This is a genomic window from Streptomyces rhizosphaerihabitans (assembly GCF_025399795.1).
Classification (GTDB): Bacteria; Actinomycetota; Actinomycetes; order Streptomycetales; family Streptomycetaceae; genus Streptomyces; species Streptomyces rhizosphaerihabitans.
The window spans coordinates 1-57,671 of sequence record NZ_JAODTZ010000033.1 but is presented as its reverse complement, the minus strand read 5'-3'; the positions used below and the strand labels follow the sequence as shown (position 1 = coordinate 57,671).

The window sequence follows — 57,671 nt, the reverse complement described above, 5'->3', positions numbered from 1 at the left end:
CACCACCCCCGGCGCCGCCGGATTCGCGGTGGGCTCGCTGCGCCGCGGCGAGGGCGGCCTCACCCGGCTGTACCAGTCGGCGGCCGAGGCCTTCGTGGCCGGCGCCGACGTGTCGTGGCAGGCGGCCTTCCCGGGCCAGGACGGCGGCCGGTGGGTCGAGCTGCCCACGTACGCCTTCCAGCGCAAGCGCTACTGGCTGGACACCCCCGACGAGACCACCACCGCGAGCACCTCGGACCACCCGCTGCTCGACGCCGTGATCGATCTGCCCGACGACGGGGAGCACGGCGGCGTGGTGGCCGGCGGGCGCCTGTCGCTGGAGCGCCACCCGTGGCTCGCCGAACAGGTGGTCCACGGCGCCGTCCTGGCCCCGGCCACGGTGTTGGCGGAACTGGCGCTGTGGGCGGCCCACAAGGCGGGCTGCGACGGAGTCGACGAACTCACCCTGGAAACACCGCTCGTGCTGTCCCGGACGGCCGACCGCGAGATCCGCGTCGTGGTCGACCCCAAGCAGGTGATCAGCGTGCACTCACGGGGCGAGGGCGAAGCCGAGTGGACACGCAACGCCGTCGGCGTCGCCGGATCCGGCACCACGGGAACCCGCGGACGGACAGACCTCACCGCGTGGCCTCCCGCGGGCGCGGCCGCCGTGCCCTTCGAGGACGAATACACCAGGCTGGCCGCCCTCGGCTTCAGCCACGGGCCCCTGCTGCGCGGCCTGAAGCAGGTGTGGCGCCAGGGCGACACCCTGTTCGCCGAGGTGGAACTGCCCGCACCCGACGGCGCGGACCAGGGCCGCTTCCGGATCCACCCCGCGCTGCTGCACGCCGCGCTCCTCCCGGCCGGCCTGGGCCGGTTCGCCGACAACGCCCGGCCCGAGGGCTGGCTGCCGTTCCGCTGCACAGGACTGCGCATCGGCTCCGCCCGGCCGACCGCGCTGCGCGTCGCTCTCGCCCCCGCGGGCGAGAACGCGCTGTCCATGACTCTCGCGGACCAGAACGGAGCACCCGTCGGCTCCGTCGCCTCGCTGAGCCTGCGGCCCGCGGACGTCGAGAAGCTGACCGAGCTCAGCTTCGACCACAAGGACGCGCTGTTCCGGATCGACTGGGTCCCCCTCCCCGTCCCCAGCGGCCACGCCACCGGCCGGTACGCGGTACTGGGCACACCCGACACGCACGCCGCATCCCCGGGACCGGGCGAGGCGCTCTTCGCCGGCCTTGAGGAACTCGCCGCCTCCGGCGGGGAGATACCCCCCGTCGTCATCGCCGCCGTCGACCGCGCGGACGGCGGCGACACACCCGCCGCCCTCGAGCGCAACCTCCACCGGGTGCTGCGGTGGACGAAGGACTGGCTCGCCGACGACCGGTTCTCCGCCTCGCGCCTGGTCGTCGTGACGCGGCAGGCGATCCGCGACGAACACGTTCCCCGCACCGACCCCGCGGCAGCCGCGGTCTGGGGATTCGTGCGCACCGCGCAGACCGAGAACCCGGGCCGCTTCACCCTCGTGGACACCGACGACCAGCCCGCCTCGCGGGCCCTTCTCCCGGCGGCGGCCGCAACCGCAGAGGCCCAGCTCAAGATCCGGGCCGGCACCGTCAGCACCCCCCGACTGGCCCACGCCCACGGCGCGTGGGCCGGCCGCGGGCCCCTCGGCGAGGCACCGGACGGTCCCGCCCTCGGGACCGGGACCGTGCTGATCACCGGCGGCACCAGCGGCCTGGGCGCGCTGCTCGCCCGCCACCTCGTTCAGCGGCACGGCGTGCGCCGACTGGTACTGACCAGCAGGCGGGGGCCGGCGGCCCCGGCCGCGGCGGCACTGCGCGAGGAATTGACCGGGGCGGGGGCGCAGGCCGAGATCGTGGCCTGCGACATCACCAGCCGGGACGCCGTCGCCGCACTCATCGCCGCGGTGCCCTCCGAGCACCCGCTGACCGCGGTGATCCACTGCGCGGCCGTGCTGGACGACGGCGTCGTCGAGGCGCTGACCGAGGACCGCGTGGACGCGGTGCTCGCGCCGAAGGCACACGGTGCCTGGCACCTGCACGAACTGACCGCGCAGCTGGACCTGTCCGCGTTCGTGCTGTTCTCCTCGATCGCCGGTGTGCTCGGAACGGCCGGGCAGGCCAACTACGCGGCGGCCAACGCCTTCCTCGACGCACTCGCCGAAGCCCGCCACACCCAGGGACTGCCCGCCACCTCACTGTGCTGGGGCTTTTGGGCCGAGCGCAGCGAGATGAGCGCCGACATCGGCGACGCGGACGTCGTACGCCTGCAACGCCAGGGCGTGCTGCCGATGTCGTCCCAGGAGGGCCTCGCGCTCTTCGACGCGGCGATCTTCGCGGACGAACCGGTGCTGGTGCCCGTGCGCCTGAACCTCCCGGCACCGGGCGCCCCCGCCGCCGGACACACGCTCTCGCCGCTCCTGCGCGGCCTGACCCCGGCACCCGGCGGCCCGGCGGGCCCGGAGCCCGCCGGCATCGACCTCGCCCAGCAGGTGAGGTCGCTGGCGCCGGCCGACGCCGAGGCGGTGCTCCTGGACGCCGTACGGGCGCAGACCGCGACCGTCCTCGGCCACGCCGACCCCGCCCGGATCGCGCCCGCCGCGGCGTTCAAGGAACTGGGCATCGACTCGCTCACCGCGCTGGAACTGCGGAACAAGCTGGCGGCGGTGACCGGCCTGAAACTGCCCGCCACGCTCGTCTTCGACCACCCGAACCCGAGCGCCCTCGCCCAGTTCCTCAGCGCCGGTATCAACCCCGGCCCCGGTCCCGGCCCCGAATCGCCCACCGATCGCCTGGCCAAGGAGATCGAGCAACTGGGCGCCCGGCTCGAGGACGCGTTCCTCGAACTCGCGGAGAACGACAAGGCCACCATTTCCACTCTGCTCGGCGAGCTGCAGGGCCGAGTCCGTTCGCTGGTGAGCGCCGGATCACCGGTCGCCATCGTCGACCAGATCAGTTCGGCCTCGGCGGGAGACCTTCTCGCGCTGCTGGACAAAGAGCTCGGCTAGGGGAGAGCGATGACGCACGACAACAACGCCGATGTCCTCGACTACCTCAAGCGGACATCGATCGAGCTGATCGAGACACGCAAGCGCCTCAAGGAGCTGACGGACGCCGCCGCCGAGCCCATCGCGGTGGTGGGCGTCGCCTGCCGCTTCCCCGGCGGCGCCGCCTCCCCGGAGGCGCTGTGGGACCTGGTGCGGGCGGGCGCGGACGCCGTGTCGGACTTCCCCGACGACCGCAACTGGGACCTGGAGGGCCTGTACGACCCGGATCCGGACCGGCCGGGCACCTGCTCCACACGCTCGGGCGGATTCCTGCACGACGCGGGCGACTTCGACGCCGAATTCTTCGGGATCAACCCGCGCGAGGCGCTGGCCGCCGACCCGCAGCAGCGGCTGCTCCTGGAGACCGCGTGGGAGTCCCTGGAGCGGGCCGGTATCGACCCGCAGACCCTGCGCGGCAGCAGCACCGGCGTCTTCGCCGGTCTCGCGTACTTCGGCTACGGCAACCACTTCTTCACCCCCGAGCCCATCTCGGGCTACGCGCAGACCGGTTCCCTGCTGAGCGTGGCGTCCGGCCGGGTGTCGTACACGCTGGGGCTTGAGGGCCCGGCGGTGTCGACCGACACCGCGTGCTCCTCGTCGCTGGTGGCGGTGCACCAGGCGGTGCAGTCGCTGCGGCAGGGCGAGTGCGGCCTCGCGCTGGCCGGCGGCGTCACCGTCGTGGCGATGCCGCAGGTGTTCCGGGAGATGTCGCGCCAGCGCGGCCTGGCCGAGGACGGCCGGTGCAAGGCGTTCGCCGACGCCGCCGACGGCACCGGCTTCGCCGAGGGCGTCGGCATGCTGGTCCTGCAGCGGCTCTCGGACGCCCGGCGGGCCGGGCACCGGATCTGGGCGGTGATCCGCGGCTCGGCGATCAACCAGGACGGGGCCTCCAACGGACTGACCGCGCCGAACGGGCCCGCGCAGCAGCGGGTCATCCGGGCGGCGCTGGCGAACGCCCGGGTCCAGGCGAGCGACGTGGACGTGGTGGAGGCGCACGGCACCGGCACGACACTGGGCGACCCCATCGAGGCGCAGGCGCTGCTGGCCACCTACGGCCAGGACCGGGACCCGCACAGCCCGCTGTGGCTGGGGTCGCTGAAGTCGAACATCGGCCACACACAGGCCGCCGCCGGCGTCGGCGGCATCATCAAAATGATCATGGCGATGCGGCACGGAGTGCTGCCCAAAACACTGCACGTGGACCGCCCCTCGACCCACGTCGACTGGTCGGCCGGAGCGGTGGAACTGCTCACCGAGGCCCGGCCGTGGCCGAGCACACCGGGACGGCCCCGGCGGGCCGGCGTGTCCAGCTTCGGGGCCAGCGGCACCAACGCGCACCTGATCCTCGAGCAGGCCCCCGAGACCGTGGAGCAGGCACCCGAGGAAGGGACCGCGCCCGGGCAGGACACGGCACCCGCGCAGGGGACCGCGCCCGGCGCCGACGGTCAAGTGCCGGGCGGTGCGGGCGGGTTGGTGCCATGGGTCGTCTCGGCACGGTCGGAGCAGGCGCTGCGGGCCCAGGCGCGCAGGCTGCGCGACTTCGCCGCCGCCGGCACCGACCTGGACATCGCCGACGCCGGCTGGTCGCTGGTGTCGAGCCGGGCCCGGTTCGAACACCGCGCGGTGGTGCTGGGCCGCGACCGGGACGAGCTGCTGAGCGGACTTGCGGCGCTGAGCGAGGGCACCGAGTCCGCCGCGGTGGTGCGCGCCGTCGCCGGGGAACTCGGCGGATCCGTCTTCATGTTCCCCGGGCAGGGCGCGCCATGGGCCGGTGCGGCACGGCAGCTGTACGACACCTTCCCCGTCTTCGCGCAGAGCCTCGACGAGACCTGCGCACGCTTCGACGCCCACCTTCCCTTCGAGCTCAAGCCCGTCCTCCTCGCCGACGATCCCGCGGACCGCGAACGGACGGACATCGCACAGCCGGCGCTGTTCACCCTGCAGGTCGCCCTGTACCGGCTGCTGGCGAAGTACTGCCCGCGGCCGGACCGCCTGATCGGCCACTCCGTCGGCGAGATCGCCGCCGCCCACGTGTCCGGAGTCCTCGGCCTGGACGCCGCGACCCGGCTCGTGGCCGCACGCGGACGGATCATGCAGACGGTCACCGAACGCGGCGCCATGCTGGCCGTCCGCGCCTCGCAAGCCCAGGTGAGCGCGCTGCTCGGCTCCTACGACCGCGTCGGCGTCGCCGCCGTCAACGGCCCGGAATCGGTGGTGGTCTCGGGACTGCGCGAGCAGGTCCACGCCCTGCGGGACCGGCTCGTCGCCGACGGCACATCGGCCAAACTGCTCAAGGTCGACCACGCCTTCCACTCCCCGCTCATGGACCCGGTCCTCGACGAGTTCGCGGCGGCGATCCCCGAACTGCCCGCGGGCGAGATGACGGTCCCGATCGTCTCGACCCGGCTGGGCCGCGAGGCGACGCTCCAGGAACTGACGTCCGCCGCGTACTGGGTCGACCACGTCCGCGAACCCGTCCGCTTCTACGACGCCGTGGAGTGCGCCCGTGCGGCCGGTGCCGGCGTCTTCCTCGAAGTGGGCCCGGGAGCGACGCTCGCGGGCATCACCCAGGAGGTCTTCACGGGTGAGGGCGTGCACGATGCGCTGGTCCTGTCGTCGTCACGGCGCGACCGCGGCGGCCCGCAGGCACTGATCACCGCCCTGGCGCAGCTGCACGTGCGGGGCGGGTCCGTGGACTGGGACGCCCTGTTCGGGACGCGCCGGCTCGTGGACCTTCCGACGTACGCGTTCCAGCGGCAGCGGTACTGGATGGACTTCCTGGCCGGGATGGAGTCGGCGGACGTCGCCTCCGCCGGCCTGTCGGCCCCGCAGCACCCGCTGCTCGGCGCCGTGGTGGAGCACCCCGGCACCGGCGAGGCGGTGTTCACCGGCCGGTGGTCCCTGCGCACCCACGACTGGCTGGCCGACCACGCCGTGTTCGGTGCGGTCGTCGTACCGGCCACGGCCTACCTGGACCTGGCGCTGTCGGTGGGCGAGCACGTCGGGTGCGGCGCGGTCGAGGAACTCACCCTGGAAGTCCCCCTGATCCTCCCCGACGCGGGCGACGTGCAGATACGGATCGTCGCCGGCGCGGCGGACGGGACGGGACGCCGCCCGCTGGACGTGTACTCGCGCCCCGGCGACGACAGTGGGGCGGCGGACGGCTGGACCCGCCACGCGATGGGCAACCTCGCACCGACCGCACCGACCGCACCGACCGCACCTGGCGCGCCGCGGACGGCCGCGGGAGCGGGCGATGCGCGACCGCTCGCCGTGTGGCCGCCGGCCGGCGCCCGCCGGATCGGCATCGACGGCCTCTACGACACCTTCGCGGACGCCGGGTTCGACTACGGTCCGGCGTTCCGGGGCCTGCGGGAGGTCTGGCAGCACGGTGACGACCTCTTCGCCCTCGCCACCCTGCCGGAGAGCGCCGAGAGCCCGGCCGGTGACGGATTCGCCCTGCATCCGGCCCTGATGGACACCGTCCTGCACGCGGTGGTGGCCGGCGGTGTCATCGAGGTGACGGGCGAGCGGGGCTGGATGCCCTTCTCGTGGTCGGGCGTGGACCTGGCCGGGCCGTGCGGGACGAGCGTGAGGGTCCGCCTCTCCCCGGCCGGCGAAGGCGCCGTGTCGGTGACGGTCGCCGACGAACACGGCCGCGGGATCGCGCACGTCGAGGCGCTGACGTTCCGCCCGGCCGGCGCCGAGCAGGTGCGCGCGGCACGCGGCGGGCAGCAGCCGCTGTACGAACTGCAGTGGCGCCCGGCCCACCACAGCGGGCGGGAGACCCACCGCGGACGGTGGGGCGTCCTCGGCGCGCACAACGGCCTGGCCTCCCGGCTGCTCGCGGCGGGCGGGGAGAGCGCCGTCTTCTACGCGTCCCTGGACGCCGTCCTTGCGCAGGAGGCACCGGCACCCCGGCACATCGTCCTGTGCCTGGACGACTTCACCCCCGCCGCCCCCGATCCGCTCGCCACCATCGCCGGCGCGGACCGGCACGTCCTGGACTCGCTCCAGCGCTTCCTCGCCGAGGAGGCGCTCGCCGCATCCACCCTGGTGGTCCTCACCCGCCTGGCCCAGGACACCGGCGCGGGCGAGAGCGTCGAAAGCCTCCCCGGCGCGTCCGTGTGGGGCCTGATCCGGTCCGCCCAGACCGAGCACCCCGGCAGGTTCCGCCTGGTGGACACCGATGACCGGGAGACGTCCCTCACCCGCCTCCCGGACGCGTTCGCCCTCGGCGAGGACCAACTGGCGCTGCGCGACGGCGCGTACCTCGTCCCCCGCCTGGCGCCGGCCTCACCCGCGGACCACCGGATCGAGCCCCCGGCGGCGGCCGGCCCGCACCGGCTCGGCATCCCGAGCAAGGGGACGCTGGAGAACCTGACCTGGGTGCCGTGCCCCGAGGTGGAAACGCCCCTGACGAGCGGTCAGGTCCGCATCGCCGTGCAGGCGGCCGGCCTCAACTTCCGCGACGTCACGATCGCACTGGGACTGGTGGACCGCACGGCCATCGACGCCGGGCTCGGCAGCGAGGGCGCCGGAGTCGTGCTGGAGGTGGCGGACGACGTGACCCGTCTTTCGCCCGGTGACCGGGTGACCGGCATCTTCACCGGCGCCTTCGGCCGCACAGCCGTGGCGGATCACCGCATGCTCATGCCCATCCCCGACGGGTGGAGCTACGCCGAGGCGGCGTCCGTGCCGTGCACCTTCCTCACCGCTTACCACGGGCTGTTCCGCGTGGCGAACCTCAAGAAGGGGCAGCGGATCCTCATCCACGCCGCGGCGGGCGGCGTCGGCATGGCCGCCGTCCAACTGGCCCGGCACGCCGGCGCCGAGATCTACGCCACCGCGAGCCCGGCCAAGTGGCCCGTCCTGCGCGGCCTGGGACTGGACGAGACGCACCTGGCGTCCTCCCGCGACCTGGACTTCGCCCAGAAGTTCCTGCACTCCTCGGGCGGCCACGGTGTCGACGTCGTCCTGAACTCCCTCGCGCACACCTTCGTCGACGCCTCGCTGAACCTGCTCCCCGACGGCGGACACTTCGTCGAGATGGGCAAGACGGACATCCGCGACCCCCACCAGGTGGCGGCCGGCCACCCCGGAGTCGACTACCGGGCCTTCGACCTCTACGAGGCGGGCCCGGACGCGATCCACGCGATGTTCCGGACCGTCATGGAACTGTTCGCCGACGGGCGCGTGCAGTTGAACCCGGTCTCCCTGCGCGACATCCGCGACGCGCGCAAGGCGTTCCGCGAGATGAGCCAGGGCCGCCACGTCGGCAAACTGGTCCTCGAGGTCGGCGGCGGCTTCGGCGGCGGCACCGTACTGGTCACCGGCGGCACCGGGGGAGTGGGCTCGCTCGTGGCACGCCACCTCGTCGCCGAACACGGCGTACGCAGCCTGCTGCTGGCGAGCCGCCACGGGGGCGCGGCCGACGGGGTGCCCGAACTCGTCGCGGACCTGCGGGACGCGGGCGCGGAGGTACGGGTCGTGGCCTGCGACGTCGCGGACCGGGCCGCCGTCGCGGACCTCCTCGCGGACCTGCCCGGCCGCCACCCGCTGACCGCGGTCGTCCACGCCGCCGGTGTACTCGCCGACGGCACCGTCGAGTCACTGACCGCGCAGAGCCTGGACCACGTGCTGCGCGCCAAGGCCGGCGGCGCACTCAACCTGCACGAACTGACCCGCGAACACACCCTGTCGGCGTTCATCCAGTTCTCCGCCCTCGCGGGCACCCTCGGCACCGCGGGACAGGCCAACTACGCCGCGGCGAACGCCTTCCTGGACGGCCTGGCCGTGCAGCGCAGGGCAGCCGGCCTGGCCGGCACCTCACTGTGCTGGGGCTGGTGGGAACAGAGCAGCGGCATGACCGGGGACCTGGACCGGGCCGACCTGTCCCGGCTGCGGCGGACGGGCATCGCCGCGATGCCCACCCCCGAGGCACTGGCCCTGTTCGACGCGGCGTGCGCGATGGGCAAACCGGTCCTCGTCCCGGCCCGGGTCGACATCGCCGCCCTGCGCAACAAGAACGGCGACGAGGTGGCGCCGCTCCTGCGCGGCCTCGCCGACGGCGGCCGGCCACGCCGCACCAGGGCGGGCACGGCCAAGGACGGCGGCTCGCCCGACCTGACCGCAAGACTGACCGCCCTGCCGGCCGGCGAGGCACAGACAGCCGCCCTGGACTGGATCCGCGACCAGGTCGCCATCGTGCTCGGACACCCCTCCAGCGCCGTCGTCGACGCCGACCAGGCCTTCACCCAGCTCGGATTCGACTCGCTGACCGCGGTCGAACTGTGCAACCGCCTCGCTGCCTCGACCGGACTGCGCCTGCCGACCACCCTCATCTTCAGCTACCCGACCCCCCGCGAACTGGGCGAGCACCTCGTCGGCCTGCTGCGCCCGGCACCGGACACCGGCCCGGACACAGGCGCGGCCCAGGCCGCCGATGACGCCGGGATCCGGGAAGTGCTGCGCACCGTCTCGATCGACAGCCTGCGCAGCGCGGGCGTCCTGGAGCTGGTCCTGGCGTGCGCCGGCCCGCCCCGGCCGGACGGCCACGCACCGGCCGCGGACACGGGCACGGACACCGGCGCGGACGAACTGTCGGACCTGGACCTGGAAGCACTGGTCGACCTGGCCCTGGACGAGAAGAGGTAGAAGGAATGACCAACTCCGCGGATCGCACGGCGGACGGCGCGGACCGGGTCCAGCGCGCGCTGCGCACCCTGCTGGAGGAGCGCGACCGCCTCCGGCAGGAGAACGACGCCCTGAAAGCCGGCCGCGGCGAGCCGATCGCCGTGGTGGCCATGGCATGCCGCTACCCCGGAGGCGTGTCCTCGCCCGAGGAACTGTGGGACGTGATCCGCGACGGCCGCGACGTCGTGGGCGAGTTCCCGCAGGACCGCGGATGGCGGGACGTGTACGACCCGGATCCCGACACCGTCGGCAGCTCGTACGTGCGCCACGGCGGGTTCCTGACGGACGTGGCCGGCTTCGACGCGGACTTCTTCGGCATCAGCCCGCGGGAGGCGCTGGCCACCGATCCGCAGCAGCGCCTGCTGCTGGAGACGTCGTGGGAGGTCTTCGAGCGGGCCGGCATCGTTCCCGCCGCCGTACGCGGGTCCGACGTCGGCGTCTTCACCGGGGTGAGCTCGTCCGAGTACGGCTCACGCTTCCTGGAGGGCAGCAAGAACGAACTGGAGGGCTACCTGCTGCACGGCAGCACGCTGAGCGTCGCGTCCGGCCGGGTGGCGTACGAGCTGGGGCTGACCGGGCCGGCGGTGTCGGTGGACACCGCGTGCTCGTCGTCACTGGTCGCCCTGCACCTGGCGGCGCAGTCACTGCGGGCGGGCGAGTGCTCGCTCGCGCTGGCGGGCGGGGCGCTGGTGATGTCGACGACCGAACTCTTCGTGGAGTTCTCCCGCCAGGGCGGTCTGGCGGCCGACGGCCGCTGCAAGTCCTTCGCCGACAGCGCCGACGGGACCGGCTGGGCCGAGGGCGTGGGCGTACTGCTCCTCGAACGGCTCTCCGACGCCCATCGCAACGGCCACCCGGTACTGGCCGTCCTGCGCGGTTCCGCGGTCAACCAGGACGGCGCCAGCAACGGGCTGACCGCCCCCAACGGCCGCGCCCAGGAGAAGGTGATCCTCAAGGCACTGGCGAACGCGGGCGTCGCCCCCCGCGAGGTGGACCTGGTCGAGGCTCACGGCACCGGAACCGTGCTGGGGGATCCCATCGAGGCGGGCGCGCTGCTGGCGACCTACGGGAAGGACCGCGCCGAGGGCAGGCCGCTGTGGCTGGGGTCCATGAAGTCGAACATGGGCCACGCCCAGGCCGCCGCCGGGGTCGCCTCCGTCATCAAGGCCGTGATGGCCCTGCGCCACAAGTACCTGCCCAAGACCTTGCACGTGGACGCGCCCTCCCAGCACGTGGACTGGTCCTCGGGCAAGGTCGAACTGCTGGTTCAGGGGCGTGAGTGGACCCGGTCCGGCACTCCCCGGCGGGCCGGGGTGTCCTCGTTCGGCGTCAGCGGCACCAACGTGCACATGATCCTCGAAGAGGCCGCACAGCAAGAGGCCGCACAGGAGGAGCCGGCGGAGCCGCCGGACGGGCACGGCCCGGACGCTGCCGTCGTCGGCGGCCTGGTGCCGTGGGTGATATCGGGCAAGAGCGCGAAGGCCCTGGAGCGGCAGGCGGGCAGACTGCGCGATGCCGTCGCCGCCGACGAGAGCCTGGACGTCGCCGACGTCGGCTGGTCGCTGGTGTCGAGCCGGGCCCGGTTCGAGCACCGCGCGGTGGTGCTGGGCCGCGGCCGGGACGAACTGCTGCACGGACTGGCGTCGTTGAGCGGCGGCCCGGACTGTGCCGGGGTGGTCCGCGGCGCGGCCGGGAACCTCGGCGGTGTCGTCTTCATGTTCCCCGGGCAGGGCTCGCAGTGGGTCGGCATGGGCCGCCAGCTCTACGACGCCTTCCCCGTCTTCGCGCGCAGCCTCGACGCCTGTGCGGCCGCCCTGGCCGAGTGGACCGACTGGTCGCTGCTCGACGTGGTGCGCGGTGCGGAGGGGGCGCCGGCCCTGGACCGGGTGGACGTGGTGCAGCCGGCGCTGTTCTCGGTGATGGTGTCCCTGGCCGCCCTGTGGCGGTCCTGGGGTGTGGAACCGGCCGCGGTGGTGGGCCACAGCCAGGGCGAGATAGCCGCCGCCCACGCATGCGGCGCGCTGTCCCTGCGGGACGCCACCAAGATCGTGGCGCTGCGCAGCAAGGCGCTGATGGACCTGATCGGCCACGGCGGGATGGCATCGGTCGCGGAGTCCGAGGACGTCGTGACCGAGCGGCTGGCTCCGTGGAGCGGGCGGGTGAGCGTCGCCGTGGTCAACGGCCCCCGCTCCGTGGTCGTGTCCGGGGAACCGGACGCCCTCGACGAGTTCGTCGAGAAGATGAAGGCCGAAGGCGCTCAGGCCCGGCGCATAGCGGTCGACTACGCCTCCCATTCCCACCAGGTGGCCCGGGTCCGCGAAAAGGTGACCGGCTCCCTGTCCGACGTGAGCCCGGCATCGTCGCACCTGCCCTTCTACTCCACCCTGTACGGCGAGATCATCGACACCGCCGGGCTGGACGCCGACTACTGGTACAACAACCTGCGCGAGAAGGTCCGCTTCGAATCGTCCGTACGCCGGCTGGCCGAGGACGGATTCCGGGTCTTCATCGAGATGAGCCCGCACCCCGTGCTGACCGTCCCGGTGCAGGAGATGGTCGAGGACGTGGACGACGCGCTGGTCCTGTCGTCCTCGCGGCGCGGCAGGGGCGAGGTGGAGGCCGTGCTCGGCTCGCTGGCCGGGCTGCACGTGCGGGGCGGATCCGTGGACTGGGACGCCCTGTTCGGGACCCGCCGGCGGGTGGACCTTCCGACGTACGCCTTCCAGCGGCAGCGGTACTGGCTGAACTCCTCGCACGCGGCGGCGGTGGCGGCGCAGGTGTCCTCACCGGAGCCCGCCGCCGACGACGACCACTGCGTCCCCCTGGCGGAGAGGATCTCCGTCCTGTCCGACTCCGACGCGAAGGCACTCGTCCTCGACCACGTCCTGGAGAAGGTCGCCGTCGTCCTCGGACATCCCTCCGGCGAATCGGTCGACCCCGACCAGGAGTTCAAGGAGTACGGATTCGACTCGATGCTGTCGGGAGAACTCAGCAAACGCCTGACCGCGTCGACCGGACTCAAACTGAGGGCGAATCTGGTGCTGCGGCACCCGTCGTCACGACGGATCGCCGGCCACATCGTGTCCCTGATGGCCACCGGCGCTCCCCAGTGAAATCCCCGAGCTCCCCGAAATCTGCGAGCTCCCCGAAACCTGTGTGTTCTTCGAACTCTCCGGACTCTGCGATCTGCTCTGCGAAATTCCCGAACTCGCCGCGCTCCGGGCGCTGTTGTGCCCGGCGGGAGTGTCCCGCCGGCGGGACACCGCAAGCCCGGCCGCGGCCTGTCCCGCCGGGAATCAAGTTGTCTTGAACGGCTGACCCACCCCCCGGACCATGGGGAGTGATCTGTGAATTCCTCCGGTATTCCGGGCCTGTTTGTCGAGGGGTTGATCTCTGTGCGTTCGTTCGGTGCGTCGTCTGCGCATAAAGGCATGTGGCGGGCGCAGGAAATGGCTCCCGACACGCCGAACCATGCGCTGACCATGTGGGACGTGGACGGTGAACTGGACGCGGCGGTCATCGAATCCGCGTTCCTGCACGTGCTGGGAGAGGCGGAGATACTGCGCGTCAACTTCGCCGACGACGGCGGCGGACTGCGCTACACCCCCCGCGAACTGGGGGACTGGCGGCCCTTCTTCCTCGACCTGAGCGCCGAGGCCGACCCCGAGCAGGCGGCCCGCGAAGCCCTGGCCGAGATGGTGCGCCGGCCGTTCGACCTGGAACGGGACCTGCTGTTCCGGCTCGGCGTGGTCCAACTCGCGCCCAGCCGCTCCCTCCTGGTGATCGCCTACCACCACCTCATCTCCGACGGGTTCGGCGCGGGCGGCCTGCTCTCCAAGCGCCTCGCCGAGGTGTACACGGCGCTGGCGCGCGGCGAGCGGGTACCGCGGCTGCCGCACCCGTGGGACGCCGAGTCGTTCGCCACCGAGGCGAGTGACTACCTCGCCTCCGAGAAGTTCACCGAGGACACGCGGTTCTGGCGCGACTACCTGAAAGACGCGCCCGCGCCCGCGCAAGTCCCGCGCGTCGCCCTGTCCGACGCGCAGCGCTCCGCACTGTCCGAGCCGATGAGCAGCGCCGACCGCTGGTCGGAGGTGGCCGAGACCATCGGCATGGTGAGCCGGACCCTGACCGTTGCCCGCGCCGAGGCGGACGTGTGGACCGAGACCGCGCAGTCCATGGGCCTGTGGATGTCGCAACTGCTGACCGCTGCCGCCGCGGTGTTCCTGAGGCACCGCTGCGACCGCCCGGAATTCCTCCTCTCCCTGGCCGTCGGCAACCGGGTCGGCGTCGCCGGCCGCACCCCCGGCCTGGCGGTCAACGTGGTCCCGGTACGGGCGCGGATCGACCTCGGCGCGACCTTCACCGAGGTCGCCGAGGCACTCGTCGACGAGACGTACGAGATCATCGGCCACACCGCCTGCCACTACTCGGACATCCAGCGCGCGAGCGGAACCGCCCTGAGCGGCCGCGGCAGTTACGGCGCCGTCGTCAACGTCGTCGAGTTCGTGGAGCAGCTCCGCTTCGGCGACAGCCCGGCCCGCTACTCCGGCGCCACGACCGGGACCTTCGAGGAACTGTCGATCGGCGTCTACACCGACGGCAGCCCCGACAGCGACCTGTTCATCCGGCTCGACGCCCCCGCCCGCCTGTACCACCGCGCGGAACTGCGCTTCATCGGCGAGGAGTTGATCGACCACATCCGTGCCGTGGTGGCCGACGGCTCCCGCCCGGTGGGCGCGCTGGACGTGGTCGGCGGCGCCGGGCGCGAGCAGGTGCTGACGGCACCGGACGCCACGGCCGCGCCGCTTTTGGGACTGACGGTTCCCCAGCTGTTCGCCCGGCAGACGGAGCAGGATCCCGACGCCGTCGCCCTGGTCTTCGGCGACACCGCGCTCTCGTACCGGGAACTGGACGAGCGCTCGGACCGGCTGGCCCGGGCGCTGCGCCGCCGGCACCTGGGACCCGAGACGGTCGTGGCGGTGGCGCTGCCCCGGTCGCTGGACCTCGCCGTCGCCCTGCTGGGCGTGGTCAAGGCGGGTGCGGCCTATCTGCCGATCGACCCGGCGGCGCCGGCCGGGCGCATCGGGCCGCGGATCGCGGCGGCCTCGGCCCGCGCCCTGCTCACCGACGCGGCGACGGCCGAACTCCTCGGCGCGGGCCTGGACATTGAGGCGATCGCGTTCGACGACCTCACCCCCGACACCCCCCACAACGACAGCGGCACCCCCCACAACGACAGCGGCACCCCCCACAACGACAGCGACACCGCGCCCGGATCCCCCCTCCCGCCGCACCGGGACAGCCTGCTGGCCGTGCTGTACGACTGCGCGACGCCCGGCGCGGACACCGGAGTCGGGGTCACGCACCGCAACATGGAACGGTTCGTCCTGGACCACCACTGGCGGGAAGCCGGCCCCACCACCGTGCTGTGGCACACACCGCACACCTCCGACGCACTCGCCCTCGAACTGTGGGCACCCCTGCTCAACGGCGGCCGGGTGGTCGTCGCACCCCCCGGCGAACTCGACGCCGAGGCGCTGCCCGACGTACTGACCGCGGCGCGCGCGACGCACGAGATCTCCACGGTGTGGCTGCCCGCGCACCTGTTCTCGGCGATCGCAGCACAGCGCCCCGACTGCCTCGCCGGACTGCGCGAGGTGTGGACCGGCGGCGACCGCGTGTCCGCGGCCGCGCTGCGCCGGGTCCGCGAGGCCTGCCCCGGCCTGACGATCGTCAACGGCCACGGCCTGAGCGAAGCGACCGTGTTCGCCGCCTGCCACCGCCTGCCCGCGAACGAACCGGTGCGCCACGCGGGCACACTCGGCCGCCCGACGGACCACACCGCCCTGTACGTCCTCGGCCCGGGGCTCGCGCCGGTCCCCGTCGGCGTGAGCGGCGAACTGTACGTCGCCGGGCCCGGCGTGGCGCGCGGATACCCCGGACGCCCCGCAGAGACCGCCGGGCGCTTCGTGCCCTGCCCGTTCGGACCGCCCGGCAGCCTCATGCACCGCACCGGGGACCGGGTGCGCTGGGGCACCGACGGCCGCCTCGAGTACGTGGCCCGGGCCGGCACCCAGGCGGACGTACGCGGGGTACGGGTCGAGCCGGCCGAGGTCGAGGAGGTGCTGTCCGAACACACCGCGCTCGCGCAGTCGGTCGTGGCCGTCCGCCGGGACAGCTCGGGACAACAGCGCCTGGTGGCCTATGTCGTCCCGGCCCGCGACCAGGCCGTCTCGGGCGACGAACTGCGCCGGTTCGCCGCCGGCTGGCTGCCGGAGTCCATGGTCCCGACGGTGTTCACGGTCCTTGAACGCCTGCCGGTGACAGCGGGCGGACGGGTGGACCGGGCCGCGTTGCCGGAGCCCGTGTTCGACGAGGGCAGGTACCGGGCACCGCGCAACGACACCGAACGGGTCCTGGCCGCGGCGTTCGCCGACGTCCTCGAACTGGACCGGGTGGGCATCGACGAGGACTTCTTCGACCTCGGCGGCAACTCGCTGCGGGCGATCCGGCTGGTCGGCCTGATCCGCGCGGAGCTGAAGCAGGAGGTCTCCATCCGCAGGCTGTTCGCGGCCCGCACCGTCATCGGCCTGTCGGACATGTGGAAGGACCTGGGCCGGTCCAGCAGGCCGAGCCTGAGCCGGCGCACGAAGGAGGGCGCGGTCCTCTGAGCACGGTCCCCTTCGAGCACGGTCCGCCGCTCATCCGCTTTCCCGTCAGCGGGGTCTCGGGAGGAGAAAGCACATCGTGGATTCTTTGGCACAAGCCCTGCTGTCCGGGGCCGGCCCGGACGAGATCGGGCGATACGAGCTTCCGTCGCACTACGAGGCCGCACATCTGCTGGCCTCGGACCTCGGCATGTTCGACGGCGTGCAGGACAACGACGTCCGCAAGTCGCTGCACGTCGGGCAGGTCCCCATGCCGGACCTCGCTCCGGACGAGGTGGTCGTCGCCGTCATGGCGAGCTCCATCAACTACAACACGGTGTGGTCGGCGACGTTCGAACCGGTGCCCACCTTCGAGTTCCTCAAGCGCGGTGCCCGCCAGGGCGGCTGGGCCGCCCGGCACGACCTGCCGTACCAGGTGGTGGGATCCGACGCGGCCGGCATCGTCGTACGGGTCGGCGCCGGCGTACGGCACTGGAAGCCGGGCGACCACGTCGTCGCCAGCTGCGTCCAGGTCGACGAGCAGGAACCGGCGACCCACGCCGACGCGATGCTCGGCGCCGGACAGCGGATCTGGGGCTACGAGACGAACTTCGGCGGCCTCGCCCACTACGCGGTGCTGCGCGCGAGCCAGCTGCTGCCCAAACCGGCACACCTGACCTGGGAGGAGTCCGCGGGTGTACTGCTGACCGCGGCGACGTCGTACCGGATGCTGGTCGGGGACAACGGCGCCCGGATCAAACAGGGCGACGTCGTGCTCATCTGGGGAGCCACCGGCGGCCTCGGCGCGTTCGCGGTGCAGATGGTCAAGAACGCGGGCGGTATCGCCGTCGGCGTGATCGGCTCCGAGCACAAGGCCCAGGCACTGCGCCGCCTCGGATGCGATGTGGTGATCAACCGGAGCGAGATCGGCATGGGCGGCGACAGCGCGCCCACCCCGCAACGCACGATCGAACTCGGCAAGCGGCTCGGGCGGGAGATCCGCCGCCACGTCGGCGAGGACCCGCACGTCGTGTTCGACTACGTCGGACGGGCGACCTTCGGGATCTCGGTGTTCGTCGTCCGCAAGGGCGGCACCGTCGTCACCTGCGGATCGAGCACCGGCTACGACCACCACTTCGACAACCGCTACCTCTGGATGAACCTCAAGCGCATCCTGGGCAGCCACGCCGCCAACCTCCACGAACAGGCCGAATGCAACCGCCTCTTCCGGCTCGGGCACCTCTCTCCCGTCCTGTCCGAGGTGTTCGCGCTGAAGGACGTCGGCGAGGCCGCACGGCTGGTCCAGACGAACCGGCACACCGGAAAGGTCGGCGTGCTCTGCCTCGCACCCCGGGAAGGACTCGGCGTCACCGATCCCGCCCTGCGGGAGAAGATCGGGGCCGCGCGGCTCAACCCCCTGCGCGATCTCGGCGCACCCGGCTCCGCGGAGGCGTCCTGACATGGGAATCGGCATACTCTCCACCGGCTCCTACCTGCCCAAGAACGAAGTGGGCAACGAAGAGGTCGCCGAACGCGTCGGCGTCACCGCGGAGTGGATCGAACGCAAGACACAGATCCGCTCACGCCGCTACGCCGCCGAGCACGAGGCCACCTCCGACCTCGCCGTCACCGCCGCCGAACGGGCCCTGGCCCAGGCGGAACTGACCGCCCGGCAGATCGACTACATCATCGTCTCCACCTCCACCGGAGACTTCCCGCAGCCGCCCACCTCGTACCTGGTGCAGCACGGCCTGGGCGCCTACCGCGCGGCCTGCTTCGACATCAACGTCGTGTGCAGCGGCTTCGTCTACGCACTGTCGCTGGCCCACAGCCTGGTCACCGTGCGGCCCGACGCCCGGGTCCTGGTGATCGGCGCCGACGTGTACTCGCGGATCCTGGACTTCACCGACCACAGGACCGCCATCCTGTTCGCCGACGGCGCCGGCGCCGCGATCGTCGGCGCGGTGCCCGAACCGTACGGGATCATCGCGAGCGACCTGTCCAGCCGCGGCGACGCCCACCACCTGATCCGCGTCGAGGCCGGCGGCAGCCGCAGACCGGCCTCCGCCGCCACCGTCGCCGAAGGCGGCCACTACTTCAGGATGGACGGCCGCGGAGTACGGGACTTCGTCGCCGAACACGTCCCCCCGGCGCTCCTCGCACTGGCACACAAGGCCGGCGTCGACATCGGCGCCGTCGACCACTTCGTACCGCACCAGGCCAACGGCGTCATGCTCGGCGAGGTCGTCGAACGCACCGGCCTCACCGCCGCACAGACCCACCGCACCCTGATCCGCTACGGCAACGTCGGCAGCGCCTCGGTGCCGGTCGCCCTCGACGAGGCCCACCGCACGGGAGCGCTGTCACCGGGAGACCTGGTGCTGCTCGCCGGGTTCGGCGGCGGCATGTCGATCGGAGCATCACTTCTGACCTGGGGGAACCACACATGACCACGTCCACGCAGCACACCGGCACAGGCATCGACCGGGTGGGTGTCGTCGGCAGCGGCATCATGGGCACCGGCATCGCCGAACTGTGCGCGAAGGCCGGACTGAACGTGAGGGTCGCGGTGTTCTCCGAGTCCTCGCTCGAAACGGCACCCCAGCGGCTGGCCGCCTCCCTGGACCGGGGCGTGGCCAAAGGCAAACTCACCGCGCCCGAACGCGACGCGGCCCTGGACCGGGTGTCGTTCACCCGCGACCTCGCCGAACTGGCCGACCGCCACCTGGTGATCGAGGCGGTCAAGGAGGACGAGCAGCTCAAACGGGACCTGTTCGCCACCCTCGACAAGATCGTCGAGGACCCGGACGCGATCCTGGCGACCAACACCTCCTCGATCCCGGTCGTACGCCTGGCCGCCGCGACCCGCCGCCCCGGCCAGGTGCTCGGCCTGCACTTCTTCAACCCGGTACCGGTGCTGCCGCTCGTCGAACTCGTCTCCTCCGTCCTCACCGACGAAACGGTCGGCGCACGGGCACTGGTCTTCGTCCGCGACGTCCTGGGCAAGAAACCGATCGCCTCACCGGACCGCGCGGGCTTCCTCGTCAACGCGCTGCTCTTCCCCTACCTGCTGTCCGCCATCCGCATGGTCGAATCAGGCCTGGCGACGGCCGAGATCCTCGACCAGGGCATGACCCAGGGCTGCTCGCACCCGATGGGACCGCTGCGGCTCGCCGACCTCATCGGCCTGGACACCACCGTCTCCATCGCCCAGGCCATGTACGAGGAGTTCAAGGAGCCGCTCCACGCGCCCCCGCCGCTGCTGCTGCGCATGGTCGAGGGCGGCCTGCTGGGCAAGAAGTCCGGCCGCGGCTTCTACACCTATCCCTAGCGCCGTCGCGGCGGCCCGCAACGGCGAGGGGCCCGGCCGCGAACGGCCGGGCCCCTCGCCGTGTGCGGCCGGCTGTTCAGGAAGCGGCGGCCTCGGTGAGCAGCCCCTCGGTGACGGCCGCGGCGACGCGCTCGAGCTGGTCGAAGAGGTAGAAATGGCCGCCGGGGAAGACCTCCACGGCGAAGTCGCCGGTGGTGTGCGCCCGCCACGTCTGAGCGTCCTGGACCGTCATCATCGGGTCGCTGTCCCCGGTCAGGACGGTCACCGCCGCGGCGAGCGGCTCGCCACCGCGCCAGCTGTACGTGCCAAGGGCCCGGTAGTCGGCGCGCAGCGCCGGCAGCACCAGATCCAGGATGTCGGGGTCCTCGAGCATGGCCTGTTCGGTACCGCCCAGCCTGCGCACATCGGCCAGCACATCGTCGTCGTCGTACAGGTGGTACGGGATGCCGCCGGTGTCCGGACCGCCCCGGCCGGAGAGGAACAGCCGCTGCGGGCCCGGCAGTTCGCCCCGCGCGAGCAGCCGGGCCGTCTCGAACGCGACGAGTGCGCCCATGCTGTGGCCGAACAGGGCGTACGGCCGCCCCCGGTCCGCGGCCAGCTCGCGGGCCAGCTCACCGGCCACCGCCTCCACGAGCGCGGTCAGGTCCGTGAACGGCGCTTCGTTGTAACGGTCCTGGCGTCCCGGGTACTGCACGCACACCACGTCGAAGTCCGCGGGCAGCGCGCGCGCCAGGTCCTTGAACGCCGTCGCGGAGCCCCCCGCGTGCGGGAAGCACACGAGCCGCGGCCCGTCGCCCGCGGCCGTGGTGAAGCGTCGGAACCATGTGCTGTTCACTGTGTCGGTGTCCTTTCGTCTGTGGCGCACGACCGGTCCCGGCCGGCCGGCCGTTCGTTCCGGGCGGTGCCTCATCCCTGCGGGGCCGGTCCGCACCAGGTGGTCAGAGCGGTCCGCAGCGCGGAGACGTCCGGCGCGCCGACGGTGTCGGCCGCCCAGCCGACGTGGCCGTCGGGGCGGATGAGGAGCGCGGCGGGAGCGGAGATCTCGCCGATCGCCGGCACCGGCCAGTACTCGTCCTCGCTGCGCGCCTCGATGAGGTCGACGCGGCCGGCCCAGCCCCCGGCGACGGCCGCCACCTCGGCGCTGCCGCACAGGTCGAGCAGCACGGGCCGGGCGGCGTGCAGCAGCTCGTGGACGCGGGTGACGCCGTCGGGCGCCTTGAGGTCGGCGTCGGGAACCCGGCGGCCCTCCAGCGGGTGGTCGCCGTCGGACGGATACCGGATGTCGAGTGCGGTCAGCATGTGGCGCAGCCGCCGGTTCACGTCGTCGAACACCATGAGCGCGCCGAACACCTCGCGCAGCGCGTCCGTCTGGGGGCCGGGGCGGATCAGCGCCGACTGCGCCCGGGTGTTGTGCAGCACGCGCTCCCCGACCGGGTGGCGTTCGGTGTGGTAGGTGTCGAGCAGGCTCCCGGGCGCCTGGCCGCGGACCACGGAGGCGAGTTTCCAGCCGAGGTTGACCGCGTCCTGCACCCCCATGTTCAGGCCCTGTCCGCCGGCCGGGAAGTGGATGTGCGCCGCGTCGCCCGCGAGCAGCACCCGGCCCTGCCGGTACCGGGAGGCCTGCCGTGCGGCGTCGTTGAACCGGGAGATCCACCGGGGGTTGCGCATGCCGAAGTCGGTGCCCGCGACCCTGACCAGCGACTGCCTCAGCTGCTCGAACGTCACGGGCTCGTCGCGGCCGGCGACGCGGTCGAACTCGGATGTGATCACCCGGTGCCAGCCCGGCTCGAAGGCGATCGCCGAGTAGTCGCCGGCCGCGGTGCGCCGTATCCAGACGTAGTCCTCGGGCAGATCGGGGAGTTCGACGTCGCCGATCAGCGCGGTCATCGTCGCCGCGGTGCCGGGGAAGCCGATGCCCGCCAGCTTGCGCACGATGCTGCGTCCGCCGTCGCAGCCCACGAGGTAGCGGGCGCGCAGCGTCGCGGGTGCCGTCTGTTCCGCCTGCGCCATCTGTTCTGTCTGTTCCGTCTGTTCTGCCGTGCGCAGTTCGACCGTCACGCCGGTCCCGTCCTGGCGGATCCCGCTCACCTCGCACGACCGGCGCACCCGCACGCCGAGTTCGGCGGCCCGCTCCTCCAGCAGCCGCTCGATGGCGGACTGCAGGATCATCAGCGGGTAGGGGTGCCGGGACTCGGACTCGTCGAAGTCGAGATAGAGGCCGGAGAAGTGGCCCACCGGCTGCAGTTCGCCCTCCGCCAGGAAGCGGTCCAGGATTCCGCGCTGGTCGAGCACTTCCAGGGTGCGGGAGTGGATCCCGCCGGCCCGCGACTCGCCGGAGCGCTGCGCGAGCCGCTCGGCCACCACCACGTCGACGCCCGCCAGCCGCAGTTCGCAGGCGAGCATCAGGCCCGTGGGCCCGGCGCCCGCGATCACCACATCCGTGTCCATGGCGGTGTGTCCCACGTCGTTCCCCCTCGCTCCGCTGTGTCCGCCGCGCCTGTTGCGTCGCCGCATCAGCTCCACGTTCATGCACGTGCGGGCGCGGTTCAAGACACCTCGGTGCCGGGAGGGGTACACCGCCGCCGGACTTGCCCTGTCCCGCCGGCGGGACAGGACGCGGGACAGGACGCACTGGCCCTGACGCTGCCCGGCGGCCTCTGGCAGCGATCACGAGGAGCGGTCACGGCGAGCGGTCACGGCGAGCGGTGACGGCGAGCGGTATCGCCGTTCGATTCGGGGGCGTCGCAGAGCAGCCGGCCGGGAACCGGTCCGTACCCGGTCCGTACTCGGGGCACCCCGGTGCCGGTGCGCGATCGGCTCCGCCGCCCGGCGTGACGGCCGGGCCCGACGCTCACCGCCGTACCCGAGCCCCGGAGTCGCCCCGGCTCAGCCCAGCGCGTCCATCAGGGCGGTGACGTAGGCATCCAGCCGCTCCTCCACGGCCCGCGTCGTCAGCTCCGCCCTCCCCGCCTCCCGCCACGGCCGCGCCACCCGCTGCGCACCCGCCGCGAACGCCAGCCCGTCCAGCAGCCGCCAGTACAACCGCTCGCTCGCGGCCGGGGCCAGCACCCCGCCGGCCTCCTCGTACGCCTCGGCGAACCGCAGCCCCCACGCCGGGCCGTGCAGCAGCGCGAGATTGGTGGAGCAGTGCGCCACATCGAGGTCGGCCGGGCCCCAGGAGGTCTCCACCCAGTCGACGACCCCGGTGATCCGAAGACCTGCCGGGCTTGCGGGCAGCACGTCGAACAGCACGTTGCCGGGGTGGAAGTCCCGGTGCAGGAACCGCCCCTCATAGGGCGGCGCGGGCCTGCGGATCACGTCGGCCGCCGCGGCCCATGCCGCCGCGTCGGCACCGCTTGGAGGGACGACGGCGTCGGCGGTCGTCCACGCCTCGTACTCCCGGGGCCGCTCGGCGGGTCGTAACGCGTGGATCGCCACGAGCTGACGGGCCAGCAGGGGGACGCGCGCCTCCACTCCCTCGTCACCGAGGAGCGTCCGGCCCGCCAGATGTGTCATCAGGAGCGAGGGATACTCGCACTGCGCGCCGGTCGGATCAACCGCGACCGGTCCGGGAGCCGGCACGCCGGTCCCCGCGAGCAGGGTGAGGACACCGGCCTCGCGGTTCAGCAGGCCCTCGGCGTGCTCCACGAAGAACGGGTCGACGAAGGTCCGCAGCACCAGGTCACGGGTGCCCGCGTCCCGCGTGCCGACGGTCAGCCGCCGCATTTCGGAGGTGATGCCGCCGTGCAGCGTCTCGGCTTCGACGATCCGTTCGCCCGCTTCCAGATGCCGGTTCACCCAAGCCAGGGCCAACGGCCGGACGGCCCCCGCCTCATCGTGGTCGATCACCGCGCCAGCCCACCATCCGGACGGCGGCCCGCGCAAAGGCTTTCGCCGTCTCGGCGGGTGCCGGCTGCCGAGCCGACAGGCTCATTCCGGCAGCGGCCGCACCCGCGATGTCCGGGCGCCGCCCGGTTCAGGAGACCTCGGCGACCGCCCCGCCGATTTGTTCGCGACGATGGAGTCAAGCGTCGGTGGAAAGGGACGTGGGCCTGCGCAGCAGCCACTGCCCGAACGTCCGGCGCGGGGGCCGCACCACCACACGGCCGTGGGCCTTCTGGCCGGCCAGCTCCACGCGCAGAGTGAGCGGTGTATCAGGACTCGTCGGAGTCTGACGGTACGTGAGCCTGCTGTGCACCAGCTGCAGACCATCGGTATCGACCACGATGTCCGGCCTCGTGACCAGCGTCAGGGTCTTGCCTGTCATGCCCACGTCGATCCGCAGGGTGTCGTGCGTGATCACCGCGTCGGTGAAGTCGAGGGTCACCTCGCAGTACGTCACCGCGAGCTCCAGCCTGCGCGGTACCACCCAGCGCCCGGTGCGCTCGATCGCACCGCTGTGGACCCCTTCGATCCGGACCATGTCCTTGACCTGTGCCCCGGGCGCGCCGACGGTGGCCGATACGGGCGGCAGGTCGGCGGTGAGCGTGGCCAGTTCGCTCAGGAGCCGCGCCGACAGGGCGGCTTCCAGGCGCTCGTCCAGCTCCTCCGCGCCCAGCAGGCCGTCCCCCGCCGCGATGCGCAGCACATCCACCACTCGGTCCTGGTCTGCGTGAGAGGCCCGCAGCCCGGGTGGCGAGCCGGGACCGGAGTGCTTCCCGTTGACATCCTCCCCCTCTTAAATGAGGGGGATTCCAACCGAGGTGGGTTGGGGTTCACGGACGCTCGACCGCTGTTTGGGCGGTGTCGTCCCTCCGGCACCGGCTGATTGCCGGGGGCGGGGTATCCCGCCCTGTCCTGCCGCGATGTTGGTTGCTGCGTTGGTGTCCGCGTTGCAGGTGAAGCCGCACAAGGAGCAGACGAACTCGGCTTGGCTCTTGCGCGAGTTCTTGTCGATCCATCCGCAGGCGCTGCATCGCAGACTGGTGTAGGGGGCGGGGACGTCTTCGACCCGGCCGGGGGCCTTATGTTCGGTGCGTTGGCGCAGCAGGCCCCAGCCCTGCGCCAGGATCGCCCGGTTCAGCCCGGCTTTCTGCCTGACCTGCTTGCCGGGCTGCTCGGTGGTTCCGCCGGCCGAGCGGGTCATGTTCTTGATGTTCAGCTTTTCGAACCGGACCAGGCGGTAGGTGCGGGCGAGCATTGTGCTGGTCTTCTCGCACCAGTCCTTGCGCCGGTCGGCCTCACGCGCTTTGAGCTGGGCCACCTTGGCGTACGCGGCGGTCTTCCGCTCGCTTGCCTTGGGGGCGCGTGCGGCACGTCGCTGGTGTTTACGGACCTGCGCGCGTTCCTTCACGGTGAGCTGCGGGCAGTTCAGCTTTTGCCCGTCGGAGAGGGCGGCCGTGATTTTCACGCCCCGGTCGATGCCGATGACCTCGCCGGTGCCGGGCGCGGCGACCGGTGCGGGGACGACCGCGAAGGCGATGTGCCAGCGGCCGTTGCGCAAGGTGACACGGAACGTCTTCGCGGCGGGCAGGGCGGTCCGGGTGAGCCGGAAACGGACCCAGCCGCAGCCGGGCACCTTGACCTGAGCCCACCGGCGGTTGAGCTGGTGCACCACCACGGACCGGCCCATGACCTGCCTGCCGGTCTTCGCGTTGAGCTTCGGCGAGCCGTCCTCGGCCAATTCCGCCACCCGGTCGGTGCCGATGACGCGGAATCCCTCGTGCCGGTACTTCTTACGCCAGGTCGGCTCACCGAACCCGGAGGTGAAGCGGGCGCTCTTGGCCTTAGCGAAATCCTTCAGCGCCTGCTGCTGCACGTCCGCGTTCCCGCTGCCGAGCCACTCGTTGGCGCGCCGGGCCTCGGTGAGCTGCTGGCACTGCACGGCGAAACCGGGCGCCGGCCTGCGCCACCTGCGCCAGTGCGCATGCTGCTCGACCGCCAGGTTCCACACGTACCGGGCGTGCGCGCAGTGCAGCAACATCTGCCGCTCCTGCTGCGACGTCGGGTACATACGGAAACGTGACATTCCGTCACGGTAATGGCTCAATAACGCCATAACAGCGGAATGCTCAAATTCACGCTTCGCATCCCCCAAGGAACTCCACGCCCGGCGCACCGCTCAAGCGGCCGCCGACCGGCGGCCGACGGCCCCTCAACGCCGAGATCCTGCACCGCCCTCGACGCCGTCAGGGCGACGACGAATCGCCCTGACGACGATTCCTCTACCCCTGCCCCGCTCCGCAGGGCTCGCATTCACCCCCGGCCCGAAGGCCGGGGCACCCCGCAAGGAAACCAGGTGGTCGGCGTCGATCCGCGGGGTGCGGCATGCGTCAGGCCGAGGGCGGGCCGCGACAACAACCGCATCCCGGAAGCTGGTTCGCACCGTCCTCCAGGGCTGCCGGGCCGGGCTGCGGGGCCACGGTCACGGGGGCGGGAAAGGCCTCCGGCCCAGTCGGAGAAGAACTCTCCGACTGGGCCGGGTCGTCGAGCGGGACGGGCGGCTCAGGCGGGCGTCTCGGGACGGTCCCGCTCTCGTCCGTCAGGCGGCGTCGAGGGCCTCGGTGATCTTGCGGGTCATCTCGGTCAGGGTGGGGCTCGTCCCGCCCTTGCGGGCCTGGGCGGCGGTCTCGACGGCGACGAGGACGGTGCCGCGGAAGTTGTCGGCCTCTTCCGGCGCCTGCTTCTTGAGCAGCTCCATGGCTTCCGTCAGGGCGGGCAGGACGCGGTCGGCGAGTTCGGCGGTCGACTTGCCGCCCAGGTCCCCGACCGAGGACTTCTCGGAGAGTACGTGCCCGACCAGGCCGGTCGCGGAGTGCAGGGCGATGCTGCCCTGGGTGGCCACCTTGTGGGGCGAGTCGGCGCCGGCGGCGGCGGCCATCAGCGAGACGGCGCCGTAGGCGGCGTTGCGCAGGGTGAGCTTGTCCTGGTCGGTGAGGGTGACGGACATGGCGGGGGCTCCTTTTGCGTGGTACGCCGTACCCGGCGGCGCTCCGTTTCCGTGGCTCCATAGTGGCACACATATGGCACCACTTTTGAGCCATTTATGGCACCGTGCTGCGCCAGTACCGTCTGGAAGGACTCGGCCCCGGAAGCAGCAGGCCAGAAGCTGCTTCCCTCCGATGCCGACCCGGCCCAGTCCTCCCGGCGGTTGCCGATGCGGCGGCTGCCGGCACACACCCGGGTCGCACGGCCCCCGGACCTGCCCCGCGGACAGGCGCCGGACGGCTGCAGCGGCAGCCGGACACACCGGCCGGACCGGCGGCGGGCACGCAGGGGCCCGCCGGTGCCCTCGGGGGATGGTGGGGACGCCGGCGGGCGGCGCGGCGCTCCGCGAGGGCTCATGGCCCTGCGTGATCGGAGTTCACGGCCCCGAACATCCCACCCCGCACTCGACGGACGCTCGAGCGGCGGTGGAGAGCGGCGCGGGGTGCAGGCATCGTCGTCCAGCACTCCAACCGGCTTCGAGCGGCATGGCGAAAACTGGCCGCCGGTTCACCACGACGGACGGTTCACCACGACGGCCGGAAGGAGACCCCATGACCGCCCTGGACGACACACCGGTCGGGCAGCGGCGCGGCACGGTCGCCGAACTCGAGGCCATACGTGACGCCATGCGCCGAGGACCCAGCGACAAGGCCACCGCAGCACAGCACGCCAAGGGCAAACTCACAGCCCGCGAACGGCTCCGACTCCTCTTCGACGACGGCCGGTTCACCGAGGTCGAAGGACTGCGCAGACACCGGGCGAGCGGCTTCGGCCTGGAGGACAAGCGCCCCTACACCGACGGCGTGGTCACCGGCTGGGGCCGGGTGTTCGGACGCACCGTCTTCGCGTACGCCCACGACTTCAGGATCTTCGGAGGCTCCCTCGGCGAGGCGCACGCCGAGAAGATCCACAAGATCATGGACATGGCCGCCACGGCCGGCGCCCCGATCGTGGGCCTGTGCGACGGCGCCGGCGCGCGCATCCAGGAAGGCGTGACCGCACTCGCCGGATACGGCGGGATCTTCCAGCGCAACGTCCGCAACTCCGGGGTCATCCCGCAGATCAGCGTCATGATGGGCCCCTGCGCGGGCGGCGCGGCCTACTCCCCGGCACTGACCGACTTCGTGTTCATGGTGCGCGGCACCTCGCAGATGTTCATCACCGGACCCGACGTGGTGCAGGCCGTCACCGGAGAGCGGATCAGCCACGACGAACTGGGCGGCGCCGACACCCACACCCGTCTCTCCGGAGTCGCCCAGTTCGCCTACGACGACGAGGAGAGCTGCCTCGCCGACGTCCGCTACCTGCTGTCCTTCCTGCCCTCCAACAACCGTGAACTGCCGCCGTCGCAGCCCTGTGCCGACCGGCCCGACCGGCTCACCCCGGCCATGACCGACCTGGTGCCCTCCGACGAGAAACGCGCCTACGACGTGCGCGGGGTCATCGAGGAGTTCGCCGACGCCGGCGACTTCTTCGAGGTCCACGAGGCATGGGCGCCCAACGTGGTGTGCGCCCTGGCCCGCCTGGACGGCCAGGTCGTCGGCATCGTCGCCAACCAGCCCGCCACGCTCGCCGGGGTCCTCGACGCCAAGGGCAGCCAGAAGGCGGCCCGCTTCGTGCAGATGTGCGACTCCTTCAACATCCCGCTCGTGACACTGGTGGACGTGCCGGGATTCCTGCCCGGCGTCGGCCAGGAACACGGCGGCATCATCCGGCACGGCGCGAAACTCCTCTACGCGTACTGCAACGCGACGGTTCCCCGCATCCAGCTGATCCTGCGCAAGGCCTACGGCGGCGCGTACATCGTCATGGACTCGCGCTCCATCGGCTCGGACCTGTCACTGGCCTGGCCCGGCAACGAGATCGCAGTGATGGGCGCCGAGGGCGCCGCCGGCGTCGTCTTCCGCCGCGAGATCGCGGCCGCCGCCGATCCCGAGGCCGCCCGCGAGCAGCACATCAAGGAGTACCGGGACCAGCTCATGCACCCCTACTACGCCGCCGAACGCGGCCTGGTGGACGACGTCATCGACCCCGCCGAGACCCGCGTCAGACTGATCGACGCGCTCGCCGTGCTGCGCACCAAGTACGTGGACCAGCCCTCCCGCAAGCACGGCAACCAGCCCCAGTGACCGCGGGGCAAGCCACACGCCGCCCCTTCGCGGACACGGCCGCCCCACCACCCGCCGCCGCGGCGGCCACCCCGGCCCGCAGGGCCCCGGCCACCCTCACCGCAGCCCTTCCCACCCCCGCCCGCCACCCCAACCCCCGCCCGACCCTCGCGCCCGCAGCCGCACCCGCCCGGCCCTCGCGCCCGGACCCTCCCGCACCCACCAGGGTGTTCCTGCTTCTCGGCCGGTCCTCAGCCGGGAATCGAGCGCGAGGGGTCTAGATGGACGGTGGAGCAGGTCATACCGGTAGACCGAGATCCCTTACAGGAGGCCAGCATGAGCAGCGGCCCGAGCAGACACACCGGCAAGCCCACCGGCGGACTCGACGACGCCTTCCACGTCTTCGACACGACGCTGCGCGACGGCGCGCAGCGCGAGGGCATCAGCCTCACCGTGGCGGACAAGCTGACCATCGCCCGGCACCTGGACGACTTCGGGGTGGGCTTCATCGAGGGCGGCTGGCCCGGCGCCAACCCCCGCGACACCGAGTTCTTCGCCCGCGCCCAGCAGGAGACCGACTTCAAGCACGCCCAGCTGGTCGCCTTCGGCTCGACGCGGCGCGCGGGCGGGCGGGCGGGCGAGGACCTGCAGGTGCAGGCCCTGCTGAGGTCCGGCGCCCCGGTGATCACGCTGGTCGCCAAGGCGCACGACCGGCATGTCGAACTCGCCCTGCGCACCACCCTGGAGGAGAACCTGGAGATGGTCCGCGACACCGTCTCCCACCTGGTCGCCCAGGGCCGCCGCGTCTTCGTCGACTGCGAGCACTTCTTCGACGGCTACCGCGCCAACCCCGACTACGCGACATCCGTGGTGCGGACCGCGCACGAGGCCGGCGCCTCCGTCGTCGTCCTGTGCGACACCAACGGCGGCATGCTGCCCGCCCAGGTCCAGCCGATCGTGCACACCGTCCTTACCGACACCGGCGCCCGGCTCGGCATCCACGCCCAGGACGACACCGGCTGCGCCGTCGCCAACACCCTGGCCGCCGTCGACGCGGGCGCCACCCACGTCCAGTGCACCGCCAACGGCTACGGCGAACGCGTCGGCAACTCCAACCTCTTTCCCGTCGTCGCCGCCCTGGAGCTCAAGTACGGCAAGAAGGTCCTTCCCGAGGGCAAGCTCCGCGAGATGACCCGGATCTCGCACGCCATCGCCCAGGTCGTGAACCTGCCCCCCTCCACCCACCAGCCCTACGTGGGTGTCTCGGCGTTCGCCCACAAGGCGGGCCTGCACGCCTCCGCGATCAAGGTCGACCCCGACCTCTACCAGCACATCGACCCCGAGCAGGTCGGCAACACCATGCGGATGCTCGTCTCCGACATGGCCGGCCGTGCCTCCATCGAGCTCAAGGGCAAGGAACTCGGCATCGACCTGGGCGGCGACCGCGAACTGGTCGGCCGGGTCGTCGAGCGCGTCAAGGAACGCGAACTGCAGGGCTACACCTACGAGGCCGCCGACGCCTCCTTCGAACTCCTGCTGCGCGAGGAGGCCGAGGGCCGGGCCCGCCGCTACTTCCGCGTCGAGTCCTGGCGGGCCATCGTCGAGGACCTCCCCGACGGCACCCACGCCAACGAGGTCACCGTGAAACTGTGGGCCAAGGGCGAGCGCATCGTCGCCACCGCCGAGGGCAACGGCCCCGTCAACGCCTTCGACCGCGCCCTGCGGGTCGCCCTGGAGCAGATCTACCCGCAGCTCGCCAAGCTGCAGCTGGTCGACTACAAGGGCCGCATCCTGGAGAGCAAGCACGGCACGAAGTCCACGACCCGTGTACTGATCTCCACGGCGGACGGCGACGGCGAATGGTCCACCGTCGGCGTCGCCGAGAACGTCATCGGCGCCTCCTGGCAGGCCCTGGAGGACGCCTACACCTACGGCCTGCTGCGCGCGGGCGTCGAACCGGCCGAGTAGTACGCCGACCGCGGGCACGCTCCCGGAACAGAGGCAACGCCCCTCGTGCCGAGGGGCGTTCACCGACCCGACCTCCGGTGCGTCCACCGAGCGCACCGGGTCGTTCGAACTGCGCAGGGCCGAGCCCGGAACATGCCGGCTCCCCTACGCCACTGCCTGCGCGCATGAGCACGCCTGCTTCACGGAGCCGGACTCACGCGGTTGACGGGAGTTTGAGCCCGAGGTGAAAGCGCAGCAGGCGCACCTGGTCCGGGCCGAGTGCGTCCTGGGCGTTGTCCAGGTGTCTGGTGAGCGCGTCGGCGGTAGGGCCCTGTGGCATCGCGTACATGGTGGCGGCTTCGCGGGTGAGCCAGACCGCGATGTCGCTACGGGCGCGGCCTCGCATCGAGGGTGATGGGTCGGTGACGAGTTCGAGGTCGATGAGCAGCCGGGTCCAGGTGTCCCGTTCGTGCAGCAACCGGTAGGCGGCCGTGCGGATGTGATGCGGGTTGCTCGCGGTGAGCAGTTCCCGCAGGCGCGCCAGATCGAGGCGGGACGCCCAGGGGCGCAGCGCGATGGTGACCTGCCGGGTAACCGCGCCGGACGGGTCGCTGAGCATGGCGGAGAGGGTGTCCGGGTCGGCCGCGCCCAGGCGGCGCAGCGCGCGCACGGCCGCTGCCCGGCCGCGGGGCTGCGGGTGATCGAGCCAGGAAGGGATGAGGCCGGCGTCGTCAGCGGTCCCGGTCTCACCGAGGCCGGCGATGGCTCCCGGCTCGGGGAGCGATGTCGTGACGAGGCGCCGGTACTGTTCCGCCGGGTCGGAGCCGGCGTGGCGCAGCGCGGCCTGAGCGACCGCCCGCACGGTCGGGCTGAGGTCGGCGAGCGCGGCGACGGCGGGGGTGATGTCGCCTTCTCGGGCCAGCAGCTGGACCGCCTCCGCGCGGACCACCGCGGTGCCGCTGGACAGCAGGGGACGGACGAGGCCGAAGGTTTTGGCCGCGGCCGCGGTCTTCACCGCGGCTTCGGCGCACCGGACCCGGGTCGGCAGGTCGTCGTCGTGTTCGGCGGCGTGGAGCATCTGCGCCAGGTCGAGCCGGCCGGCGCCGAGCGCGGTCAGGTGTGCGGTGCGGCGGGTGCGCCGGTCGGGGACGGCAAGGGCGGCGCTCAGCAACTCGGCCGGACCTTCCCGGAACACGGTTTCGATGCGGCCGGCCAGCCAGCGGCCTTCACGCCGTTCCCCCAGGGCCAGGGCGAGCGCCGCGACCAGCATCGCGGTGGAGGGCTCGGCGAGGCGGTGTTCGAGCGCCGGCCGGGCACGGTCACGGACCTGCGGCACCCAGTCGCAGGCCCGCAGCGCCAGCGCGGGCACCGCCAGGGTGTCGGCCAGTTCGGCCAGTTGGGCGACGGCGGCCTCACGGACATGGCCGTCGGGATGGAACGCGGCGAGCGTGAGCCCCAGCGGGGAGGACTCGCCGAGCGACAGGCGCCGCACCGCGACCGCCGACCAGCGCGGAGCCCGCCACCACACACGGCGTGCCGCCACATCGAGCATGAGCCACACACGGGGGTGCGCCCGCAGCAGGAGCTGTCCGGTTCCGGCAACCAGTCCGGGGTCACCGTCGCGGTCGGCGGCGAGCAGCAGAGCGGCCAGTTCATCGGCGCTGCGGTGATGCCGGGACTCGACGGCGGCTGTGGCGTCGCGCAGTTGCTGTGCGGTCGGCCGGACGGGCAGGCGGTCGTCGCGCAGGTGTGCCGGGACGCGGCGAACGTCGGCCCGGGCGCGATGCCGCAGCAGCAGTTTCCGTACAAGGCCGCGGGTCACGGCATGCCCCTTCCGGGTCGGCGGGCCGGCCGCTCGCGCTGCCGGGACCTGAGGATCCTCCTCGGCCCACGGGCTGCGCGAATGATTTGCGGGTGGCGGCGACGCCGGGGCTTCCGAGGGGGCCCGGTCTTCGTGGCCCGATGCCGCCGGTCGGCCGTCGCTGCTTCGACGCGCTCGCGGGACGGCCGCGCTCAGACGGCCGGCGGGGGCCCAGGCCACGGCGATGACGTCGCCGTGCGGACAGCCCGCCCTGCGCCAGGTCGCGGGATTCACGCAGCGCCTGGACTCTGCCGAGTGCGGCCCGCCCGCGCCCGCACAGCCGTATAAGCCCGCGCCTCAGCAGGCTTCACGGCAGGCGGAGCCCGCCGGACGCCAGAGCGGGCGGCGGGCGGCGTCAAGGTCGTACCCGTCAGCCGCCGGGTACAGGCGACATCGACGGCCCATCGGCCCACCTCCCTCCCTCACCTGCGCCATGGCCGGACGGAGTCACCAGACCATCCGGTCACCAGGCCATCGATTCAACAACCGTGCCGCAGAACTGAGTTGGCGTACGTCCTTTCTCGCTGTCGGCCGGTATGGCAGGTATCGCGCGGAACCGGTACTGCCCGGCACGCGATCCGCCGAGGCCGCAGCCGCCACCGCGCCTCCAGCGGTCGCAACGGACGCCATCGCACCCGACTGCCACGATTCCAATTCGCCGGGAAGCCGCCGCACTCGAAGGCGGGGCCTGCCATGAACCTCGCACCCAGTTCTGATCCCGCCCCCAGCCGCTGACGGCGGTTGCGCCGGAGTGGGCCGCCGACCTGGGTACTGTGGCGGTCTGTTCGATGAGCTGGCCACCCTGCGCCCGCGGGCTGTTGCTGGACACAGTGACGTGCCCGCGGCGGGGGACAGGCGAGCGGGCGAGGCTGGATGACGTAGGGAGAACGGAGATTTCGGTGAGCAGCGCGTACGCGGAGCCGGTGAGTCCCGCACGGTCGGCCGCCGGCGTGCGGAACGGCGACGAAGTCCGGCCGCACCTGCGTCAGGTGATGCTGTCCGCCGCAGTCTGCCCGCCGTTCGGCGCAGCCGCAGGGCGGGCCGCTGTCCTTGGCGCTCTCACCCTGTACGGCACGTCATGACGTCCGCCCGCGACGGGGCACCCCCGTTCCTCACCCGTGTACAGATCCAGAACTACCGCTCCATCGCCGCCTGCGACGTACGTCTTGGCCCGCTGACGGTCCTGGCCGGCCCCAACGCGGCAGGAAAGTCGAACTTCCTCGACGCGATCCGCTACATCCACGACGCCTTGGGCTCATCGCCGGGCCAGGCCCTGGAGTCACGGGGCGGCCTGCAGGAGGTTCTTCACCGGGGCCGTTCAGGTCAGGCGGACTCCTTCCGTATCCGCCTGGAGATCCGGCTGCGGCCGGAGCGGACGCATTTGCCACACATGCTCAAGGCCGCCTACACAGTGGAAGTGGGTACCCACCCGCAGGGGGGCCACTCGCCCGTGGTGCGGCGCGAAGAGCTGGAGGAGATCGACGGCCACAGTTACGCCGACGGGTCCGGCCCCCGACTGGTGTGGCAGCCCGAGGAGGCCGCGCTCGAGCCGGTGTTGTTGCCTCGGGAGGCGCGGGACGAGCTCGTCCTGCCTCGCACCACGCGGAGCAACCGGGAGACCCGGGCGCTGTACCGGTACCTGCGGCGCATGCGTTTTTACGAACTGCTCACTCCGGTGCTGCGCGCCGTTGACGACACGCCCGGCAGCCGAGGGGTCCAGCCGCTCGGCGAGCGCGGCGAGTCTCTGGCGCGCGTGCTCCATGCCTTGGCCCGTGAGTATCCCTGGGCCAAGGAGACCATCGACGGCTACCTCGCCACCATGATCGACAATGCTGTCGGGCTGGACGGGGTGGAGGTGCCCGAAGCGGATCTGGCCCTGGTCGTCGGCCGCTTCCGCGGCGAAGACGGACAGATCGTGAAGGTCGACCGCCGGTCACTGTCCGAGGGGACGCTGCGCCTCGCCGCGGTCCTCGCTGCGCTCTTCCAGCCCGAGGCCCTCACCGGCGACATCCCCTTCGTCGGGATCGAGGAGCCCGAAATCTCTTTGCACCCCCCGATGCTCGGCGCACTGTACGACGCCCTGGTAGCCGCCGCGGACAACACCCAGGTCGTGGTGACCACGCAAAGCGCCGACCTGTTGGACAACGCGGCCGCCGACCCGGAGCATCTGCTGGTCGTCCGCGACGACGGCACCGGCAGCGTGATCGGCCCGATCGATCAGGCCGGGCGACGGCTCCTGGGCGAGGGCGTGCTGACCCTGCCCGAACTCCTGCGCAGTGGAGAGCTGCGCCCTGTGCTGCCGCAACCAGGGGCGGGGGAGGACCGGTGAGCACTTCCTACCCTGTGATCGCGCCGATCGTGGAAGGACACGGCGAAGAGCGAGCCTTGCACGGGTTGCTCCAGCGGCTCGTCCCGCATCTCCTGCCCGGCGCCTACGCCGACATCCAGCGCCCGCACCGTATCCCCCGGGACCGGATGCTCAAGCGTGACCCGCTCGCAACCGCCCTCACCGTCGTCACCGCACGCACCCCCACCCCCACGGGCGTCGTGGCCCTGCTCGACGCGGACGACGACTGCCCGGTGGAGCTGGCACAGCGACTCCGCGGCCACGCACGGACCAGCCACGCGCATGTGCCGTTTGTGGCGGTCGTCGCCGTCAGGGAGTTCGAGGCGTGGTTCCTGGCTGGCGCAGCCGGCCTCGCGGGACGCGCCGGCCTGCCCGCCGACCTGGCACCCCCGTCTGCCCCCGAGACGATCCGCGGTGCCAAGGAGTGGATTTCCCGGCACATGCCACGCGGCGCGACGTACCAGGAGACCGCTCACCAGCCGTCCTTCGCCACGTGTTTCGACCTCGACGCGGCCCGTTCCGGCGCGCCGTCGTTCGACAAGTTCTGCCGCGACGTCCTCTTCCTGCTGACCGGACAGCCGCACCCGCGGTCGTGACCGCCGGGCGGCCGCCGGCGCGCCCCGAACGCTCCCGCCGGGCTGGGACCGACTACCCGGGGCGGCCTGCGAGGGTGCGTTTCCTGGCAGATCCTCTGTGCCTGGGGCTCGCACAGCGCACGGTGCACAGCGCTCACTGTGTCCCGATGTCAGTGGCGCCACACAGCAGTCGGCCATCCGGCAGCCGATTTCCGCAGGCCGCCGAGGGCGGATCATTTGGGCTGGCGCAGTGTCCGGCGGAGCGTGTCGAAGGCGGTGGGGCGCGGCCGGTCCGACAGGAAGTCACGGATGTGCTGGGCGCAGTCCTCCGCAGAGCTGAGGCTGGTGTCGACGTCCAGGTCATGCAGCCCGTGGGAGTGGACCTGGCTGTACTGCAGGGCGGCCAGTCCGGGCTGTCGGTCGCCGCGTTCGAGTTCGCGGCGCTCCAGCTCGGGCAGCGGGCAGCGGACCCCGACCAGGACGGTGTCTTCGGGGACGAGCAGGTCGAGGAGGTCCAGCAGTCGCCAGCGGCGGCTGAGCGGGTGGTCGACGACGAGGTTGTTGCCGCCTGCGGCCATGCCGGCGACGGCGCGGTGGAATCCCTTGGCCGTGCGGTCGATCTCGGCCTGGAGGTCCTCGTCGGACATCTCGCGCCCGCCGCGCCCGCCGCGCATGGCGTGGAAGGCGTCCACCGGCATGTGGAACCACGTTCCGTCGAGGAGGTCGAGCAGTGCCCGGGCGATGCTGGTCTTGCCGGAGCTGGATGTGCCGTTGAGCAGGATGACCGTGCCCCCGGACGCGGTGCCGGGGATACGCGCGTGAGCCGGGTCCGCGGTTTGCGCAGCCGTCCCGGGTGCCATGTGTGTCGTCCTTTCCGTCCGCAGCGGCGGCCTTGAGCCGGGTGTGCTGCCGTTGGGTGTACTGCTGTCGGGTGTGCTGCCGTCCTGATCGGCGGAGGCACATGAAGCTGGGGAGCGTGCGGCGGTACGTCCCCGTCCTTCGGCATCCCTTCGCCGGGGCGGTCGCCGGGGGACCGGCACCGCCCGTGTCCGGCGGCAGCGGGCGGTGCGGGGGCGCGGGCCCGCCCGCGGTCACCGGCCGGGCGGGGGCTTCGGCGACTCAGACGGCCGGCTGTCCGTGGTCCGGACCCGGCTGGGCGGCGTCGTTCGAGGCCGGTCCGGGTCTGGTGTGGAGGACCTCGCGGGCCTGTTCGGCGGCGCGGGTGATGCTCTCGCTGATGAAGTCGAGGAAGCGGGCGATGTTCTCCAGGCGGGTGGCGGCGGGGGTGTCACGGCCGAGGACGGCGACGCCCTGCCGTGCGGTCTTGACGAGTTCGTCGTTGGCCCGGGCGCTGGCGATCGTGGCCTGGTAGAAGAGTTCGTCGTCGACGACGTAGCGGTCGCGGCGGCCCTCGTCGCGTTCTCGGCGGACAAGGCTCTGGCTCTCCAGGAACGTGATGGCCTTGGAGATGGACGCCGGGCTGACCTGGAGACGCTGGGCGAGCTGGGACGCGGTGAGGCTGCCCGCGTCGGCGGTGAACAGGCAGGTCAGCACCCGGGCCGTCATCTTGGGCAGGCCCGAGGCCATGAGGACGGTGGTGAACGTCTCCTCGTACTCGGCCACGGCCTCGGCGTCGCGTCCGTGCGGCTGGGGGGCCGACTCCGGCCCCCGGGAGGGGGCGGCCTTGCGCCGGTGGGCGCGGCGTTCGGTGGCGCGGTGGGCCAGGTCGGCGCGGTAGGCGGTGGGGCCGCCGTTGCGCATCACCTCACGCGTGATCGTCGAGGTCGGACGGTCGAGGCTTCGGGCGATCTCGGCGTAGGGGAGGCTGTCGGCCAGTCCCAGCGCGATCTGCTGGCGTTCCTGCTGGGTGAGTCTGCCTCCCGGCATCGCGGTCTCCTCGGTGATCCCTCGCGGCGGTCCCTGACCCCCTCACTATAGCGTTCACTCCTCATCCATTGCAATGATCGGAGTGCCGGTTGTTGCGTTACCCCTAAGGCCGTTGCAACAATTTATAGGCTTTCACCTGCATGGATGCTAATTCTGCGCAACGACTACGTTGCCTGGCAATGGAAAGCAACGTAGCGTTTCCAATGTCAGAAACAACGAGCGAGCGCAGGAGAAGACCATGCAGAAGTTCGACACCCCCACCCCGATCTCCGCCGTCCTGGACATCCCCGCCGGACGCATCCAGTTCATCGCCGCGGACCGCACCGACACCACCGTCGAGGTCCTGCCCGCCAACCCCTCCAAGAGCCGCGACACCAGGACCGCCGAGCAGACCACCGTCACCTACGCCGACGGCGTCCTGCGGATCACGGCCCCGGACCCCGGCAACCAGCTCTTCGGCTCCTCCGGATCCCTGGAGGTCACCGTCCAGCTGCCCGCCGGCTCCCGCGTCGAGGCCAGGGCCGCCAGCGCCGAACTCCGCGGCGTCGGACGCCTCGGCGACGTCGCCTTCGACGGCGCGTACCGCCAGATCAAGATCGACGAGGCCGCGAGCGTCCGCCTCACCGCGACCGACGGCGACGTCGAGGTCGGCCGGCTGGGCGGCCCCGCGGAGATCAGCACCGAAAGGGGCGACATCCGCATCACCGAGGCCGTACGCGGCACGGTCGTGCTCCGCACCCGCTCCGGCGACATTTCCATCGCCGCCGCCCCCGGCGTCTCGGCCTCCCTGGACGCCGGCACCGACCATGGCCGCGTCAGCAACGCACTCAAGAACGACGGCACCGCCGACCTCGACATCCGCGCCACCACCTCCCGCGGCGACATCACCGCCCGCAGCCTCTGAAAGCACCAACCAGGACTGCCGACCGGGCCCACCACGACCGAGAACCCGCCGGTCGCCGCCAAGGGCCCGGCCGTCCGCCCTCAGGGGAGCATGCGACCCACCGGCAGGACCTGGAGAAGCCGTCCAGGACACCCAACGCGCGACCAGGAGAAGCCACATGAAGAAGAACAGCACTCCCGCGACCGGCACGACATGGACCGGCATGGTGCCGGTCGACGACACGGCCCTGGCCGTCACCGACACCGGCGGTCCCGGCATCCCCGTCGTCTACCTCAACGGCCAGTTCGCCACCCAGGGGTACTGGCGGCGGGTCATCGCCGAACTCGGTCCGGGATGGCGGCACATCACCTACGACGAACGGGCCCGCGGCAAATCGAAGCGCTCGGCGGACTACTCCTTCGAAGCGGCCGTCCGGGACGTCGATGCCGTCCTCGCGGCCAGGGGAGTGGACCGGGCCCTGGTGGCGGGCTGGTCCTACGGGGCCTTCGTCGCGGCACACTGGGCCGGCCGCAACCCCGAACGCGCCCTGGGCGCGGTCCTGGTCGAGGGCGCGCAGCCGTACGACTGGCTGGACGAGGCCATGGAGAAGCGGATCCGGAAACTGTTCCGGCGGATGGGCTGGTTCCTGCCGCTGCTGCGCCCGACGGGCCTGACCCCGCGGATGAACGCCGAACAGATGGCGAACACCAACATCGAACTCGGCAGGCTCGCCCGCGAGAGCGAGCTGGGCCCCGTGCTGGACGGCATCACCGTCCCGGCGCGGTACGTGGTCGCCTCGGGGGCGTCCCTCGGAAGCAAGGGCGACGAGCAGGAACGGATCCGCGCCGGCCTCGACGCGGTGACCGCCCGCAACCCGAACATCCGCATCAGCGCAAAGGTCGCCAGCAACCACGACGCGATCCTGAAGAAGGACTTCGCGGCCATCGCCGAGGCCGTCCGCGAGGTCGCCGCCCACGACCGCGGTGAGCAGTGAGCGGTGAGAGGCGAGCGCTGAAGGCACGACCGGCGCCCCGGCCCGCCGGCGCACCCGATGCGCCGGCGGGCCGGGCGGTGCCGTGTAGCGTTCACCCTCCATTCATTGCAATGAACGGAGGGCGGGCTGTTGCGTTAGACTTAAGACCATTGCAACGATTTCTCCCACCCCTGCCTGCGGTTACGGCGATTGAGCGCAATAAATCTGTTGCCGAATCCATGAATGCAACGTAGCGTTTCCGTTGTAAGAAACAATGAGTGCAGGCCTCGCAGGGTCGAGAGGCGCACGTTCCGCGAAGCGAGCAGTCAAAGGGGTGGGGTCATGGAAACAGCACAGAGCCGGCAGCAGACGGCACCCGGCGCATGCACCGCCTTCGCCCGCTTCGTGCTCTGCGGCGGCGGAGTGGGACTCGCCTCCAGCTTCGCCGTGGCGGCCCTCGCCTCCTGGATTCCCTGGGGCCTGGCCAACGCCCTGATCACCGTGGTCTCCACGCTCCTCGCCACCGAACTGCACGCCCGCTTCACCTTCGGTGCGGGCGGACGCGCGACCTGGAGCCAACACGCCCAGTCGGCCGGGTCCGCGGCAGCCACGTATGTGGTGACCTGTGCGGCGATGCTCGTCCTGCAGCAACTGGTGGCGGCACCCGGTGCGGTACTTGAGCAGGTGGTCTACCTGTCCGCCTCCGCACTCGCCGGTGTCGCGCGGTTCGCGGTCCTGCGCCTGGTCGTCTTCGCGCGCAACCACGCGCAGGACGCGGCCCCCGCCCGCACCGCCCCTCCCGTACCCGTACCGGTACCCGTGACCGCGGCCCGCACCACGGCACCGGCTCGCACCGCGACCTTGGCCCGCACCACGGCACCCGCCGGCCCGGCGGCACTCTGCCGCGCCGCCTGACCGCTTCACCGCAGGGGCCATCGGGCGCAAAGGGCACCGGTGCACCCAACTGCCAGGCCCTGCAACCCATTTCGCACCTAGCCCCTCATGGATGGCGCGAGCCGCAGGCGGCGCGGCGGCATCTTGGGGCGGGGGAGTTGACGGAAGCCGCCCATGCGGTAGCACGTTTTTCCGTGCTGACCCGGGCTGCCCCCGGCGCGGGTGGCGCCCGCGCCGGGGGTGGCGGCTACAGGCCGGCGGTGGCGTTGCTGATGACGCTCTGGACGCCCACGATCGCGTTCCCCGCCGTGGCAGTGACCGCGGCGACGGTCGTGTCGACGGTGCCGCCCCCGGGGGCGGCGGAGGCGGGCGCCGCGAGGACGCCGAGGAGGGCAGCGGTTCCCAGGATGACGGCAGCGGTGCGACGCATGGTGAAGTGCCTTTCGAAGAAGGGGGGTGTGCTCGACTCGACAACTGGAGCGAGTCATTCCCTCCCAGCAGCCCGAGCCTCTCGGGGTGAAGCTGAAGTTCACCTGCACGACGGCGATCAACGGCATCGCCGCGCCCCTCACCGAGAAGCAACTGAGGGCTGTCCGGGGGGGCTTCTGGGGTGACGGCCGTGCAGCAGGACGCGACGGCGACCGCGTCGTCCGTGACGGGTCCGCCTCGGCGACAAAACGATCTGCAAGCGCAGAAACGAAGTTGAACGGACGATCAATGCGCTCAAGGGCTCCCGGGCCGTGGCGACCAGGTACGACAAGAGAGCGTACGTCTTCCACGGCACCGTCACCCTCGCCGCGATGCGGCTATGGCTCCGATGAGGACCTGCCGGACAGCTCCCGGCTGTCCTGACGGCCGTAGCGCTCCCTATCCCGCGCCACCCCTTCGGCACTCACCGATGACTGGATGGTGTACACATCTCCGATACGATCGCCGCCGCGCCGACGCTGTCGCCATTCTTCGTGAGCCCGGAACACCATGACGGACACCTGTGAAGCAGGCTGCCAGTGCCGTGTGAAGGTCGGAGCATTCACGTCCGGGGCGTCTTCCAGGGGTACACCCTGCTTCCCCAGCAGCCGCTCCAGTTTGTCGAACCGGAGGTGGCGGTCGAAGCGCCCGTACCGGTCGCGAATTGCCCTGTTGACGATGCTGCCGCCCCAGTACGACAGCCGATGCACCTGCAAGGTGAAGTGGTGCCCCTCCCAAGGATGGTCCGGTGTTTCCCGAATCCAGAAGAACTCAACCATTCCGTAGTCGCGCCACATGCTGTGGTCGTCAAGGGAGTTCTCGGCGAAATCAGAACCCAGCATCGCGGTCACCCGGTCGGGACTATCCGTCGGATTGGCACCGAGCACCGTTCCGGAGGCGATCACGTCCATGTAGAACGCAAGGGAATGCGGAGTCAACTGGTCTTCCTTGACGGGGCGCCGGGTATCAGAAGCGACGGCCTCAGCGTATGCGACCGGGGGCGCCACGAAGATCCGCCGGACAGGCCCTAGGCAAACCAACGAGCGCTGTGCCTGTGACGTCCGGGCTCGATCTCGATGTCCGGCACCAGCCCTGTTCGGAGCAGATTCAGCTGACGTCGTGTCATCTGACGAGCGCGCCGCTCCTCGACGCAGGCGAGAGCAGCCACCGACCCTCCTCGGGTGTCACTGCGGGCGAAGAAGTACACGGCAACGGACCGCTGTACCTCTTGCGGCAATGGGCGCCGTCCCTCCAGCGCAGCTGAACGCAAGCGCTCCGAGCTGTAGCGAAGGTCGCGCACCAGGACTGCCCGCCACGGACTCCAGGGACGCGAAGCCGCCTGCCCGGAGCGGGCAGCGTCGCGGCGCATGTGATGGGCACTTCTGGCCATGTCCCCACTCCTACCGCAGCCCTCCACCGCGCCGCGTCGTATTTCGCCGGCTCCTGCGGCGGCGCGCCACTGAGCATCGTCAAGGAGTACATCGAGAGCCAGAAACGGCCGGCCTGACCCCCCAGACGCAGCGAACTCCGGCGCTTCGCGCCTGCGGGCCAAGGATCGCATTCCCGCCCGGCCCGAAGGCCGGGATTCCCTGCGAAGATCAAGGGATGGCCGGGGCGCGGACGAGGCCGGTGCCGGTGCCGGTGAAGCATCCGCCGAGTGCGCCGCCGCGACAGTGGAGTTGACGCAGTCCCTGCTGGACTCCGGGGGTGTCCTGCCGCGATGGGCGGGACCTCGCCCGTGCCACTGCGACGGGGCGCAACCTTCCCTGCCTGTCCCGAGTCGAACCTCCCGGGGAGGCGACGATGGACAGGACATCGGAAGCCGGGCGACGAGCGTGGAGGCTGGCGGCCTTGGCGCTGCTCCTCTTCCTCGGCGGAGCTGCCGTGCTGGCGGTGCCGTATCGCCACAGCCTTTCCACTGTGCGTGCCTACGAAGCCGCCCCGGAAACCCGGGGGATCCCTGCCGTGGTCAGGGAACTGGAGAACTCCACCGGTCGTAGCAGTTCCTACTGGGTGAAGGTCGCGGGTCCGCCGTCGGTAGCCGGCCGGATCGACCTCGACGACTCCGGGCCGGTGCTGTCGAGGCTGCGCAAGGGCGACCGCATCGGAGTGGTCGTCTGGCACGGCCGCCGCACTGACATCACCTTCCATGGGCGCGTTCAGGAGACGGAGGAGGCGCCGACGACCAATCCGGGTCTCGCCCTGGGCGCCGGCCTGACCATGCTGATCGGCGGAGTGCTCGCGCTGTACGCCGCCGACCGGCTGCGCCGCAGGATGCACGAGCCGGCCCGGTGCGGCGACGCAGATGAATTCCCGCTCACCTGCAAGATGATCGCCGGAGCCGGCGCGGTCACCGTCCTCTCCGGCCTCGCGACTGCCACCGAACACGAGAGCGGCCCGATCGCATTCGTCGTCACCTGGATCGCCTTTGCCCTCATCGTCCTCGCCGTGTGGAGGCTGGAGCGCTGGCGCGACCGACGGTCCGACCGATGGCGGTAGCGCACGTCGATTTCCGGGGCTGCTCGAAGACGTCCGCTCAGCACCGGATGTTCACCGGCTGAGGCCGCTGGAGGCCGACATGCCGGGGCCGTTGGACGCCGGAGCCGTCGGACAGCGTCACGGCCGGGACGGGACGAGTTGCGGCGCTGACGCCCAGAGCCGTCACCGTCGCCGCCCGGCCTCAGCAAGGGTATGCGTCGGACCGGCGGACCGGTCGTGCCGGTCGCTGCTCGCCGGAGCGGGCGCGGCCACCGCCTGCGTCGTACGTCCCTGCCCTGAAGTGCGCCTGACCGGGCGGAAGTTGGAGCGACTGGGTGTTCGGCGGCTCGGTGAGCGAGGGTGGCCGGCAGACGTGGGGCCGCTGTTGTGCATGGCCTTGCGTGTGATGGCCGAGGCCCGTGTGGTTCAGGCGTTTGGCGGTGTCGGTGCAGGGGATGCTTCGGCCGGTCACAGTGTGATCCGCCGGCGTTCCCGCTGCTGGGCGAGTCCTCCGCCCGGCGTCACGGTCTTGTCCTGCGGTCTGTGATGTCTCCACCCGCTATAGCGTTCACTTCCAATCCATTGCAACGAATCCTGTGGGGGATGTTGCATTAAGCATGGAACCATTGCAACAAATTTCGAGCAACTACCTGCGAAGATGGCGGTTTGACGCAACAGCTCTGTTGCTGGATCCGTGAATGCAACGTAGCGTTTCTGTCATCGGAAACAGCGGGCCGACAGGGCGCGCAATGCCGGAGAAGGAGAGCACGATGCAGAAGTTCGACACCCCCGCCCCCGTCTCGGCCGTCCTCGACATCCCCGCCGGACGCATCCAGTTCATCGCCGCCGACCGCACCGACACCACCGTCGAGATCCTGCCCGCCAATCCCTCCAAGAGCCGCGACGTGAAGGCGGCCGAACAGATCAAGATCGCCTACGCCGACGGCGTCCTGCGCATCGACGCCCCGGAGGCCAGGAACCGGATCCTCGGCCCCTCCGGCTCCGTCGAGGTGACCGTCCAACTGCCCGCCGGCTCACGCATCGAAGCGAAGGCCGCCGCCGCCGAACTCCGCGGCGTGGGACGCCTCGGCGACGTCGCCTTCGACGGCGCCCACCGCTCGGTCAAGCTCGACGAGGCCGACACCGTCCGCCTCACCGGCCTCGACGCCGACATCACGGTCGTCCGCCTGAACGGCCCCGCCGAGATCAGCACCCAAAAGGGCAGCATCCACATCACCGAGGCCACGCGCGGCACCCTCACGCTGGGCACCCAGATGGGCGACATCACCGTCGGCGCCGCCCACGGAGTCTCCGCCGCCCTGGACGCCGGCACCACCTACGGCCGGATCAGCAACACGCTCAAGAACACCGACCCCGCCCCCGGCCTGACCATCCACGCGACCACCGCCCACGGCGACATCACCGCCCGCAGCCTCTAAAGGAGCACCCCCCCATGACCAACTCGGCCATCGCGGCGCACGGGTTGCGCAAGTCCTACGGAGACAAGGTCGTCCTCGACGGCATCGACCTGACCGTCCCCGCGGGAACGGTCTTCTCCCTGCTCGGCCCGAACGGCGCCGGCAAGACCACCGCCGTCAAGATCCTCTCCACCCTCATCTCCCCGGACCCCGGCTCCGGCCAGATCCACGTCGGCGGCCACGACCTGGCCACCGAGGCGCAGGCCGCACGAGCCGCGATCGGCGTCACCGGCCAGTTCTCCGCCGTCGACGGCCTGATCACCGGCGAGGAGAACATGCTCCTCATGGCCGACCTGCACCACCTCACCAAGCCCGAGGGACAGCGCGTCACCGCCGAACTCCTGGAGCGCTTCGACCTCACCGAGGCCGCCAAGAAGCCCGCCTCCACCTACTCCGGCGGCATGAAGCGCCGCCTCGACATCGCCATGACCCTCGTCGGCAGCCCGCGCATCATCTTCCTCGACGAACCCACCACCGGCCTGGACCCCCGCTCCCGCCACAACATGTGGCAGATCATCCGCGAACTCGTCACCGGCGGCACCACGGTCTTCCTCACCACCCAGTACCTGGAGGAGGCCGACGAACTCGCCGACCGCATCGCCGTCCTCAACAACGGCAAGATCGCCGCCGAGGGCACCGCGGAAGAACTGAAGCGCCTCATCCCCGGCGGACACATCCGCCTCCGCTTCACCGACCCGGCCGCCTACCAGGCGGCCGCCGCCTCACTGAACGACGCATCCCGCGACGACGAAGCCCTCGCCCTGCAACTCCCCAGCGACGGCAGCCAGCGCGAACTGCGCGCCATCCTCGACCGGCTGGACACCGCCGGCATCGAAGCCGACGAACTCACCGTGCACACCCCCGACCTCGACGACGTCTTCTTCGCCCTGACCGGCAACGCCGTACCCAACCAGCCGAGCCGGCCCAACCAGCCCAAGGAGGCCCTGCGATGAGCTCCTTCTCCCTCGCCGTACGCGACTCGTCCACCATGCTGCGCCGCAACCTCCTGCACGCCCGCCGCTACCCCTCACTCACCCTGAACCTGCTGCTCACCCCCGTGATGCTCCTGCTGCTGTTCGTCTACATCTTCGGCAACACCATGAGCGGCGGCGAGGGCCGCTCCGCCTACATCGCCTACATCGTCCCCGGCATCCTGCTGATGACCATCGGCTCCACCGTCGTCGGCACCGCCGTCTCCGTCGCCACCGACATGAACGAGGGCATCATCGCCCGCTTCCGCACGATGGCCATCCACCGCGGCTCCGTCCTGTTCGGACACGTCGTCGGCAGCGTGCTGCAGGCCATCATCAGCGTCGTCCTCGTCGGCGCCGTCGGCGTCGCCATGGGCTTCCGCTCCACGGACGCCACGGTGGTGGAATGGCTGGCGGCGTTCGGACTGCTCGCACTCTTCGCCCTGGCCTTCACCTGGATCGCGGTCGGCATGGGCATGGGCAGCCCCAACGCCGAGGCGGCCAGCAACAACGCCATGCCGCTGATCCTCCTGCCCCTCATCTCCAGCGCCTTCGTCCCCCTGCACTCCATGCCCGGCTGGTTCCAGCCGATCGCCGAGTACCAGCCCTTCACCCCCGCCATCGAAACCCTGCGCGGACTCCTCCTGGGCACCGAGATCGGCAACAACTGGTGGATCGCCCTCGCCTGGTGCCTGGGCCTGAGCCTCCTCGGCTACCGCTGGTCGAAGGCCCAGTTCGACCGCGACCCCGCCTAGGCCACGGTTCGGCAGTAGCCCGGTCCCCTTGCTTCGCGTCGTGATGATCTCGGCGTGGGGCGAGGGGATCTTCCTGACGAGCAGCGGTCCATCGGCATCGACCAGGCACCGCAGGTCCCCTCCGCCCTGATCGACGGGACAGGTCCCAGCCGTCATGACAACGCGACCCCGCCCGCAAACCCGTCCCACCCCGGGGCGGCGTATCCCGGCCCCCCGTCGGAGCACGCCGTCCTGCCGGCCTTCTCCACCGCCTGCCGGGCGAAGAACTCCACCCGGCGCCTCGCTCCGGGTCCCGACGGCGCCCGCGGCGCCCCGGTACCCGGGTATCCCGCTATCCGCGTCCTGAGGACGCGAGCGGCGCGCTGTGGTTCGGCAGAGCCAAATCCCTTTGCACCCGCGCCACTTCGGCACCCAGACTGTCCCGGTGCTGATCCGACGCGAAACGCCCGCCGACATTCCAGCCGTACGCGCCCTCACCACAGCAGCGTTCACCAAACCGGGAACCCCGGTCCCCGCCGAGACCGCACTGCTGGACGAACTGCGCGACTGCGAGGGCTGGCTGCCACAGCTGTCACTCGTGGCGGTGAACGAGCGGGACGAGGCGGTCGGGCACGTGATCTGCACCCGGGGGCACATCGACACCGCCCCGGTCCTGGGACTCGGCCCGCTCAGCGTGCACCCCGACCACCAGCGCCGCGGCGTCGGACTGGCACTCGTCCACACCGCACTGGGCGCGGCGGACGCACTCGGTGAACCCCTCGTCGCACTGCTCGGCAGCCCCGCGTACTACGGCCGTTACGGCTTCCGCCCCAGCACGCACTACGGCATCACCGCACCGGACCCCGACTACGGCGACTACTTCCAGGTACGCACCCTCTCCGCGTACGAGCCGACCCTGCGCGGCACCTTCGCCTACGCCGCACCCTTCAACCACCTCTGACCCGCAGGCCGGCACTGGCAGACTCGCGGCACCATCCGGACCCACCGGACCGAAACCCGTCGCGAAGGCCGCCCGGCCCCGGCGCGCGACCGATCACGATGGGATGACCATGCAGACGCGGAAAGCCTGCGACCTGGACGAGATCGCGGCAGAGATCCGCGCCCGCGGCGACCGCACCGGCCGCCGGATCCTGGTCGGCGTCGACGGTCCAGGGGCCTCCGGCAAAAGCACCCTCGCCGCGCTGCTCGCCGAGCGCCTGCCCGGCGCGGCCGTCATCCACGTCGACGACTTCTACCGCCCCAGCGACGACGAACGCCCCGACGGCTTCGGCGCGGACTTCGACCTGGAACGGCTGGAACGCCAGGTGCTGCGCCCGGCCTTCGCCGACGGAACCGTCCGCTACCAGCGCTACGACTGGGACAGCGACCGGCTCGCCGAGTGGCACGACATCCCCGCCCACATCCCCCTCGTCATCGAGGGCGTCTACAGCACCCGGGCCGGCGTGAGGGACCTGTACACCTACCGCGTCTACTGCCACACCCCCCGTGAACTGCGGCTCAGCCGCGGTCTCGAGCGCGACGGCGCCGAAGCCGAGAGCCAGTGGGTCGACGGGTGGATGCCCGCGGAGGACCGCTACACGGAGGCAGAACGCCCGTACCACCACGCCGATCTGGTCCTGGACGGCACGGGCACCCCGAGCGCCGACGGCCCGGTCTTCCACCGCGCGGTGCTCTCATGACGAGCCCGGCGCCCCACCGGCCCCCGACGCCGGTCGCCGAGCGCGCCGCCCCCGCTCTGGCAACTCTCCCGGACCCGGCCGCACGGATCAGCGCCCCGATGCGGCGACGCACCAACCGACTGCGCACCGACCGACTGCGCACACGGACACAGGACCTGCTGACGGCCGCGGCCCGGCCGGCTCCCGGTGGCCCGCTCGACGAGGCTCTGCGGCAGTTGCGGCAGAAGGCCGGCGTGGACTTCGTGTTCCCGGCCGGTTGCGAGGACGGCTATCAGGTCCAACAGGCGGCGCAGCAGGTCCCCCATGACCTGCTGCGGATGATCGGAGAGAGCGGTTGAACGCACGCCCCCAGGGACACCGCCCCACGCTGGAGGACGTGGCCCGGCAGTCCGGGGCGTCACGCTCCACCGTGTCCCGCGTGATCAACGGCTCGCCGCGGGTGAGCCCAGCCGTCGTCGAACGGGTCCGCAGCGCGGTGGCCGAGCTCGGCTTCGTGCCCAACCAGGCCGCCCGAAGCCTGGTCACCCGCCGCAACAACGCGATCGCCGTCGTGGTCACCGAACCCCAGAACCGGCTCTTCGTCGACCCGTTCTTCGACCGGCACCTGCGCGGCATCCGTCGGGAACTCGTCCAACAGGGCGCGCAGCTGGTGCTCCTGCTCATCGAAGAGCCGGACGACTACCCGCGGGTGGGCAACTTCCTGGGCGGCCGCCATGTGGACGGCGCACTGCTCTTCTCACTGCGCGTGGACGACCCGCTTCCGGAGACGGTCGACCGGATGGGCCTGCCCGCCGTCTTCGGGGGACGGCCACTGCCCGGCCCGCAACACCATGGGCACAGGTACACGTACGTCGACGCCGACAACCGCGGCGGCGCCGCGGAAGCTGTCCGCCACCTGCTCGCCCAGGGACGCGCGCACATCGCGACCATCACCGGCCCACTCAACCAGGCAGCCGCGATCGACCGGCTCGACGGATACCGGGACGTACTGCCGGACGGCCCGCCCCACCTGATCGCCGAGGGCGACTTCACCGTGCAGGGCGGAGCGGACGCGATGAGACAGCTGCTGGACCGCAGCCCCGGCCTGGACGCGGTCTTCGCGGCATCGGACCTGATGGCCCGCGGAGCGCTGCGCACCCTGAAGGAACACGGGCGCAGCGTGCCCGACGACGTCGCGGTCATCGGTTTCGACGACCTGCCGCCCCTGGAGGAGACGGGCGAACCGCTGCTGACGACGGTTCACCAGGACATCGAGGGGATGGGCCGCCTGATGGCGCGCCTGCTGTTCCAACGGATACAGGCCACAGACGACGCGTCCGGCACCCGAACCGGCCACCGTCCTCACCCGGTCATCACCCCCACCCACCTGGTCCTGCGGGAAACCGCCTGAGCAACCGCTGTCCCTCCGCGCCCGAGGACCGCGTTCTCGCCGGCCGGGCCCGGCCCGTCGGCCCGCCCGACGGGCCCGTGGCAACGGCCGCCTGCCGTGCGGACGTTGCCACGCAGCAGGCGGGCACGGTTGTCGACGTACGTGTCGTCGCGGACGGGGCCGGCAACGTCCGCCCCCGACGACGATCGCGGCATGTTCCGACCTCAACTCCGTAGCCGCCGAGGGACGTTACTCCGACGGGCCACCGCAGTGGGCACCGCTGACCGGAAGGCGGGAGCGGGCCAATCTGCCCGGCCCGGGTCCGGCCGTGCCCGCCGAGTTGTCCGTGAACTCCACCGGAATTGTTCGTGATCGGTAACGGACGCATCCCGAGGCCGCCGCCCCTCGTCCTGCCATGTGGTCGCAAGACGACCAAGAACCGGCGAGGAACTGCGCGAAAGCGGGGCGGACATGGCACGGCACGGCGGCGGGCGGGGCTGGTACGGCAAGGTGGTCGGGGCAGCCCTCGGGGTGACGGTGCTGTCCGTCGGCGCCTCGGTGTGGACCGCGCAGGCCGGTGCCGTGAGCGGCGCGTCGCCCCGGGCGGCCGCGTCGGCCACGCCGGGCAGCGACGTCAAAGCGGTGGCGGTGACCATCGCGCACGCCTCGGACAAGGGGGCGCACGGCGTCAACATCACCATCGACGACGGCCCCGACCCCGTGTGGACCCCTCAAGTGCTCGACGTACTGCGGGAGTACGGGGTGAAGGCCACCTTCTGCATGGTGGGGACGCAGGCGCAGGCCCACCCGGACCTCGTGAAGAAGGTGGTCGCCGCCGGGCACCGGCTGTGCGACCACTCGGTGTCGCACGACACCACCATGGACACCAAGTCCCAGGCATACCAGTCGCAGCAGATACTCGACGCCCAACGCATGATCACCGAGGCGTCCGGGGGCGTCCGGCCGATGTACTACCGGGCGCCCGGCGGGGCCTTCACCCCCTACAGCCGCAAACTGGCCGCCTCCCGGGGCATGCGCCCGCTGGGCTGGAACGTGGACTCCAAGGACTTCGAGCGGCCGGGCACGGACGCCGTCGTCGCCACCGTCGAACGGGAACTGCCCAACGGGCCCACCCTCCTGTTCCACGACGCGGGCGGCGACCGCTCCCAGACCGTCGAGGCCCTGCGCCGGATCCTCCCCTGGCTCAAGGAACAGGGCTACTCGTTCGGCTTCCCGGTGCGCTGAGCCCCGGCCCCGGTCGGGCAAGGGATCTTCGGGCCCGGCCGGCCGCCATGACGGCGGTCGCCTCCCGCGGCGCGCTCCTCGCCGCCGGAGTTCCTTTCCCGCAGCGGCGAGGAGCCGGCCGTCGTGGGTCCGGATCCACTTGAGGAGGTCGCCCGCGCGATGACCAACGTGAACCCGCAGGTCTCTTTGTCCGCTACGCGCCAGGGGCGCGGAAGGGGACCTGCCGGCGGGCGGCCTCGTCGATCTCGTCGAGGGTGAGGAGCGGGGTGGCCCGGGTGCGAAGGGCGCCGCCAGCCTTGACGGTGAGGCTGACGGCGGCCATGGAGACCGGGTCGGGGAAGTCGATGATCAGGACGATGTCGTCCTCACCGAAGGCGAAGTACATCGCCTCGACCGTGCCGCCGAGACCGGTGACGACCTGCTCGACGGCGGCACGGCGGCCACTCGCGCCCTCCTCGAGCAGCCCCTTGGCGCCTTCAGGCGTGTAGCTCGCCTGGATGAGGAACTTCGGCATCGGAACGCTCCCTGCCCATCGCTTGTCGGGTCTGCAAGGGCCTTCCCGCAGGCTCGCCGACTGCCACTCATCACCTGGCCGGATTCACCCGGACAGCGGCGGCCCGCCGGTCACCGGCCGGCCACCGTGCCGGGAGCCCCGCCACCGGGAAACGGACGCAGCCGGCGCGCTGCCCCGACGCCGACGCCGACGCCGATCACGGGCACCCACCTGCCCGTGGTGAAGGACGTCGGGAGAAATGGGCGCGGCCGCGGCCGTGTTCCGCCGAGGACGGTCAGGCACGCTGGAATCCCAGCACCGTTGCCATTCGGGAGCGTCGTGGCCTTCAGCCGGTCTCAGCCCCAGGTCCACGTGCCGGCGGCCCTGGCCGCCGCGCGGAACGGCGATGCCTGGCAATCCTGGACCGCTGCCCTGCCGGCTCTGGCCGAGGAGTACGTGGACCGCTGGAGTCTGCGACTGGACGGGCCGCCCGCGCACGGGGCTGTCGCACTCGTACTGCCGGTGCTCCAGCCCGACGGCTCGCCCGCCGTACTCAAGCTCCAGCCCGTCGATGAGGAAACGCAGGGCGAGCCGCTCGCCCTGCGCGTCTGGGGCACCCGCCACGCGGTCGGACTGCTGAACAGCGACCCGGACTCCGGGGCCATGCTCCTGGAACGCCTTGATGCCACCCGGTCCCTTGAGACCGTCCCCGACGGCACCGCGGCTCTGAGGCACCTTTCCGAACTGCTGGCACACCTGGCCGCCGCTCCGGCCCCCGCCGGCCTGCGGCAACTGGCCGACATCGCCCGGGCCATGCTCGACCGGGTTCCCCCGTACTCCCGCTTGCTGGCGGACCCCTCCGAGCGACGGCTGCTGGCTGCGTGCGCGGCAGCGATGAGGGAACTGCTGGACGAGCCCGGCGACCGGCTTCTGCACTGGGATCTGCACTACGGCAACGTTCTCGCCCCGCTGCCGTCCGCGCAGGTCCCCGGACGGGCTCCCTGGCTCGCCATCGATCCCAAGCCCCTTGCCGGCGACCCCGGTTTCGAACTGCTGCCCGCACTGCGGAACCGGTGGGACGACGCCACCAGCGCCTCGGACGTCCCCCGAGCCGTACGCCGTCGCTTCCACCTCATGACGGAAGTCGTCGGCCTGGACCGCGAGCGGGCCGCCGGATGGACACTCGGCCGCGTCCTGCAGAACTGCCTCTGGGACATCGAGGACGGCGCGATCACCCTCCAGCCCGAGCAGACAGCCATCGCCCGAGCGCTGCTCGGCTCCTGACCATTCCGGCCCCGGGCCCCAGGACCAGCCGAGGCAGCAGAGGTACGTTGCCTGGCATGAAGTCGGACATTGTGGAGATCGAGCGGTGGAAGAGGCCCGTGCCGCAGGGCGACGACACCCTGTGCAGCGCGCACGGGAAAACGTCGTGCTCTCGGGACCTTGTGGCCGACGTGTATCTCAAGGACGACGGGAGTCCCCGGATCCACTGGACGGTGTGTCGGCGCTGGCTGGACAACGAGCCGAAGGTGGCGGAGCACGACACACGGAACAACTCACGCTCATGACCGGCCGCGGACTCCGCGCTCCGGCTCGCTGAAGCGGGTCACAGCCAACTCGACGGCAGCCAACACGACTTCCGTGCACCGACGCTGCTCCGCGAGGCGATGACATCCCAGGTCTCGGCGGACAGCACGCGCCACTATGGTGGACCGATGGCGTCGATCAAGCAGTTCCAGGTCACTTTTGACTGCGCAGCACCTGAGCGCGTCGCTCGTTTCTGGTGCGAGGTGCTGGGGTACGTCGTACCGCCGCCGCCGGAGGGGTTTGCCACGTGGGGCGATTTCGATCGCTCGCTGCCGCCTGAGCGTCAGGGTTCGGCGTTCGCCTGCGTTGATCCCTCAGGTGTTGGCGCGCGACTGTTCTTCCAGCGCGTTCCCGAAGGCAAGGTCGTCAAGAATCGGGTTCATCTCGACGTGCGGGTCGGCACCGGGCTCGTGGGTGAGGAGCGCCTGGCCGCACTCGAGGCCGAGTGCGCACGACTGATCGAACTCGGCGCGGAACGCGTGCGACTGCTGCGTGCCGATGGAGTCAACGAGTCGTGCCTCGTGATGCAGGACATCGAGGGCAACGAGTTCTGCCTCGACTGAGGGACCGCGAACGTGTCCTCGTTCTGTCTTTCATGGGCCAAGAAGGCGATGGGCCAGGACCAAGAACCGCCCCGGCCTGGCAGGGCGCTGTGACGCAGATAGCCGGATGCTCATCGGCACGCCATCGCGCGTATGAGCCGGCGGGACGCCGTTCAGGCCGAACCGGCGCCGGTGGTGCCGATGCGTCCGCGCTTAAGCTGATCACCGCGGCGCGGCCGCGGCCGTGTCCGGGGTCGAGGTTCCGGCAGGGATGGGTGTTCCGGCGGGGGAGAGCGAGAACTGGCTCAACCGTCCGTGGCGGCTCACACTCCCGCTCCCGGTACCCGCGGGTGAGGCCGACCGGATCCGAACGGCTGCGGACGCGGGCTGCCCGTGACGCACGGCACGGCTGACACAGCACCAACGGCGCTCCAGTTGATCTCAAGAGGGAGACAGCGTGGGTTCGTTGACGGGAAGGACGGCACTGGTCACCGGTGCCGGCAGGGGGATAGGACGGGGCATCGCGACGCGACTGGCGCGGGAAGGCGCCCTGGTCGCGGTGCACTTCTCCCGTGACCGGGCAGCGGCCGAGGAAACGCTGGAGGAGATCAGGTCCCAAGGCGCGCGCGCCTTTGGCATCCGGGCGCGATTCGGGGTTCCCGGTGAGGTGGAATCGCTCTACGAGCAGTTCGACGCGGGGGTGGCCGGACACGGCGCGGAACCGTCGCTGGACATCCTCGTCAACAACGCGGGAGTCAGCGGATCCGCCCGGATCGACGAGGTGACGCCCGAGCTCTTCGACCGGCTCTTCGCCGTGAACACCAAGTCGCTGCTGTTCGTCGTGCAGCACGGACTGAAGCGGATGCGTGAAGGCGGCCGCATCATCAACATCTCGTCCGCGGTGACCCGGATCGCCTACCCGGAGTCGATCGTGTACTCGATGAGCAAAGGAGCCGTGGACACCTTCACCCTCGCGCTGGCGAAGGACCTCGGGGAACGGGGAATCACGGTGAACGCCGTGGCACCGGGTTTCGTCGAGACCGACATGAACCGCGGCAAGCGAGCCACCCCGGAGGCAGCGGCCCTGATGGCTTCGCTGTCGGTCTTCGACCGGATCGGACAACCGTCGGACGTGGCCGACGTCGTCGCGTTCCTCGCGTCGGACGCCGCACGCTGGGTCACCGGCCAGCGCATCGACGCGTCGGGAGGCTCCCATCTTTGAATCCACCCCCAGCTGAAGCAGGGGGACTCCTGGCTCACGCTGCCTGCGGGTCAGCGACCCAACAGGTCTTCCGCGATCAACACCAGCCGGGTGGCGACGGGCACGATCCCGGGCCGCGGAAAGGGCGACGCCCGCTCAGGAGCGAGGGGACATCAGGCCCGAGGCGAACCTCGGCGACGTGGCCATGGGCATAGTCCGGGCGTTCGCGAGTGTCCAGATCACCTGGTGCGGGTGGCGTCCTCCGCTCTTTCGGTGCCCACCATGACCGAGGCATGTGCCAAGCCTGCTCTCCAGGTTCAAAAAAACCAGTCGGCCAGTATTCTCAACTGGTCCCGCCGCACATCCAAGGGCGTTCCAGCCCGGTGTCTGTCCTGCTCAGATTGCGCTCACCCGCACATCACGCATGCCAGGAGGTCCAGGATGTCCGCGCTTCGTCGAACCGGCAGGCCGAATTCCCAGGAGTTCGAGAACCGGATCCCCGAGCTCTTCGAGCAGAGCGTTCCACGCGGCCCGGTGCACCGCGCGGTGGTGCCGGAGTTCCTGCTCGCCGGGTGGCTGTCCGACGAAGACCCCCATCGCCTCGGGGCCCGGCGGTCGTGCGGGCGCAGCCGCTACGGATCCGTGCACAACCGCTGGCGCGATCCCATGCTGTTAGCCGAGCCGACACGCCAGACGCGGCTGCTGCTCGCGCACGAGACCCTGCGGATTCTGACCGGACACCACTTCCTCACCGAGTCCACCCCGTGCCGTGCCCCGGTGTACGACCCCGAGCGCGAGGCCGCGGACCAGTACTCCCTGACCGTAGGCCTCCACCGGCCCGGCACGGCAGCGGGAACCTGCCGGGTCCTGGTACTCGCGGACGCGGACGGCTGAGATGGGCATGGAGACGGTCCTCGTCGTCGGCGGTACCGGATTCATCGGTACCGCGGTGGTGCGCCAACTGCGGTCACGCGGTCGTGGGTCCGCCCGTCCGCAGATCCGCGTCCTGTCCTCCCGCACCCCGCCCGAGACGGATCCCGCCGACGACGTGCGCTACGTACGCGCCGACCTGACCCAACCCGAGACACTGGACGGCGTGTGCACCGGCGTTACGACCCTGCTGCACACCGCCTCCTACGTCGGGCGCGATCCGGTCCGCTGCGAGGCCGTCAACCATCTCGGCACCCTGGCCCTGCTGGCAGAGGCACACCGGGCCGGAGTCGACCGCATCGTCTACGTCAGCACCACGTCCGTGTACGGTCCCGGGCCCCACCGCGGGGTGCGCGAGCTGCAGCAGGCCCCGGCCCCGGCATCCCCCGCGAGCGCGTCACGCCTGCGCGCCGAGCGTGCGGTCCTGGACGCGGGCGGCCTGGTTCTGCGGCCCCATCTGGTCTACGGGCGGGGGGATGTGTGGGTCGTCCCCACACTCGCCGGACTGCTCGCGCGGGTACCCGGATGGCCCGCGGGGGCGATGCCGCGCTCATCGATGGTCAGCGTGGACGATCTGGCGCGCTGCGCCGTGTCCCTGGCATGCGGAGCGAAGGCGCCGACGGGCCCCGACGTCTACCACGTGGCCGACCCGGAGCCGGTGCCGATGGACCGCCTGCTGTCGGCCATGCACCGCGTGCTGGGCCTGCCGCTGCCGCAGTACGGCGAGCCCGCGTACGCGCACCGTGCCCGGACCGCGCGCGCCATGCCCGGACTCACGGACCACCAGTACGCCTTGCTCACCCGGGACCACTGGTACGACTGCGACCGTGTCTGGGCGCGCACCGGTGAGCATCCCGGACCGGGCTTCGAGCAGCGGTTCGCCGAGTACCGGTCCTGGTACCTGCGGCACCTGACGGGAACCGGCCGTTCCTCGCCTGCGGGTCCGATCACAGGGCGGTGAGGGCGCGCGGAGTCCGCGCCGCAGACGGTGCCGCGCTCCCGCCCGCGGCACGAAGAACGGCCCCGGTACGCTGCGGCGGCCCGGCACCGCTTTCGCCGCTCGGACGGGGCGAACTCGGCGAGCAGGGCCGACACCTTCTCCTGCCCGAGCGGCTGGTTCCCCTTCACCCTGCCGTTGCCGCAGCCCGACATCGACACGGCGATCCCACCGCCCGCCTCGCCGACAGCCTGAACCGTGCCGGTCGCAGTGGTCGCAGTGGTCGGGTCCGTAGGGCGTGGTGCAGCCGGCGCTGGAGGACGGGGGAGCGCGGGGCGGAGCCCGCGCGTGATCCGGTCAGAGGGACGCCACCCAGGCCGCGGTCTCGTCGGGGTGCCCGAAGCGGAGCGTGTCGAGCGGGGCGAAAGCGGGGTCGAGGGTGCGGCGCTCGACTTCGTCGTGCCGGGGCCCGTGTTGCGACCAGGACCACCAGACCGGGTGGTCCCGGCGCAGCCATTCTCTCCAGGTCTCCCGGTTGCCGCCGAAGACGACCTCGCGCGTGACGGTACGCCGGATGGACCGGCGCAGGATTCGGGGCATGACGACGTGCCGGGAGTAGTCCAGCCAGATCACGGTGTCGGCCCGGGTCCACAGCAGATCACGGACCTCCGGGTAGCCGAGCGAGTCGACGATCCAGCGAGGCCCGGCAGCGAGCCCCGACACGTCCTCGGTCAGCTGGTCGTTGACGGCCCAGCCGGGCCCGTTGAAGTACAGCGCGTCCATCTCGTGGTACGGCAGGCAAAGGCGGCTGCTCACGGCGCGGGCGAGAGTGGACTTGCCCGCGCCGGTGACGCCCACCACCAAGATCCGTTCCATCCGCGCGCCCTATCCATGAGGTCGGCAACCGGCTGTTCCCGCCCTGGGCACCACACCGTGCGGTGGTTTGCCTACATGTTTGTGGCCGGCCGAACCATGTCGTGCCGGAAACTGTCCTGTGACGGCGTCCGGCACAAACCGCGAGTGCGGGTGCTGATAGAAGCCCTGCACCCGTGTCACTGTGTATCAGAACGGGATATTGTGCCGCCTTTCTTCGACGGCGCTCACTGAGGGCAGTGAGCCAGAAGATGACGCCGATGACGGCTGCGACCGGCAGGATGCCGACCGGGTCACCAGTGGCTGTCGCTTCGATCAGGTAGAAGATCGCGGCCACGGCGACGCCGGAGCGAACGGGCCAGCGCGCGGCCCAGCGCCTGGTGTAAGTACGCGGATCCTTGGACACGCGTCGTTCTCCTGTCTGGGTTGCTCATGCGGTGAGCGATTGGAAGCGCGGTCACATGTGGGTGTAGTGGGCAAGAGCATGGCCTGACCGTGCCGCGCGGTGGCGGCGCGGTTCTACGAAGCGGGGGCGGT

The 57,671-nt window shown here is 71.5% G+C and carries 41 protein-coding genes and 3 pseudogenes (1 of these 44 running past the window's edge); 31 read left to right on the top strand and 13 right to left on the bottom strand.

Features of this window, described 5'->3' with window-relative positions:
* The 7 genes and pseudogenes from N4G66_RS28550 to N4G66_RS28520 form a co-directional block, all read left to right on the top strand.
* Positions 1-3,010 (top strand): annotated as a pseudogene (locus tag N4G66_RS28550) (SDR family NAD(P)-dependent oxidoreductase) (its annotated part extends 2,627 nt beyond the left edge of the window); the annotation flags it as partial.
* 9 nt (positions 3,011-3,019) lie between these two features.
* Entirely contained in the window at positions 3,020-9,706 is a 6,687-nt protein-coding gene (locus N4G66_RS28545) for a type I polyketide synthase (protein WP_261707109.1), read from the top strand.
* Between the two features lie 5 nt (positions 9,707-9,711).
* Positions 9,712-12,858, top strand: a complete 3,147-nt coding sequence (locus N4G66_RS28540; protein WP_261707108.1) for a type I polyketide synthase — start codon at positions 9,712-9,714, stop codon at positions 12,856-12,858.
* A gap of 234 nt (positions 12,859-13,092) precedes the next feature.
* Complete coding sequence (locus N4G66_RS28535) at positions 13,093-16,419, top strand: non-ribosomal peptide synthetase (RefSeq protein ID WP_315903702.1); 3,327 nt, start codon at positions 13,093-13,095, stop codon at positions 16,417-16,419.
* A 76-nt stretch (positions 16,420-16,495) separates the two neighbouring features.
* Positions 16,496-17,854: a crotonyl-CoA carboxylase/reductase gene (ccrA, locus tag N4G66_RS28530; protein ID WP_261707106.1), complete on the top strand. Its 1,359-nt coding sequence runs from the start codon at positions 16,496-16,498 to the stop codon at positions 17,852-17,854.
* A 1-nt stretch (position 17,855) separates the two neighbouring features.
* On the top strand, positions 17,856-18,845 hold the full coding sequence (locus N4G66_RS28525) for a 3-oxoacyl-ACP synthase III family protein (protein ID WP_261707105.1): 990 nt from the start codon (positions 17,856-17,858) through the stop codon (positions 18,843-18,845).
* Positions 18,842-19,726, top strand: coding sequence for a 3-hydroxybutyryl-CoA dehydrogenase (locus N4G66_RS28520; RefSeq protein WP_261707104.1), 885 nt, complete (start codon positions 18,842-18,844; stop codon positions 19,724-19,726). Before N4G66_RS28525 ends, N4G66_RS28520 begins: the two co-directional genes overlap by 4 nt.
* Before the next feature lie 76 nt (positions 19,727-19,802).
* On the opposite strand, the gene N4G66_RS28515 is transcribed toward N4G66_RS28520, so the two are convergent.
* From N4G66_RS28515 to N4G66_RS28490, 6 genes are all read right to left on the bottom strand, one after another.
* Positions 19,803-20,561 carry a thioesterase II family protein gene (locus N4G66_RS28515; protein ID WP_261707103.1) on the bottom strand — a complete coding sequence of 253 codons (759 nt, stop codon included), beginning with the start codon at positions 20,559-20,561 and terminating at the stop codon, positions 19,803-19,805.
* 71 nt (positions 20,562-20,632) lie between these two features.
* Complete coding sequence (locus N4G66_RS28510) at positions 20,633-22,174, bottom strand: FAD-dependent monooxygenase (RefSeq protein WP_391858895.1); 1,542 nt, start codon at positions 22,172-22,174, stop codon at positions 20,633-20,635.
* 438 nt (positions 22,175-22,612) lie between these two features.
* A complete protein-coding gene (locus N4G66_RS28505) occupies positions 22,613-23,575 on the bottom strand; it encodes a phosphotransferase family protein (protein ID WP_261707101.1) in 963 nt (320 codons plus the stop codon).
* A 175-nt stretch (positions 23,576-23,750) separates the two neighbouring features.
* Positions 23,751-24,353, bottom strand: coding sequence for a DUF1707 SHOCT-like domain-containing protein (locus tag N4G66_RS28500; protein ID WP_261707140.1), 603 nt, complete (start codon positions 24,351-24,353; stop codon positions 23,751-23,753).
* Positions 24,354-24,404: 51 nt separating this feature from the next.
* Positions 24,405-25,694 (bottom strand): RNA-guided endonuclease InsQ/TnpB family protein, encoded by a 1,290-nt coding sequence (locus N4G66_RS28495; protein WP_261707100.1) that lies wholly within the window; start codon positions 25,692-25,694, stop codon positions 24,405-24,407.
* Positions 25,695-26,207: 513 nt separating this feature from the next.
* On the bottom strand, positions 26,208-26,615 hold the full coding sequence (locus N4G66_RS28490; protein ID WP_261707099.1) for a hypothetical protein: 408 nt from the start codon (positions 26,613-26,615) through the stop codon (positions 26,208-26,210).
* A 589-nt stretch (positions 26,616-27,204) separates the two neighbouring features.
* On the opposite strand from N4G66_RS28490, the gene N4G66_RS28485 reads away from it, so the two are divergent.
* Complete coding sequence (locus tag N4G66_RS28485; RefSeq protein WP_261707098.1) at positions 27,205-28,782, top strand: acyl-CoA carboxylase subunit beta; 1,578 nt, start codon at positions 27,205-27,207, stop codon at positions 28,780-28,782.
* A gap of 315 nt (positions 28,783-29,097) precedes the next feature.
* Positions 29,098-30,729 (top strand): citramalate synthase, encoded by a 1,632-nt coding sequence (gene cimA, locus N4G66_RS28480; protein WP_261707097.1) that lies wholly within the window; start codon positions 29,098-29,100, stop codon positions 30,727-30,729.
* A gap of 193 nt (positions 30,730-30,922) precedes the next feature.
* Here cimA and N4G66_RS28475 read toward each other — a convergent pair whose 3' ends face one another.
* On the bottom strand, positions 30,923-32,530 hold the full coding sequence (locus tag N4G66_RS28475; RefSeq protein ID WP_261707096.1) for a hypothetical protein: 1,608 nt from the start codon (positions 32,528-32,530) through the stop codon (positions 30,923-30,925).
* A gap of 1,117 nt (positions 32,531-33,647) precedes the next feature.
* Here N4G66_RS28475 and N4G66_RS28470 point away from each other — a divergent pair.
* Positions 33,648-34,898, top strand: a complete 1,251-nt coding sequence (locus N4G66_RS28470; RefSeq protein ID WP_261707095.1) for an AAA family ATPase — start codon at positions 33,648-33,650, stop codon at positions 34,896-34,898.
* Positions 34,895-35,512, top strand: a complete 618-nt coding sequence (locus tag N4G66_RS28465) for a DUF4276 family protein (protein ID WP_261707094.1) — start codon at positions 34,895-34,897, stop codon at positions 35,510-35,512. Before N4G66_RS28470 ends, N4G66_RS28465 begins: the two co-directional genes overlap by 4 nt.
* Positions 35,513-35,724: 212 nt before the next feature.
* Here N4G66_RS28465 and N4G66_RS28460 read toward each other — a convergent pair whose 3' ends face one another.
* Positions 35,725-36,351, bottom strand: coding sequence for a chloramphenicol phosphotransferase CPT family protein (locus N4G66_RS28460; RefSeq protein ID WP_261707093.1), 627 nt, complete (start codon positions 36,349-36,351; stop codon positions 35,725-35,727).
* Positions 36,352-36,610: 259 nt separating this feature from the next.
* A complete protein-coding gene (locus tag N4G66_RS45990) occupies positions 36,611-37,378 on the bottom strand; it encodes a helix-turn-helix domain-containing protein (protein WP_391858894.1) in 768 nt (255 codons plus the stop codon).
* A 238-nt stretch (positions 37,379-37,616) separates the two neighbouring features.
* Here N4G66_RS45990 and N4G66_RS28445 point away from each other — a divergent pair, with 238 nt between their 5' ends.
* The 3 genes from N4G66_RS28445 (at position 37,617) to N4G66_RS28435 (ending at position 40,149) form a co-directional block, all read left to right on the top strand.
* Positions 37,617-38,282, top strand: a complete 666-nt coding sequence (locus N4G66_RS28445) for a DUF4097 domain-containing protein (RefSeq protein WP_261707092.1) — start codon at positions 37,617-37,619, stop codon at positions 38,280-38,282.
* 157 nt (positions 38,283-38,439) lie between these two features.
* Complete coding sequence (locus N4G66_RS28440; RefSeq protein WP_261707091.1) at positions 38,440-39,255, top strand: alpha/beta fold hydrolase; 816 nt, start codon at positions 38,440-38,442, stop codon at positions 39,253-39,255.
* 321 nt (positions 39,256-39,576) lie between these two features.
* A complete protein-coding gene (locus tag N4G66_RS28435) occupies positions 39,577-40,149 on the top strand; it encodes a hypothetical protein (protein ID WP_261707090.1) in 573 nt (190 codons plus the stop codon).
* A gap of 226 nt (positions 40,150-40,375) precedes the next feature.
* Here N4G66_RS28435 and N4G66_RS28430 read toward each other — a convergent pair whose 3' ends face one another.
* The gene (locus N4G66_RS28430; protein WP_261707089.1) at positions 40,376-40,558 is read right to left on the bottom strand and encodes a hypothetical protein; all 183 of its coding nucleotides are present in this window, start codon (positions 40,556-40,558) and stop codon (positions 40,376-40,378) included.
* Positions 40,559-40,799: 241 nt separating this feature from the next.
* On the opposite strand from N4G66_RS28430, the pseudogene N4G66_RS28425 reads away from it, so the two are divergent.
* A pseudogene (locus N4G66_RS28425) lies at positions 40,800-40,949 on the top strand (IS5/IS1182 family transposase); the annotation flags it as partial.
* Here the strand turns inward: N4G66_RS28425 and N4G66_RS28420 are convergent.
* On the bottom strand, positions 40,935-41,507 hold the full coding sequence (locus N4G66_RS28420) for a hypothetical protein (RefSeq protein ID WP_391858893.1): 573 nt from the start codon (positions 41,505-41,507) through the stop codon (positions 40,935-40,937). The pseudogene N4G66_RS28425 and the gene N4G66_RS28420 sit on opposite strands and share 15 nt — an antisense overlap.
* A 512-nt stretch (positions 41,508-42,019) precedes the next feature.
* Between N4G66_RS28420 and N4G66_RS46235 the strand changes: the two are divergent.
* The 10 genes and pseudogenes from N4G66_RS46235 to N4G66_RS28375 form a co-directional block, all read left to right on the top strand.
* A pseudogene (locus tag N4G66_RS46235) lies at positions 42,020-42,103 on the top strand (IS200/IS605 family transposase); the annotation flags it as partial.
* Between the two features lie 296 nt (positions 42,104-42,399).
* A complete protein-coding gene (locus tag N4G66_RS28415) occupies positions 42,400-43,095 on the top strand; it encodes a hypothetical protein (RefSeq protein ID WP_261707087.1) in 696 nt (231 codons plus the stop codon).
* Between the two features lie 749 nt (positions 43,096-43,844).
* The gene (locus N4G66_RS28410) at positions 43,845-44,513 is read left to right on the top strand and encodes a DUF4097 family beta strand repeat-containing protein (RefSeq protein ID WP_261707086.1); all 669 of its coding nucleotides are present in this window, start codon (positions 43,845-43,847) and stop codon (positions 44,511-44,513) included.
* A gap of 14 nt (positions 44,514-44,527) precedes the next feature.
* On the top strand, positions 44,528-45,505 hold the full coding sequence (locus N4G66_RS28405) for an ATP-binding cassette domain-containing protein (protein WP_261707085.1): 978 nt from the start codon (positions 44,528-44,530) through the stop codon (positions 45,503-45,505).
* On the top strand, positions 45,502-46,278 hold the full coding sequence (locus N4G66_RS28400) for an ABC transporter permease (RefSeq protein ID WP_261707084.1): 777 nt from the start codon (positions 45,502-45,504) through the stop codon (positions 46,276-46,278). The genes N4G66_RS28405 and N4G66_RS28400 overlap by 4 nt, the downstream gene beginning before the upstream one ends.
* A gap of 424 nt (positions 46,279-46,702) precedes the next feature.
* Positions 46,703-47,218: a GNAT family N-acetyltransferase gene (locus N4G66_RS28395; protein WP_261707083.1), complete on the top strand. Its 516-nt coding sequence runs from the start codon at positions 46,703-46,705 to the stop codon at positions 47,216-47,218.
* 109 nt (positions 47,219-47,327) lie between these two features.
* Positions 47,328-47,957, top strand: a complete 630-nt coding sequence (locus tag N4G66_RS28390) for a uridine kinase family protein (protein ID WP_261707082.1) — start codon at positions 47,328-47,330, stop codon at positions 47,955-47,957.
* A complete protein-coding gene (locus N4G66_RS28385) occupies positions 47,954-48,295 on the top strand; it encodes a hypothetical protein (RefSeq protein ID WP_261707081.1) in 342 nt (113 codons plus the stop codon). The genes N4G66_RS28390 and N4G66_RS28385 overlap by 4 nt, the downstream gene beginning before the upstream one ends.
* Entirely contained in the window at positions 48,292-49,347 is a 1,056-nt protein-coding gene (locus N4G66_RS28380) for a LacI family DNA-binding transcriptional regulator (RefSeq protein WP_261707080.1), read from the top strand. The genes N4G66_RS28385 and N4G66_RS28380 overlap by 4 nt, the downstream gene beginning before the upstream one ends.
* 450 nt (positions 49,348-49,797) lie before the next feature.
* A complete protein-coding gene (locus N4G66_RS28375; RefSeq protein WP_261707079.1) occupies positions 49,798-50,571 on the top strand; it encodes a polysaccharide deacetylase family protein in 774 nt (257 codons plus the stop codon).
* Positions 50,572-50,764: 193 nt separating this feature from the next.
* On the opposite strand, the gene N4G66_RS28370 is transcribed toward N4G66_RS28375, so the two are convergent.
* Positions 50,765-51,085, bottom strand: a complete 321-nt coding sequence (locus N4G66_RS28370; RefSeq protein ID WP_261707078.1) for a GYD domain-containing protein — start codon at positions 51,083-51,085, stop codon at positions 50,765-50,767.
* 318 nt (positions 51,086-51,403) lie between these two features.
* Between N4G66_RS28370 and N4G66_RS28365 the strand changes: the two genes are divergently transcribed.
* The 6 genes from N4G66_RS28365 (at position 51,404) to N4G66_RS28340 (ending at position 56,285) form a co-directional block, all read left to right on the top strand.
* Positions 51,404-52,348, top strand: coding sequence for an aminoglycoside phosphotransferase family protein (locus N4G66_RS28365; RefSeq protein WP_391858892.1), 945 nt, complete (start codon positions 51,404-51,406; stop codon positions 52,346-52,348).
* Positions 52,349-52,404: 56 nt separating this feature from the next.
* On the top strand, positions 52,405-52,632 hold the full coding sequence (locus tag N4G66_RS28360; protein ID WP_261707077.1) for a hypothetical protein: 228 nt from the start codon (positions 52,405-52,407) through the stop codon (positions 52,630-52,632).
* Positions 52,633-52,779: 147 nt separating this feature from the next.
* Positions 52,780-53,214, top strand: a complete 435-nt coding sequence (locus N4G66_RS28355; protein WP_261707076.1) for a VOC family protein — start codon at positions 52,780-52,782, stop codon at positions 53,212-53,214.
* A 436-nt stretch (positions 53,215-53,650) separates the two neighbouring features.
* Positions 53,651-54,415, top strand: coding sequence for an SDR family oxidoreductase (locus tag N4G66_RS28350; RefSeq protein ID WP_261707075.1), 765 nt, complete (start codon positions 53,651-53,653; stop codon positions 54,413-54,415).
* 420 nt (positions 54,416-54,835) lie between these two features.
* On the top strand, positions 54,836-55,288 hold the full coding sequence (locus tag N4G66_RS28345; protein ID WP_261707074.1) for an AfsA-related hotdog domain-containing protein: 453 nt from the start codon (positions 54,836-54,838) through the stop codon (positions 55,286-55,288).
* A 1-nt stretch (position 55,289) separates the two neighbouring features.
* Positions 55,290-56,285, top strand: a complete 996-nt coding sequence (locus tag N4G66_RS28340; protein ID WP_261707073.1) for an NAD-dependent epimerase/dehydratase family protein — start codon at positions 55,290-55,292, stop codon at positions 56,283-56,285.
* Between the two features lie 333 nt (positions 56,286-56,618).
* Here the strand turns inward: N4G66_RS28340 and N4G66_RS28335 are convergent, their stop codons facing one another.
* A complete protein-coding gene (locus tag N4G66_RS28335) occupies positions 56,619-57,137 on the bottom strand; it encodes an adenylate kinase (RefSeq protein ID WP_261707072.1) in 519 nt (172 codons plus the stop codon).
* Positions 57,138-57,671: the final 534 nt, after the last annotated feature.

Coding starts and splice junctions, on each gene's coding strand:
- N4G66_RS28375 (WP_261707079.1), top strand. CDS start 49,798: ATGGCACGGCACGGCGGCGGGCGGGGCTGGTACGGCAAGGTGGTCGGG.
- N4G66_RS28340 (WP_261707073.1), top strand. CDS start 55,290: ATGGGCATGGAGACGGTCCTCGTCGTCGGCGGTACCGGATTCATCGGT.
- N4G66_RS28415 (WP_261707087.1), top strand. CDS start 42,400: ATGGACAGGACATCGGAAGCCGGGCGACGAGCGTGGAGGCTGGCGGCC.
- N4G66_RS28545 (WP_261707109.1), top strand. CDS start 3,020: ATGACGCACGACAACAACGCCGATGTCCTCGACTACCTCAAGCGGACA.
- N4G66_RS28435 (WP_261707090.1), top strand. CDS start 39,577: ATGGAAACAGCACAGAGCCGGCAGCAGACGGCACCCGGCGCATGCACC.
- N4G66_RS28440 (WP_261707091.1), top strand. CDS start 38,440: ATGAAGAAGAACAGCACTCCCGCGACCGGCACGACATGGACCGGCATG.
- N4G66_RS28370 (WP_261707078.1), bottom strand. CDS start 51,085: ATGCCGAAGTTCCTCATCCAGGCGAGCTACACGCCTGAAGGCGCCAAG.
- N4G66_RS28430 (WP_261707089.1), bottom strand. CDS start 40,558: ATGCGTCGCACCGCTGCCGTCATCCTGGGAACCGCTGCCCTCCTCGGC.
- N4G66_RS45990 (WP_391858894.1), bottom strand. CDS start 37,378: ATGCCGGGAGGCAGACTCACCCAGCAGGAACGCCAGCAGATCGCGCTG.
- N4G66_RS28490 (WP_261707099.1), bottom strand. CDS start 26,615: ATGTCCGTCACCCTCACCGACCAGGACAAGCTCACCCTGCGCAACGCC.
- N4G66_RS28470 (WP_261707095.1), top strand. CDS start 33,648: ATGACGTCCGCCCGCGACGGGGCACCCCCGTTCCTCACCCGTGTACAG.
- N4G66_RS28400 (WP_261707084.1), top strand. CDS start 45,502: ATGAGCTCCTTCTCCCTCGCCGTACGCGACTCGTCCACCATGCTGCGC.
- N4G66_RS28345 (WP_261707074.1), top strand. CDS start 54,836: ATGTCCGCGCTTCGTCGAACCGGCAGGCCGAATTCCCAGGAGTTCGAG.
- N4G66_RS28495 (WP_261707100.1), bottom strand. CDS start 25,694: ATGTCACGTTTCCGTATGTACCCGACGTCGCAGCAGGAGCGGCAGATG.
- N4G66_RS28540 (WP_261707108.1), top strand. CDS start 9,712: ATGACCAACTCCGCGGATCGCACGGCGGACGGCGCGGACCGGGTCCAG.
- N4G66_RS28390 (WP_261707082.1), top strand. CDS start 47,328: ATGCAGACGCGGAAAGCCTGCGACCTGGACGAGATCGCGGCAGAGATC.
- N4G66_RS28520 (WP_261707104.1), top strand. CDS start 18,842: ATGACCACGTCCACGCAGCACACCGGCACAGGCATCGACCGGGTGGGT.
- N4G66_RS28510 (WP_391858895.1), bottom strand. CDS start 22,174: ATGGACACGGATGTGGTGATCGCGGGCGCCGGGCCCACGGGCCTGATG.
- N4G66_RS28335 (WP_261707072.1), bottom strand. CDS start 57,137: ATGGAACGGATCTTGGTGGTGGGCGTCACCGGCGCGGGCAAGTCCACT.
- N4G66_RS28410 (WP_261707086.1), top strand. CDS start 43,845: ATGCAGAAGTTCGACACCCCCGCCCCCGTCTCGGCCGTCCTCGACATC.
- N4G66_RS28445 (WP_261707092.1), top strand. CDS start 37,617: ATGCAGAAGTTCGACACCCCCACCCCGATCTCCGCCGTCCTGGACATC.
- N4G66_RS28360 (WP_261707077.1), top strand. CDS start 52,405: ATGAAGTCGGACATTGTGGAGATCGAGCGGTGGAAGAGGCCCGTGCCG.
- cimA (WP_261707097.1), top strand. CDS start 29,098: ATGAGCAGCGGCCCGAGCAGACACACCGGCAAGCCCACCGGCGGACTC.
- N4G66_RS28420 (WP_391858893.1), bottom strand. CDS start 41,507: ATGGACGTGATCGCCTCCGGAACGGTGCTCGGTGCCAATCCGACGGAT.
- N4G66_RS28460 (WP_261707093.1), bottom strand. CDS start 36,351: ATGGCACCCGGGACGGCTGCGCAAACCGCGGACCCGGCTCACGCGCGT.
- N4G66_RS28385 (WP_261707081.1), top strand. CDS start 47,954: ATGACGAGCCCGGCGCCCCACCGGCCCCCGACGCCGGTCGCCGAGCGC.
- N4G66_RS28485 (WP_261707098.1), top strand. CDS start 27,205: ATGACCGCCCTGGACGACACACCGGTCGGGCAGCGGCGCGGCACGGTC.
- N4G66_RS28525 (WP_261707105.1), top strand. CDS start 17,856: ATGGGAATCGGCATACTCTCCACCGGCTCCTACCTGCCCAAGAACGAA.
- N4G66_RS28405 (WP_261707085.1), top strand. CDS start 44,528: ATGACCAACTCGGCCATCGCGGCGCACGGGTTGCGCAAGTCCTACGGA.
- N4G66_RS28355 (WP_261707076.1), top strand. CDS start 52,780: ATGGCGTCGATCAAGCAGTTCCAGGTCACTTTTGACTGCGCAGCACCT.